We start from the raw sequence: 57,671 nt of genomic DNA on the forward strand, positions 1-57,671 counted from the left end.
TGTGGCTCAGGTTGTGGTTCTGGCTGTGGCTCAGGTTGTGGTTCTGGTTGCGCTGCGTTTAATGCTGCCGATGAAGGATTTTCAGTGGTAGCTGCAGTATCATTATTAAAAGCTTGAGTATCAAAACCGTAAGTTGGACTAGCCGAGGCATCAGAACGGGCAATATCGACGGTCACTCCACCAGTTCCATCTTCTACTGGAGTTTCACCAGCGGCAGGCGCCTCTTGTACTTGAGTAGGGTCTTGTCCGTCCAAGATTGCTTGTTGTAATGCCGTTAACTCAGCGGTGCCATCCGCTAAAAATTCTTGTGTAGTCTGCGGGTCTTGCGCCGGTGTTTGCGCCAAGCCAAACACTTCATTATTAATCTCAACAGCCGAAGCATCTGCTATATAGATTTCTGTGCCGTCGTTAAAACCAATCGTCGCGCTTCCATCCGCCGCTGCGACAACAATATCTCCTTCAAAGACTGGATCACCGATTCTCAAAACACGCTCTTGTCCATCGACAGATTGTGCTCTAACCATGCCTTGCAACTGTGTAACAAAGCCAACTGGCTCACCAAGTGTCATAAAAGATTGATTGTCGCTCATAGTAACTTCCTTACTTAAATTTTCGCTATCGTCAAACTTAGGCGCTTTATGTAAAGGAATCTATTGTACCAAGGTACAGTGTGAAGAAATTTAGTAAACATGCACTCAAATTGCGTTCATAAAGTTGACTCTTTATAATGCGACACTTCATTTTGCAGCCTCTGACATGCAATGTGTCTCGCTCGTTCTGCTGCGATATTTCAAGATAATTAAGGGTGTCCATGACTGATACATTAAAAAGAGAGTGGTTCTCGAACATACGTGGTGACGTATTGTCCGGAACTGTGGTGGCGTTGGCTTTGATTCCAGAAGCGATAGCCTTTTCGATCATTGCTGGTGTTGATCCAAAAGTCGGCCTCTACGCTTCCTTTTGTATTGCGGTGATTATTTCGTTCTTGGGTGGCCGCCCAGGTATGATTTCTGCAGCAACAGGTGCCATGGCTCTTTTAATGGTGACTCTTGTTAAAGAACATGGTCTGCAGTATTTACTTGCCGCCAGTTTTCTCTGTGGTGCATTCCAAATCCTCGCAGGCTATTTACAGCTCGGTAGCTTAATGCGTTTTGTTTCCCGTTCGGTGGTAACAGGATTTGTAAATGCCCTCGCCATTTTGATCTTTATGGCCCAACTACCAGAGCTGACGAATGTCACCTGGCATGTGTATGCCATGACAGCCGCTGGTTTAGGTATTATCTATCTTTTCCCGTATCTACCAGTCGTTGGTAAAGCATTGCCTAGTCCATTGGTATGCATCGTTGTTTTGACTGCTTTTGCAATGGCGGTTGGTTTAGATATCCGCACCGTGGGCGATATGGGCGAGCTACCTGACTCGTTACCGATCTTCCTATTACCAGATGTACCCCTAAACCTTGAAACCCTGATGATTATCTTGCCTTACTCTCTTGGCTTGGCAGTTGTCGGTTTGCTTGAATCGATGATGACGGCCACTATTGTAGATGAGCTAACGGATACGACGAGTGATCGTAACCGTGAATGTAAAGGTCAAGGTGTGGCAAACATCGGTGCAAGCTTACTAGGTGGCATGGCGGGTTGTGCCATGATTGGTCAATCAGTGATTAACGTGAAGTCCGGAGGCCGCTGCCGTCTATCTACTTTCATTGCCGGTGCTTTGCTATTAATCATGGTGGTGTTTCTTGATGAACTCATTGGGCAAATCCCAATGGCAGCGCTAGTCGCAGTAATGATCATGGTATCGATCGGTACCTTCTCTTGGGAATCGATTGTGAACTTGAAGCATCACCCGATGTCGACCAACATAGTTATGTTGGCCACGGTTGCTATTGTGGTGGCAACACACAACTTAGCACTCGGTGTGTTTGTAGGGGTGTTGCTCGCGTCTTTGTTCTTCGCCAACAAAATCGGCCGCTTTATGGTGGTTAAAAGTGAAAGTGCTGATCAAGGCACCGTTTATAAAGTCGTTGGGCAGGTATTCTTTGCATCGGCCGAGAAGTTCAATGATTCATTCGATTTTAAAGAAGCCGTACAGCATGTGACGATTGATCTCTCACAAGCTCATTTCTGGGATATCACCGCCGTATCAGCCTTGGATAAAGTGGTGATTAAATTCCGCCGCGAAGGTGCCACTGTTGACGTAATTGGCATGAATGAAGCCACCGCAACGGTAGTCGATAAATTCGGAGTTCACAACAAACCTGAAGAAGCTGAAAAATTGCTAAGCGGCCATTAAGGAGGCAAGGATGAAGAACATAGTTGCATGTATTGATGGTTCACCATTAACACAACAAGTGATCGAAGCGTCTGCATGGGCTTCTGAAAAGTTAGACACTCCGCTGCTGCTTTTGCATGCCTTAGAAAAGCAAAACAGCAGTGAACAAGACCTTTCTGGCACCATCGGTTTCGGTAGTCGCGAGCATCTGCTGACAGAGCTGACGGAATTAGACGAACAACGCGCTAAGGTCGCTCTTGAACACGGTAAAGTGTTACTTGAATTCGCGGAAGCTTATCTTAACGGTCGAGACCTTAAAGTCACTAAGCTTCAACGTCATGGCGACTTTATTGAGACCTTGGAAGGCATACAGGATCAGACACGCCTATTTGTAGTAGGCAAACAAGGCATTGAGCACTCAAAAAAAGCAGTCATTGGATCAAACCTTGAAAATGCTGCTCGCTCGCTCTCGCAAGCCATCATGGTGGTTTCAGATGAATTCAAAGCTCCGCAGAATTTTATGGTCGCTTTTGATGGCCGCGAAACGTCCATTAACGCGTTAGAGAGGATTGCTAATAGCCCACTATTGAAAGGCATTCCATGTCATTTGGTCATGGTTAAACGCAATGTGGCCGATCAAGAGGACGCTTTAGAAAAAGCCCGCCACAAATTAAATGGGCTAGGCTTCAAGGTAGAAAGTCATTTTATTGAAGGCGATAGCATCCACACCGCTCTGCTCAACTACCAACAAAAAAACCAAATCGATCTGATTGCAATGGGCGCTTACGCTCATTCTAAAGTTCGACAGTTCTTTGTTGGCAGCAACACCACTAAGATGCTGACAGACTGCCAAGTCCCCGTCCTGATCTTACGTTAAGGTTTGGATACCATCACGGCTGCTCGCAATTGTGAGCGGCCGAATTTACTCATTTTCTCAAAATCAGCTGTCACCACTGGCACGTACTGACACTCCACCAGCGCCACATCGTCTTCAAAGTCTGGATCATGCACATAAATATGCTGATCGTCATAGCCAGTCACCACCACCCAATGGGGTGATTTTTTACCGTCTAAGCGATAAGTACTAATCAGCACAATCACCCAGTTGCCTTGGTCGACGGCTGCTTTCAAATCGTGACTTGATAGTGGCTGCCCATGTACAGGCACGCCTTCTGCCACACTTTCACGCTGAAACTTATTATGACAGGCAACCAGCACGGTTTTCTTCAACTCATCCCGTACCCCATCGAGGAACAGCGGTTGCTCATCATTCAACCAAACCTCCGCATTAAAGCCTCGACGTTTCGCAGCTAAAGCCAAACCAGTTGGATGGCAGCCACCATGACCACTGGTCATGTAAATAGTGGTCGCTTCACGCCAAATATCCAGCTCATGCTCAAGGCTCACGTCCGCTTGCTCATCGCTGGCAGCGCACACCATTAGCAATGAGGCAGGACCACAGGTAAAAGGGGTACGCTGGCCAACATAAGGCACTTTTAACAACTTGCTCTTGTCATCAAAGGCGCGAATACGTTTGTGCATACGCACCGCATTACTGGTATCTTCATAGTAGTTTTGGTAAGAACCAAAGGTGCGATAGCCTACTTTTTTGTAGAGTGCAATCGCTGCTTCGTTACGCTCGCTGACCTCAAGACGCAACGAAATACAGCCATGTTTGGCGGCATGTTGCTCTGAGTGACTCAACAATTGAGACCCAACGCCTTTACCTCGCGCTGCTTGCGAAACGGCTAAGGAATACAATCGAGCGTGAGCGCGTCCCTTGAAAAGATGCACTAAAGCATAGCCCAATAAGCTAGCTTCAGCGTAGGCCACCAACATTACTGACGATTCGGATTTAATGCCATGACGCAGACTTCGTCTGCTCATGCGATCCCCTTGAAACGCCTCTTTTTCTAGTGTGTCTAAAGCATCTAAATCGGTCGAATTAGCCAAACGAATTTGAATTTCTGATGTCATAAAAAGGCCCTCTGAGCCTTAACAAAGACAATAATAGTAAAGCGGATTCTAGGCCACAATCCGATAAAAAAGACAGTGTTGAATATGCTAAAAGTTTGAATAATTGACTACTATTAGTTAATCAAAAAACAGCGCACTATGCGCTTAAAATTAATACGCCTAATAGAAGGACTTTTCTGCATGGCACAAACCTATATCGTGGTAGATCAACTGAAAGACTGGTCGGCATTTCTTCCTAGCGACCATGTCATCACTTTTCCGCAATACATTTCTCTTACCACGAAAACAAACGATCGTACTCGTATTATTAACCTCTGTAAAAGCAGCCGTTATTTATCTGATGGCTACTACTGTTCGCTATTAGCGGAAAGTCGTGGTCACAATGTCATGCCGTCTGTTCGCACTCTGAACGATTTAAATAAGAAAGCCCTTTACGGTATTGAGTTGTCTCAATGGCTACCCGCTCTGTCTGAAAAATTAGGCACGCCAAGCGAACCAACGACGATTAAAGGCCATGCGGTTTTCGGTAACACGCTTCAACCAGAGCTAAAAGAGTTCGCCCGTAAACTATTTGAGAAATACCCAACGCCAGTCATTGAGTTCACGCTGAGCTACAAGAAGCAATGGCAAGTGAAATCATTGAAAGCCACGTCGCACAAATCCCTTGATGATGCGGAAGAAACACTTTTTGCGGAAGCACTGGAAGGCTTTAGTTCGAAAGTTTGGAATAAAACTCGCAAGAGTCGCAGCATCAAGTTTGACTTAGCCATGCTGGTTAACCCTGAAGAAGCCTTGCCACCAAGTGATAAGCAAGCTCTGAAAAAGTTTGTTCAAGCAGGTAAACAGCTCGGTATCCAAGTAGATATTATCGGTCCTAAAGACATTGTGCGCCTGCCTGAGTACGACGGTTTGTTTATTCGAGAAACCACCAACATTGACCATCATACTTACCAGTTCGCAAAAAAGGCGGAAGCAAATGGCCTGGTGGTAATGGACGATCCGCAGTCGATTATGCGCTGTACCAACAAGGTCTACCTAGCGGATCTGTTTAATACCCATAAAGTGCCAAGCCCTAAAACGCGCATCATTCACAAGGGCGAAAGCAATATTGAGGAAACGCTTGAGCAACATATCAGCTACCCTATGGTGGTTAAGATTCCTGACGGGGCTTTTTCTAAAGGCGTATTAAAAGCCCAAGATCGCGCAGAGCTCACCAAGTGTTTAGAGGAGCTGTTTAAAAAATCGAGCTTATTATTGGTACAAGAGTACCTTTACACAGAGTTCGATTGGCGTATTGGTATTTTGAATAATAAGCCAATTTTTGCGTGCCGTTACTACATGGTGAAAAACCATTGGCAAATTTACCAACACGGGGAATCGAAAAGCGAAAGCGGTGGCTTCGATACTTTACCAACCTTTGAAGTGCCACGCCGAGTTTTGCAAGCTGCAATTGCCGCTACAAAACCAATCGGTAACGGTCTCTATGGTGTCGATGTGAAAGAGATCAAAGGTCGTGGTTATGTGATCGAAGTGAATGACAACCCAAGTATTGACCGCGGCGTGGAAGACAAATACCTAGGCGACGAGCTGTACATGCAGATCATGTCCGAGTTTTTACGCCGTATGCAGCAAAAGACCCAAGGCCGCTCTGACTTCTAAGTCATGCCCTTGCTGATGAAAAGGCCGATAACAGAGTAAGTTATTGGCCTTTTCATGTTCAATACCGCTACTGGTAATTAATCATCTGAACTTAATTCAAGCGCCAATTCCCAGTTGCGAATAAAACGACGTTGCTTCACTAGATCGCGCCCAACCAACAATTGCTGGTCTAAGTCGACGGTCCGTATGGTACGTGTTGGCCCGAGTGGCATGGCAAAGTGCGCGTCATTAAGGTTCGGACGTATTGGATAAAGCAGCTCTTCCGAGGTCATCAATGTTTGCCCCTCATCGGATAACAGGAAATCTAAAAAGCGTCCCGCGTCTTGTGGGTTAGCGGCATGTTTTGGGATCACCGCGGTGCGCATCAGCATCAAGGTATAATCTTTAGGAATAATCATTTCCAAATTGGGATCCTCATTGGCACGCTGCGCCGCATAGGAGCCCAATAAGTTATAGCCCACTAACAATTCCCCTGATGCGACATCGTCAATAATATCGCTAGAACAGCAATAGGTTTTCACACCATGACTACCAAACGCCTCCAACAAGCGCCCCCAAGTGGCATCCGCCTGACGTGCATCTTGGCTCGCCAACAAATACCCCACACCACTGGTACGAATATCGTAGGTTCCCATGCGCCCTGCCACTTGTTCATCATTTTGACGAATATAGCTCAGTAAACTTTGACGATCTTCAGGCAACTGCCCGCCAACAAAGGCGTTCTTGTTAACCATCATCACCACAGGCTCATAAGAAAACGCAAACACCTCATCTCGCCATTTTGCCCGCTTCGCCAAGCGACTGGTTTCATCTGAACGATAGGCTTGAGTAAAGCCATCGTTAACCAATTTGAGCTGTAAATCCATCGCACTGCTTAAAATTAAGCTGGCGGTTGGCCGATTCACCTCAGAGACCGTTCGGTAATACAATTCTAAGGTATTCACATCCACATAGCCGATACGCACGTCTGGATACAATGCAACAAATCGCTCCAGCAAAGGCTGAAACGATGTCATATCTAAGGTCGAATTGATGAAAAGCACCCGCGGTGCTGCACGGTCACCAAACCAAACAGGCGTCGCAGCGCTTCCCCATACGCTCCAATAAAGACAGAAAAATGCGACCAAGCCTTTCATAAATGATCTCCCGTATACTGGAACGCAGGAAAATCCACCGTCACTGTTGTTCCGTGAGGTTCTGTATCCGATAACACCACGTCAGCCTTATGGTGTGACGCGATGTCTTTGACTAATGATAAGCCTACCCCTGACCCGGGGATGTCATAGCGACCTCGATAAAAGCGCTCAAATACTCGCTGCTTATCGATATCACTGATACCAACGCCTTGATCGATCACTTGTACTCGATAGACATTTGGCAGTGGTGTAATACGAATGATGACTTCTTTTCGCTCACCAGAAGACACTAAATCACTATAACGCACCGCATTTTCGATCAGATTCTGCATCATCTGCTCGATCGCCATGGTATCCCCAACAATCACCGCCTCCTCGATATCTGTCTCAAAGGACAACATCACGCCCTTGCGAAAAGCCGTTAATGCTTGGGCACGACAGGATTCTTGAATTGGCTGAACAATATCAATCAGCCCTAACGCTTTTGACTGCAAACGATGGCTAATCAGCGCTTGATTCAGCAAGAAACTCACGGTATCGCTCAGCGCTTCACATTGCTGAATAATTTTTTCTAGCGCTTGATGCTGCTCTTCAGGTTTTCCAATATCTCGCGCGTTTTCAGCCAATGCCTTCAAACTGGCAATCGGAGTACGCAGCTGGTGTGCGGCATTGCCCGTATAGTTTTCCAGCTCTTCTAAGTTGGTTTGCAAACGCTTCATAAAGTCGTTGATAACCATTTTAAGATGATACGTTTCCCGCGGCGTTTTAAGCGTTAATGGTGTTAAGTCCCCTGGGGTACGATCTTCTAACTCTTTTTCAATGCGATGCAAAGGACGCAAGACCAGCTGACTGCCGATCACCAATAGGACAATCGACACCAGTGCGACTAAGGTGATGAGCTCCACCGCCCGTTGCGTCACCGAAGCCGCCATTTCCTCACGGGATAATCGCGTGTGAGCCAATACGATTCTGACCGTGCCACTGGCATCTGGCTCAGTCATATAGCGCTCAAGCCATGCGAAGCGCAAGGTCTCACCGGAATACTGGCGATCAAAAAACTGCATACTGCCCTGCTCGACAGGCAAGGCGGGAGTCGAGTCTAAATCATAATAGCCGGTAATAAAGCCTTGGGAAGAACTTTCCACCTTATAAAACACACGGTCTTCACTGGCTTGTGCGAGGGTAGCAAAAGCTGACCAAGGGATATCAATGGTGATCTCGCCCTTCTCTTGACCAACATTCTCATCCATTTGCAGCAAGGCACTGCGCAATAAACGGTCATAGGAGATGTCGGCAAGGCGTTCGGAATAATCAAACACTAGCTTAATCGCCAAGGCGGCAATCAAAATAATGGTAAAGGAGCCAACAACAATAAAGCGCCCTCTTAGAGAAGGCGAATGCTGATAGTCTAGTGAATGCTCAAGTGCGTTTGTTGGCTGGGGTAATTTCCGCCACATAGCCGATGCCTCGCAAGGTACTAATCACCAAGTCACTGCCCGCCAACTTTTTCCGCAAGCGTGCCACATATAGCTCAATGGCGTTTGGCCCTGGGGTTTCATCGAAATTGAATAAGTGCTCGGTGATTTCGTCTTTACTCAGCACTCGACCTAAATGGCCCAAAAAGATTTCTAGCAAACGAAATTCACGGTTGGTGATGGCCCGCACTTCTTTATCTACCGAAACCTGACGACTGTCTCGATCCATGGTGATATTGCCATGCTCGGTTAAATTGGACGCGTAGCCTTGTTTTCGCCGCAGTAACGCACGACAGCGGGCTTCTAGCTCTCCAAAATCAAACGGCTTCGTTAAATAGTCATCAGCGCCTGCATCTAATAACCGAATACGATCGTCCACTTGGTCACGGGCAGTTAGAATCAACACTGGTGTGGCGTCATCTCGCTGGCGCAAAGCTTGTAAGATCTGCAGCCCTGACACATTCGGTAAATTTAAATCCAAGATAATCAGATCAACGGATTGGTAACGCAAAAACTCATTGGCTTGCTTGCCGTCTTGGATCAAATCCGCGCCATGCCCCAAACTCGACAAACGATCACAGATGGCTTGCCCTAGGACTTCGGTATCTTCTACTACTAAAATCCGCATACATACTCCTAGCGACCTAAAACAAAACAAGTCCGGCTGATGATCTCAACCGGACTTGTGGTCATACGATACTCTCAGAGTGTAGCAAACTCTTAGTCAACCAAACCATCTTTCGAGCGCTTCATTTTGGCACGCAGAATCGAGCCGAATACCATTGGTAATAACAAGCCAGCCGCGGCAACAATCCACAGACCGACGCTCAAACCGCTGCTCCAAAGCACTGTCCAGTCACCGTCCGATAATACTAGTGCATGACGAAGGTTTTTCTCCATTTCTGGACCTAATAACATACCTAGAATCACAGGTACCAATGGAATATCTACTTTACGTAGTACATACCCCATGATGCCGAAGCCAACCATAAAGTACAGATCAATAGCACTGCCCGTAATCGAGAAGATACCTACCGATGCAATCAGCGTAACGATCGGCATTAAGTATTTAGGTGGGATGCTCAGTAGCTTAACAAACACACCTACCATCGGGATGTTCAGCAGCAATAGCACCAAGTTACCTACAAATAGCGCTGCGATAACCCCCCACACCAAATCAGGACTTTGTTGGAATAACATAGGGCCTGGGTTGACGTTTAGTGAGATCAGCATGGCAAGCAATACCGCTGTGGTACCACTACCTGGTACACCTAGGGTTAGCATTGGCACCAATGCCCCCGATGCTGCACCATTATTACCAGCTTCTGGAGCCGCCACACCACGTGGATCACCTTTACCAAATTCGCCTTTATCAGAGATCTTCTTCTCTAATGTATAACTTACAAAGCTACCTAGAGATGCCCCCGCACCTGGCAACACACCCGATACGAAGCCTAGTAAAGCGCCACGAATCGACGCAGGCATCACAAACAAGATGTCTTTTGCAGTCAGTTTTAGCTTATTCAACGCAACTTGTTTTAGGCCGTCACCTGCATGTTGTTCAAGGAAGAAGAACAATTCCGAGATGGCAAACAAACCGACGATAGCAATTAGGAAGTCAATGCCTTCGAATAAGTGCAAGTTGTTGTATGTGTAACGCTGTACACCAGAGGAGATATCGATACCTATAGTTGCGATCATTAAGCCAATCGCAGCAGCGATGATCGTTTTAAACTGATTCTTCCCTGTAATACCACCTAAGGTGGCAAACGCCAGCGCGAACAGTGCGAAGTATTCAGCAGGACCAAATTTAAGCGCGAACTTCGCCAAAATCGGAGCCAAGATCACCAGACCAATGGTTGCAATAAAGCTACCGATAAAAGAAGCAATCGCAGACGTTGCTAAAGCTTCTGCCGCCTTACCCTTAAGTGCCATTGGATAACCATCTAGACAGGTCATCATGGCAGGCTCATCACCTGGAATATTCAACAGAATGGATGAAATACGACCGCCATACATAGCCCCTGCATACACCGAGGTTAGCAGAATCAAAGAAGACGTTGCAGACAGACCTAAGCTGAATGCCAGTGGAATCAAAATCGCCACACCGTTTGCAGGGCCTAACCCTGGCAGTGCACCAATCAAGGTACCTAAAATAGCACCGATCAATGCGAACATGATGCTTTCTGGGGTCAGTGCCACCGCAAAGCCTTGCATTAATAGTTCAATAGTACCCATAACTTACAGCCCCAAAATACCGGATGGTAATGCTAATTCAAGTACACGCGTGAACAACACATAGATCACCACAGATGTAATCACACCCGTTAGTAAACTTTTCACAGGTGTTGCTCCCATGCGCCAACTTAGGAATGCCACAGCAGGCGTTGCCGATAACACAAAGCCTACGTGCTCAAGTCCAAAGGCAAACAGCACCAACACTAAACACACCACACCCAGTTCGATTAACATCGACACGGCAGGCCACTTAGCGTCTTCATCAGGCTTAACGATCATGTAAAGTGACCCAATCGCTAAGATGATGGACAGTAGAATCGGAAATGTTTCAGGGCCAACTGATTCCTGACCACCAAATGGCACTGGAAATTTTGTTGCTTCATAGCCGTAAGCCACCGCAACAATCAGCAATAGAACCCCAAACACACGGTCGGTAATACGCATGTATCTGCTCCAACAATAACGAGGATAAAACAGAGGGGGCGAGCCCCCCTCAAAATCGGATCTAATTAACGAATCAGACCGATATCTTTAGATAGGACTTGGATATCAAGAGTTTGGTTTTTCACGAACTGAGTGAACTCTTCGCCAGATTTATGGAATGGCATCAGACCGTTTTTAGTCATAACATCTTTCCATTCTTGCGTCTGGTACAGCTCATCCACTGTACTTACCCACCAGTCGTAAGAGTCTTGACTCGCGTCACCTGGCACGTAGAAACCACGCCAGTTCGGTGCTACTGAGCTGACCCCCTGCTCCATCGCAGTTGGGATTTGATCAAATGGTTCAGGTAGACGTTCTTCTGAAAGCACTGCTAGGACACGAAGATCACCAGAGTCCATAAAACCTTTTACTTCAGAGATATCACCCGTAAAGGCATCGACGTGTCCGCCGACTACTTGAATAAGCGCTTCAGAACCACCGCTGAATGCTAGGTAACGAATTTTTGGTAGATTCTCAACCTGTGCTTCTTTTGCTGTAATCAAGACTTTCAAATGGTCCCAGCCACCAGACGCACTACCGCCAGCGAATTTCACTGCACCAGGGTCTTTTTTCAGCGCATCCAACATCTGGTTTAAAGAAGTGTATTTAGAGTCTTTGCCTACAGCGATCACACCATAGTCTGCTCCCAACGTACCGACCCACTTAACTTGGTCTGCATTCATACCTGGGAATTGGCCTTGAGCAAGGCGCGTCGTCGTTGCCGTACTTGCAGCAACAATAAGTGCATCATCATGAGCACGTTTACTAACAGTATGTGCAAACGCAACACCACCACCAGCACCTGCCATGTTGACAGTTTGTACGTTACCCTTGATGTAGTTTAGATCGGTCAATACCTTGCCCACACTGCGGCATGTAAAGTCCCAGCCACCACCAGGGTTTGCTGGCGCAATACATTCTGCGCTGCGTGATTGTTCAAAGGCTTGCGCCTGGCCTGCAATGGCTAGTGCTGCAGCACCTGATACTAGAACGGACTTGATTGACATGGTCTTAAGCATGACTTTATCTCCTGCTTTTATTGTTTTTGTATTTAGATAAAAAGAATGTATTGGTACATCCATGTTTCACAACATACTCTGTGAACCTGTCATGACCCTGTCATTGATGAAATATTTAGATATAAATGTGCAAATAATCTCAACTCAAGACGAAATACATCCGTTTACAGGTATGAGCCTAGCCTAAAAACAAAAAATCCCCACTTTTCCTTAGAATAGTGAGGATTTTTTAGGTTTGTTTGAAATGTATGTTTAAGCTACATCAAGTTGCACAAAACGCGGGCTCTTTTGTAAGTAAGCTTCCATCTCAGCCATGCCATTGGGCTGATCTACTTTCACACCAAGATCGCGCATAGTGCTGCCAAAAGCATGCAAGGTACGGAACAAGTTGTGTTCACGGCATTGCTCACCCATTTGACCAATGCGCACAATCGGCTGACCAAACGATCCGGCAATTTCAACACGGTAAGTGTCCGAAATATGATGACAGATTTGTTTTGCGGTCAGCCCTTCCGGAATACTGATCCCAACGACTGAGTTCAAACGTGCTGGCGGCTGGATAAATAGTTCCAATCCCATACCTTCGATGCCTGCTTGCAAGGCCTTCGAGCAACGCAAGTGACGTGCAAAGCGCTGCTCAAGCGTCTCTTCGCATACCAGTTTAAGCGCTTCGTGCAACGCCATGATACCCGAAACCGGTGCCGTATAATGGTAACCATCTCGATGCCAGAAGTTCTCCGCCAGTTTCACGTCGAAACACCAGTGAGTTAAAGGCGAAGTACGGCTCTCAATTGCTTGCCAAGCCTCATTAGAGAACGCAACAAGAGAAACACCTGGAATCGATGATAGCCCTTTTTGGCCACCCGTGATCACCACATCGACATTCCATTCATCCATCTTCAAAGGCATAGTACTAAGAGTACAAACTGCATCCACAACCACAAGACAACCATATTCTTTAGCAATTTTAGCAATGTCTTTTAGTGTGTAGTTGCAAACCGTGTTAGAGGTCTCGCCTTGAACCATACTGATGACTTTAGGACGTACCTGCTCAATGGCTTTACGCACGCGTTCAGGGTCTGCGGCCTCATGCACAGGAATATGCAGTTCATGTACATCTGCACCGACACGGCCCGCCATTTCGGCCATACGATGGCTAAAGAAGCCATTGTTTAGGCACAAAAGCTTTTCACCAGGTTGTAGCAAGTTAACGGCGGCCATTTCCATCGCGGCGGAGGCAGGTCCCGCGACACCAAGAACCCATTTGGATTCCGTTTGAAATACAAAACGCGCCATGCTTTTCACTTGGTCGATCACTTTTGCCATGGTGCCGCCAAGGTGGTTAATGACCACAGAATTGGCTTTGGCAACACGTTCAGGGATTGGCACAGGGCCAGCCCCCATCATCAGAAGAGGTTCTTGTGGAAGGATGTCATCTAACGATTGAAGTTTAGGACGGGGAATACCCGTTGAAGAATTCATATTTACCTGCCTTTAAATATGCTTTTTAAGAAAAATCCATCTCGATCAAAGTGAAAAATCTAATCTCGAAATTTGCTATTTTTCAGAGCAAAATTCGGAAAATTTTAATTTTCCAAAATAATCCTCTGAAATAATACTGCAAACCTTTGTCTTTTAAGAGTCTAGTTTTTGAAAAGAGTCGAATAATCCAAAACTAGTCTGCTAACCCATACAAGTCACCAATAGGTGATTTATCTGGTAGTGTTTTTTACTTGCCACATACTCTGACTCCCCGGTTAGCGTCAGTCACAACCACTGTTCAAGAATCAAGCAGACCAAGCTGTGACACAGTGCAAGCTCAAAAAACCGCACCATTTTGGTTCAAAGGCATCGTTGCTTCGTTTACGCCAATGCACACCTTCCCACTATAAAAGCCTGTTTTCTAAGCAAAATGGCAGACATAAAGATGACTTTTATAAATCTTACATAAGCTTTACGCATCCCCCTACCATAGGGCTATTGGGCTGTCACAAATCTGTGTTGCAAAGCCCCTAAACTGACGTTTATTCAAAACTTTTATAGCGGGCTGGCAAGCATATTGCTTTCACTAAAGTGTCAACTATCTGATGACACAGCCAATGTACCAAAACAGGTCAGAACGCATTCGCTGTACCATAGAAAGGAGGAAAGGTTGAAGCCGTCACGCTACAACCGAAGATATGACGACCACACTATTAGTCTTCACAGATTTAGATGGAACTTTGCTTGACCACTATAGCTACGACTTTTCAGCGGCAAGTAATGCACTTTCCAGCTTGAAAACTCTCGGGATTCCTTGTGTGTTGAACACCAGTAAGACCTATGCAGAGCTACTCGAGTTACGTCAGGCATTGCATCATAAGGACCCTTTCATCGTTGAAAATGGCGCGGCGGTTTACCTGCCCGTAAACATCCGCTTAGACACTGATGAAAACTTGATTGCGCGTGAAAACTTTCTGATCAAACCATTTGGCCCCGATCGCAAGCAGCTGATCGAACTAGCTCAAGCGATGAAGTCTCGTTATGACTTCATCAGTTACCACGAGCTGACGCCGGAGCAGCTGGTTGAACATACCGGCCTTGATTCACATAGCGCCGAACTTTCCCTAAAAAGGGAGTTCACCGAGCCCCTGATTTGGAATGACTCAAATATTGCTCTTGAACGCCTCAAACAAGAGCTCGCAAGTGAAGGAATTAAGCTCCAAAAAGGCGGTCGTTTTGTTCATTTAATGGGACAAAACTGTGATAAAGCCGTCGCCATGGCATGGCTTAAGAATGCCTATCAAAAAACCTTCAATATCGCCGTGACCAGCATTGCTCTTGGTGATGGAGAGAACGATGTCGGCATGATTAAACAAGCCGACATACCAGTCGTCGTTCGCTCTCCGGTGCATGTTCCGCCGGAAATTCCAGGCCGTAATGATGTTTGGATTACCGATTCATACGGTCCACAAGGCTGGAGCGAGGCCATTAATCAAGCCCTAATACACGAAGGGTTTATTTAATTTTTTGTTTGCCGAACATAATTGGCAGACCAAGCATGACAACATGCTATAGGAGACAAAGATGGGTGATTTTTACCAGAATGGCATCATTACAACACTGCACAACCTTGGGCAACGTCCTCTAGAAGAGATGGAGCAAGAGTTATGTGAGTTTGCGAAGAAGCGCCCCATGGCACTGATTTTACCTTGCTTGTATTCCGAGCTTGAAACCGATGCGATGCCGAATATTATTCGCCACTTAAAACAAGTGCCCTATCCGATTGAAATCATTATTGGCTTGGATCGCGCTACCGAAGCACAATACCGCCATGCGCTTGAATTCTTTTCAGAGTTACCACAAAAACATAAGGTTCTGTGGAATGATGGTCCGCGCTTACGGGCCATTGATGAAATCTTAAAAGGGGAGCAACTCTCTCCAAACGATCCTGGCAAAGGTCGTAATGTCTGGTTCTGCATGGGCTATGCGTTAACCGCTTCAGACGCAGACGCAGTGGCCATGCACGATTGTGACATTGTCACCTATGATCGTAGCTTGCTAGCGCGCTTGATCTATCCTGTCGCCAACCCCAAGTTTAACTATGAATTCTGTAAGGGCTTCTACGCTCGTACCGCCAATGGCAAGATGAATGGTCGCGTAAGCAGATTGCTAGTCACGCCTTTACTCTACTCTCTTAAAAAAGTTCTAGGCCATTTGGATTATTTAGACTATCTCGACAGCTATCGTTACTCATTAGCGGGTGAGTTTTCCTTCCGCCGAGATGTTATGACGGACCTACGCATTCCGAGTGATTGGGGATTAGAAGTGGGGGTATTGTCGGAAATGTACCGCAACTATTCTACCAATCGTTTATGTCAGGTGGATATTGCGGATGTCTACGACCATAAACACCAAGACCTGTCCGCTGATAACGACAATGGCGGCTTATCAAAAATGTCGATCGACATCACCAAAGCCATTTTCCGCAAGCTGGCCACCAACGGCATCGTGTTCAACCAAGAAACCTTCCGTACTATCAAGGCCACCTACTACCGTGTGGCGTTAGACTTCATCGAGACCTACCGTAACGATGCACAGATCAATGGTTTGAAACTCGACGTACATTCAGAAGAACGGGCCGTCGAACTGTTTGCCAGCAACATTATGAAAGCTGGCAACATGTATTTAGACAACCCTATGGAAGCGCCATTCATTCCGAGCTGGAACCGTGTCGCCAGTGCTTTTCCAGAGGTTATGCACCAATTAGAAGAAGCCGTCAGCGAAGATATGAAAGAGTTTGGTCCGAAGTAACGCCTGACTTTCTCAAGCAAGCATTGATGTCAGATTGAAACAAGGTAGGTCACAATGGAAGAAGCAGCTCCCCTCTCCCAATTAGAGCAACGCCTGATTGGCCATTTACAAGTCTTGTATCCACATCTGGATGCAGGTGAGTTAACACGAAACTGTCTGAACACCTTTGATTTAGACCCAAAAACTGAATCGCCACAGCCGCACCGCAATCTTTGGGATCAGTCGGACATCATGCTGATTACCTACGCCGACACCCTGCGCCGAGACGATGAAACACCGCTGAATACATTGCATAACTTTGTCAAAACTGAGCTAGCCGAATGCATCTCAGCGGTACATCTGTTGCCGTTTTTCCCGTACAGTTCAGACGATGGTTTTAGTGTGATGGACTACACCTCGGTCAACCCTTCCGCGGGAAAATGGCGCAATATCACCGAGCTCTCGCAAGATTTTAAAGTCATGGGGGACTTAGTGATCAACCATTGCTCCAGTCGCAGCATGTGGTTTGAAAACTTCAAAGCGGGAGTGGAGCCTGGGGCGAGTTACTTTTACGAAGCCGATCCGAATGCCGATTTAAGCAACGTGGTACGTCCACGTATGTCCCCCCTGCTACGTGAAGTGCAGACTAAAAATGGCATCAAATTCGTTTGGTGCACCTTTAGCCACGACCAAGTGGATTTAAATTTCGAGAATCCTAAGGTTCTACTGGAATTCTTACGTATCATCCGTTTGTACCTTGAAAAAGGCATTCGTTGGTTCCGTCTAGATGCGGTAGCGTTCCTCTGGAAAGTGCCTGGCACGAGCTGCATCAATTTACCTAATACCCATGAAATGATCCGCTTGTTGCGCCTAATGATTGAGCATTATGCGCCAGATGCGGTGATCATCACCGAAACCAACATCCCTAATCGAGAGAACCTTACCTATTTTGGTAACGCCAATGAAGCACATTTGATTTATAACTTCTCGTTACCGCCATTGCTGATCAATACTTTAGTCTCCGGCAACTGCGAACATTTGAAAAACTGGTTGATGCGTATGCCGCCTGCTCAGCAAGGTACTACTTATTTGAACTTTGTTGCTTCTCATGATGGAGTGGGATTGCGCCCAACCGAAGGTTTATTAAGCGAATGGGAATTGGATAATCTGATTAATACCATGAAGCGTTTTGGTGGTAAAATCAGCTCCCGCACTACCCCAACCGGTGACACCAAACCCTATGAAATCAACATCAGTTTATGGGATGCCCTAAGTGGTTCGGTCAGCAAAGGCCCAGATCAATGGCATTTTGCACGTTTTATGTGTGCCGCAGGGGTTCAGCTGGCATTAGAAGGTTTACCAGCGTTTTATATTCATTCGCTATTTGGCACAGAAAATGACTTACAACGAGTAGACAATACCGGACAATTTCGCTCAATTAACCGCCATATATGGAACATGGACGATTTAGAGCACCAGTTGAACACACCGACCCATCACCAGAAAGTCTTCAACGGTATGCGCAATTTAATTCGAGTTCGTCGTAGCCAACCCGCCTTCCATCCGAATGCAACGCAATACATCTTGCATACGGGCAATAAGCTATTTGCATTCTGGCGTCAAAGTCTCGACCGTCGTCAAAGCTTGTTTGCCGTCTACAACATTACTGATGAACCATTGAGCTTTAACTTGGCAGAATTGAATTTGATTTCCACCGATGAATGGACCGATTTGGTCACGGACCAGAAGTACGAAGACCTGCTGGCTCAAGTGACCCTGATGCCTTATCAGTTCTTATGGTTAGCCAATAAAAAAAGCAAAGTTAAGTAGCTTTGCTTTTTTAAAGTACTAATGACCAACTACAGCTGTCGATTTAATCCGCTTCGGCTTTTTGGTCATTATCTTCAACATCTTCCGCGATAAACCCGCCACTTTGATGAGACCAAAGCTTGGCGTAAATCCCCTTGTGACGTATCAGTTCATCGTGGGAACCTTGCTCGATGATTCGACCTTTATCCAATACGATTAATCTATCCATCGCCGCAATCGTTGACAATCGGTGAGCTATAGCGATCACTGTTTTACCTTCCATCAAGCGATACAGGCTACGCTGAATTGCGGATTCTACTTCAGAATCCAAGGCTGACGTGGCTTCATCTAGCACTAAGATAGGGGCATTCTTCAGTAATACGCGGGCAATGGCGATTCGTTGACGCTGCCCTCCTGATAATTTAATGCCTCGCTCTCCCACCATGGCATCGTAACCCGTGTTGCCATAAGGGTCGGTCAAGCCTTGAATAAACTCATGGGCTTCCGCCTGCTTTGCCGCAGCGATCATTTCGTCTTCCGATGCATCTGGACGACCATAAAGTAAATTGTCCCGCACCGAGCGGTGTAACAGCGAGGTGTCTTGGGTCACCATTCCTATACTGGCACGTAAGCTTTCCTGCTGGACATCACGAACATCCTGGCCATCAATTAAGATCGCGCCTTTTTCAATATCGTGAAAACGCAGTAACAGGTTCACAATGGTCGATTTCCCAGCGCCAGAGCGCCCGACCAAACCAACCTTTTCACCCGGTTTGATCTGCAAATTAAGATCTTCGATCACTGAGATATCTTGTTTACCGTAATGGAAATCCACTTGATCAAAATGAATGTTGCCTTGAGTAACCACTAGCGGCTTCGCATTGTCTTTATCTTGAATAGACAAAGGCTTAGATAAAGTCCCCATACCGTCAGCGACCATACCGATGTTTTCAAACAGCGCACTGACTTCCCACATAATCCACTGAGACATACCGTTAAGACGTAATGCTAAACTCACTGCAATAGCAATCGCTCCGACACTGATAGCACTGTTTAACCATAAACCAATGGCCACGGCAGCAATCACGAAAGCCAATAAGTAGTTTAAGCTTTGTACGCAGAAGTTTAGCCCTGTCACCATACGCATCTGCTTATGCACCGTGGCTAAAAAGCCATTCATGGATTCTTTGGCATAGGACACTTCACGTTGATTATGGGCAAATAACTTCACCGTTGTGATGTTGGTGTAGCTATCCACAACACGACCAGTCATGGTCGAACGAGCATCGGCTTGCTCTTCTGAGATTCGGCGCAGACGTGGCACAAAATAGGTTTGAATCGCAATATAACCTGCCAACCAACCCAACATTGGAAGCACTAGGCGGTAGTCGGCTTGAGCGATCAATACCAGCATGGAAATAAAGTACACTAGGATATACATCAGCACATCCAGCAGTTTCATCACAGTTTCACGCACCGCCAAAGAAGTTTGCATCACTTTCGTAGCAACGCGGCCAGCAAAATCGTCTTGGAAAAATTCCACACTTTGACGCAACACAAAACGATGCGCCAACCAGCGGATACGCATTGGGTAATTCCCCAACAGGGTTTGATGCACTACCGCAGAATGCAGTAAGGTCACCAATGGCATTGCCACCAGTACCATCAAAGACATGCCAAGCAAATGCCCAGACTCTTCACTCAAGAAAGTATCGGGATTTTTGGTAATCAGCCAGTCCACTAGCTGGCCCATAAAGCTAAATAAAGTGACTTCAAGTATGGCGACTGTCGCTGTTAATAGGGACATCAAAATGAGTGGTATTTCAGCCCCTTTTGAGTAATAGCGGCAAAAAGCGAACAGACTTTTAGGAGACTGTTCTGGATCGATGTCTGGATATGCGGGCAACCAGCGTTCAAATAACTTCAACATGGGGCTTTATCAATCTAACTTATAAAAATGACGCTTAGTGAAACATAGAAGGTTCTAGATAACTATCCGATGACTGCACGATCACGTCAATTAAGCGGTGTTTCCTCAATTAAACATTTTAAGTGGTAAGGCGCAGCACTATAATTGACCAACACAACTAACCACTCGTTTTAACAAAACTATGGAGATTTATGCAGCTGACGCTTCCTGTAATACTGGTTCTTGGCTTATTAGCCGGCATTACCCCTTTAGCAATTGATGCCTACCTTCCAAGTTTTCCAAGCGTTGCGGAAGATCTCAATCAAGACATTAGCAACATTCAGCTCACGTTAAGCACTTATTTAATCGTGTTTGCGGTTTTTCAAATGTTTTATGGCCCACTTTCAGATGCTATTGGCCGTCGTAAAGTAGTAGTCACTGGACTGAGTATTTATATCGTCGGCAGCTTGCTGTGCGCCGTTGCACCTACCTTTGAGTGGCTACTGTTTGGCCGAGTGGTGCAAGCCATCGGTGGCGCGGCGGTTGCAGTAACTATTCCAGCCCTGGTGAAAGATAACTTAACTACGAATCAATTCGCCAAAGCCATGTCGATGATTATGCTGGTGATGGCGTTAGCGCCTCTGGTCGCCCCCATTTTAGGTGGTGCCATTCTGGTGCTGTTTAACTGGCACGCCATTTTCATTTTCCTAGCCTTATTAGCTTCCTTTTCAATTTACCTATTCTTACGCACGATCCCTGAAACGCTAGCGAAAGAAAACCGCACCCCCTTATCGTTTGTATCGGCGATTCGTAATTATATTACTCTTGCCCGTAACCCTATTATTATTGGGTACATCATGGCAGGCGCTTTGCACTTTGGTGGTTTAATGTGTTTTGTGACCGGCGCATCCTTTGTCTATATCAAAATCTATGGCATCAGCGAAGGGCTGTTTGGTTTCTTATTCGGCGCTAACGTCTTAAGTATGATGGCAGCCACCACTATCAATGGTCGATTTGTTGAAAGACTAGGCATTGACAGGCTCGTAAGATACGCCATGTTCGTATTATTAATCGATGCTTCACTCTTGATCGCCATGTGTTTCATGGAGCGTCCGCCTTTGGCCGCGATTATGCTGGGCATGATGCTATTTACTGGTCCGATCGGCATTTTAGGTAGCGGATTTATCGGTGGCGCTATGCGCCGCGCGGGTTCTCTAAATGGTAGTGTTGCGGCGTTGGCTGGCACGCTACGCTTCTCCATGGGAGCCTTAACTGGAGTCGTGTTAAGCATGCTTCATAACGGTACATTTGTGCCTATGTTGGGTATCATGTCTGCCTGTGGGTTCGGCACCTATGCAATTTATCGCGCCGTCAGAAAGATGGAACAGCAGAACCCAATTCACGAAGCCAATTAATCGTAAGAGTCCAAATATGCTAACAACGCAAACTTTATTAGAACAACTTACTAATGCACCTGAAACGGTTGCTTTCCAAGATACGATTGCCGTAATCGATAATGAGTACGAATTTACTCCAACAGCTTTCCAAAATGGCGCCCAAGCGAACCAAGCCAACGAAAACAATGGTTCTTGTAAGATTTTCTCGTTTGCAAAGCTAAACAATGTTGCAGAAGCAGACGTTTTAAATCTTTTCGGTGACTTTTACCGTAAAGACGTCCTGGAGCACCCAGAAGCGACAGATCATCAGAACATTCGCCAATTTATCTTAAATGGTTGGGCTGGTGTGAAGTTTGAAGGCCAAGCACTGACGGCAAAGTAATGCTCTGCTAAACCAATCAAGGGGCGTTCATCGCCCCTTTTTTGATCCAGTCATTGAATTATCTGCGTAAGCTGTATCTAATCTTCCTATGTATTTAGTAGAACCGCCAATGAGGTGATGAATGGATTTAGTCGTTTTCGACCTAGATGGCACTTTGCTCAACAAGCAGCAGCGCTTATCTGGTGTCACACTCAAAACCTTAGAAAAAATGCGACAAGCTGGCATTGCATATACCATTGCCACAGGTAGAACGCATCTGGCCGCAGCCCCCTGTATTGAGGCCCATGATTTCCCTCTTTGGCAAATCTATAAAAATGGTGTCGAATGGTGGCATCCTGACCAGCAAGCCTACCGCCATCAAGGCATCCTTGAACTTGCGATGATTGACGCTACGCTGCAAACCTTTGCCAATAATGAAGTGACCCCTTTTATCTTTTGCTTAGAAGAGGATGGCACACAGTCGGTATATTACCCTAAGCCCCATAATCATTACGGCGGCACTGTATTCAGTGAGCTATCAAAACATCACAACTTAACGCTGCTTGATATTGAGCAAATGCCAAACAATGCGCGCATCATCAATATCAGCGCTTTGGGGCATCCCGACAATCTACGCCTAATTGTTGATGAGTGTAATACTCAAGAACACATCGTTGCCTACAGCGGTGGTGGCATTTATCACCCAGAGACCCACTGGATCGATATTCACCACAGCAGTACCTGTAAAGGTTCTGCCATTGAGCAATTAAAACGGGAACTTAATGCCACAAATTTGATCGTATTTGGTGATGGTGACAATGACTTAACCATGTTTAAGATCGCGGATGAGGCCTACGCAACGGATAATGCTCCTAGCTACATTAAAGCCCAAGCCTCTGGTACGGTTGGTCATCATGATGAAGATGGTGTTGCGTTATTTTTACAGAAACGCTTCGATTTATAGACTAATGGATAAGTTGTTCTAGGTTGTTCTGTTACGTTTTTGCAACAAAACACTCTTTACGTCTTACCCTGTTTGGCTCATAGTAGAGTCATAACAAAACAAGTGGAGAAAGATTATGTTTGAATTTGCCCTATTTTTCGCGGCCATTGCTGGAGCGTTCTGGATGGCACATTCTCTAATCAACTTAGTTTCTCGTCCAACGATGAAGACTCAACCGATTAAAATTGAAGCACAGAAAAAGGTGCCTCAACGTCGTCAAAATCGCTTCCCATACTAATTATTTTGTTCTGTAAACTGAGTCCACTCTAGCAAGGCCGCCCTTAGGCCTTGCCACTCCACTACTCCCTCATACAATCCCATACTCTTTCAATTTGTTCGCAATTGAGCTATGGCTAACATTTAAAAATTTAGCTAATTTTCGCGTACTTGGGTACTGAGGATAGAGTTTGCGTAAGACTTCCGCTTCATAGGCCTTTACCGTTTTATCTAGTGAGCCTTCTACAAGCTCAATGCTCATGCTGTCAGCGCTTTGCAGTGGCAAATCCTGAGCTTCGATCACACCATTTTTAGTGACTTGGCGAGCTTGGTAAAGGCAAGACTCCAACTCTTTTAAGTTTCCCGGCCAATAATGCATCTTCAATACAGCAAGCGCGTCTTTGCTGACTCCGACGGTTGGCTCATTAAAGCGCTCACTAGCCTCTTGCAGGATTTCCAGGCACAGACCCTGTAGATCCTCTTTTCGTTCTCTAAGGGGCGGCACAAAGAGCTGGAAAGCACTTAGCATAAAATACAGTTCATCCCGTAAATGGTCTTGTTGTCGTAACGCAGCATCGCCTAAACGCGAGAGACCAATCACTCGGCTTGGCGCTTCCATCTGATACAAGCGACTAGGTTGATCTTTAAGCCAGTCAATCAAATATTGCTGACAATCGTCGCTAAGAAGCTCCACATCATTGATCGCTAACCAGCCGCCCCTCTGTAATTGGCAGGATAAGAGTTCTGGTGTTAGGCTGGCGGCCGCGACAAATTCTAGCACTGCCGCATGCTCTAAATACTGCTGCTGCCAATATTGAAAGATAGCTTCCAACAAGCGCTTTTTGCCAACCGCAAACTCCCCTGTGAGCAGCATAGGACTGTCATTAACAACATAGGCTTTAGCAAACGCCAGACAACGCTTAATCGCTGCACTCTTGGTTAAGCTGGGGTTAAAAAAACCTTGCAGGGCATGCTCTGCATCAGGCGCCTTTCGTAGACTGGACGTTTGGCGTCCCAATCGCTGCGCTGAACGAATATGCACCACCCCGCCAGCACAGACTTGCTGAGCATTTTCGTTACTAACATAAAAAGGTCGCATCTCTAACAGCAGTAGTTGCCCTTTGAGTCTAACGCGCTTCGTCACGCCTCCCTCTAAGGTTGCCCAACCCAGACGCTCAAACACAATACTGGTAATGAACTGGCTTAAGGACTGACCCATTAGCGCCTCTAGCGCCACCCCCAGATCCTGCGCCGCTTGATGCGTTGCCATGGTCACAATCCCTTTAAGATCCACGGCCACAACACCATCGGGCAAAGCCTCCAATAAAGTGTGTAACGCATGTTGCTCCCGCTCTGAAGGCGTATAATGCACCGTTTTCACATCAGTGACGCCACGTAAACGGCGAATGTCTGCGAGTAGCTGTGTTAAATCTTTAAAAGCAATATCATCAAAGCCGATATACAGACAGCCAACGCGGCTGTCCACTTCGATGCGCCGCATATCAATATGATAGGGCACCAAGATATCCAAAATCTCTTGTGCCATTCCGATTCGATCTTCACATCTAACTTCTAAACGCATGCCCTCTCCGCCACCATTTTCAGTGCCTGCTAATCTAGCACACTGCAAGAGAGATGCGACCTTCGTCAATCGAAGAATGGCTTCAAGTTCTATTCATTGAAGAAATACAGTATCATTCACGGCCATTACTAGTCGAAATGGTCTCCCTATGCAGCTCGATAAAATCGACCTTAACCTACTGCGTTACCTTGATTCTCTTCTTCGTGAGCAAAATGTGACTCACGCAGCCAACCAGTTAGGCATCACGCAACCAGCCATGAGTAATGGTCTGCGCCGTTTACGAGATCTATTTCATGACCCGCTACTGGTTCGTACCAGCGATGGCATGATGCCCACCGCTTTGGCGATCCAGCTGCAGCCTCGTGTACGCAGCATTCTACAATCGGTCGATGAAGTACTGCACCTCGGCCACAATTTCGACGCGGGATCTAGCTCACGAGTGTTTCGCATCATGGCGAGTGATTACGCAGAAGCTACGCTTATTCCACCGCTGATGCAAAAATTGCAACAAGAAGCGCCAAACGTCATCATGGATGTCATGAACCCGAGTGATGTCAGTTTTCACGATGTGGAAAAAGGCAAAGTGGACTTAGTGATTAACCGCTTTGAAACGCTACCTCAGTCCTTCCACCAAAAATCTGTTTGGGTAGACCGCTTTTCTTGTTTAGTGCCAAACGACGATCGCTTTGATGAAGTAATGACGCTTGAACAATACCTAGAAGCACAGCACGTCTGGGTAAGTAAGACGGGCTTTGGTGTTGGCGTCGGCATTCAGCCGGAGGAAGTGCAAAAGCTAGGTTGGGTGGATTCCACTTTGGCAGAATTAGGCCACAAACGAAACATCCGCTTATTTACTCGCAGTTATAATGTAGCCATGCGCTCTACTCAGCAGCTTGGCTTAGTAGCGACTCTACCCTCTCTGGCTACGCGCTTGATGCTGGATAGTCCAAATGTAAAAGTAGTCGAACCGCCCTTCGAGATTCCGCCAATCGAACTAAAAATGTTATGGAGCCCTTTGCTACAGCACGACCCAGGGCATATTTGGCTGCGCTCAGCCATTGCCGGCTGCGCTAAGACTATTGCAGAAAAAGCGGATCTTTAGTCATCACTATATCTGTTTTTGAAAAATGAAACGGCGCAGATGAGCGCCGTTTTTTTATATGCAAGAAACTGGCTTAAGGTACAGTATGAAGTCGCACCACGGCTTCCTCTTCATTGGAAACCGTTACCTCTAGGTCAGTAATGTGTCCGTTCTTAATGCTGTAGCACCAGCCATGTACCGTTAGCTCTTGACCTCGCTGCCACGCATTGTGCACGATACTCGTCTGACAAACATTAGCCACTTGCTCAATCACGTTCAGCTCGCACATACGATCAAAGCGCTCATACTCATCAGTGATAGCATCTACCTCTGTTTTATGAATGCGGTAAACATCTTTAATGTGGCGCAGCCAATTATCTATCAAACCATACTCTTTGGTTTCCATCGCCGCTTTAATACCGCCACATCCATAGTGACCGACAACCATAATGTGTTTCACTTGCAACACATCCACTGCATACTGGATCACAGAGAGACAGTTTAGGTCGGTGTGAACAACCACGTTGGCGATGTTACGGTGCACAAACACTTCACCCGGTAACAGATCAACAATTTGGTTTGCGGGTACACGACTGTCAGCGCAGCCAATCCATAAATAGTCAGGCTTCTGTTGCTCTGACAGTTTGTTGAAAAAATTCGGGTCTTCCGCATTGACCTTAGCTGCCCACTCACGATTTTTTTCAAACAGGACACCCAATTTACTCGACATTGTTTTTTCCTTGCTTCTGATACCAGCGCAACTTGATGTCCGCCGTAAGATCTATCTTTTGTAACGCTAATGCAGCCTGCTTACCTTCGTAAGACGCTTTATGAATATGTGGTGTCATGGCCAACAATCGGCCAATATCGTCAGCATTCGTTATAGAAAAGCTAAAACGATGGTCAATTTCATGCTGAAGAACAAACCCCTCAATACCTTCTGAGTGGGTTACTCGATAGGGTTTAATTTCGGGATATAGGATCTGACGTAACTCAATTAAGTGGTCCGCACCGGACTCCACCAAGAGCAGCCAACCTTGATTCGCCAAGATACGCGCAAATTCTGAAAATACAGGAAAGCCAAACGCACACATGACCCAGTCGAAGCGTTGCTTGGCAACCGGTACATGAGCATTACTACCGACAATCCAATCAATACGCTTGCTACGCTTGCTAGCATCCGTGATCGCCCACTTTGAGATATCAAGGCCGACCGCATCTATCACATGAGAAGCCGCTAGCCGCTCGATAATCTGGCGCAAATAATGCCCTTCACCGCATCCCGCATCGAACAAGCGTATTGTATCTAACTGCTGCAGCGTTTCAGGGACGGAAGTCACAATCGCATTAATAATTGGGTCGTAGTAGCCATTCGCCAAAAAGTCGCGTCGCGCGGATACCATTTCTTTGCTGTCACCGGGATCTTTAGAATGCTTTTTTTGCACTGGAAGCAAATTTACATAACCAGTTTTTGCGATATCGTAAGCATGGCCATTGGCACATGTTAATGAACGCTCATGGCGTGTTAACGGCAGCTGATCTAGCGGGCAGCACAGTTGTTCGAGGGCAGACACTCAGACTCCATTGTCTTGGGGAATTGGATTAAGAATGGTCTGAATCTTACCAAAAAGCGAGGCAAAATAATGCGCTATATCACCACTATTTAACGCTTTAACGCCATCTAACGTCCCTCGCTATAGGATTTTCTTTTGTGTGCTAGAGTTGGTACTTTTTAAGATAGGTTTCAAAGTCCAAAGTGGACATCGGCTTGGCGAATAAATAGCCCTGTACTTCCTGACATTGATAACCAGTGAGTAAATTCATCTGTTGGCGACTTTCTACCCCTTCAGCGATCACTTTAAGGTTCAGGCTCTGAGCCATGGCAATGGTCGCTTTGACAATGGCATCATCTTCACCATCCGCGCCTAGATCCTGAATAAAAGAGCGATCAATCTTCAGAGCCTGAATCGGAAACTTCTTCAAATAGGCCAAAGAGGAATAACCCGTACCGAAATCATCAATCGATAAAGACACGCCCATCTCACGGAAACCATGCAATTTTTTAATGGTGCCATTTACATCTGACATCAACATACTTTCAGTCAATTCAAGCTCTAAATACTTTGGGTCAATCCCTGTTTCTTGGAGAATTTGTTGCACCACTTCAACCAAATTAGGCTGTAAAAACTGACGTCCAGAGAGATTGACTGACAAATTGATAGGCGTCAAACCTTGTTCTTGCCACAGTTTTAGCTGCTCACAAGCTCGACGAATAACCCACTCCCCAAGGGGCAAAATCAAGCCACTCTCTTCCGCGATAGGAATAAATTTATCTGGAGTAATCATGCCCCAATCGGGATGATGCCAGCGAATCAAGGCCTCTGCTCCTACCGTTTGCTCATCCGAAGAACGCACTTTAGGCTGGTAGAAAAGCTCAAACTGCCCTTCTTCAATGGCCTTACGGAGACCTCCACCTAAGGTCAGATAGGCGCTAAATCCTTCACTCATGGCATCTTCATACACTCGATAGCCATTATGCGTATTGGCTTTAGAACGATACATAGCGGCATCGGCATTCTTTAACAATGTATCGATATCTGTACCATGTACAGGGTAGCAGGCAATCCCAATACTTGTGGTAATCAGCATTTCCATATCAGAAACAGGATAAGGCTTTACACCAGTTTCATTGATCAAGTTGGCAATATCTTCCAATTCGACAATGTCTTGAACATGCTCAGTGACAACCACAAACTCATCCCCACCTAAACGATACAAAAATGACCGTGAAGGAATGGTCGTTTTAATACGATTAGCAACTTCCTGTAATAGCTGATCACCGATTCGATGACCAAAAGTATCATTGACCACCTTAAAGCCGTCTAAGTCCAGATACATAACGCCAAACATACGTTCACGCTTGTCCGCCGTTGCTTTGGCAATCTCTAATTGTTGATAGAGCAGATTACGGTTAGGTAGATGTGTCAGAGCATCATAATTTTGCAATCGATAGAGCTGAACCTCATAGTCCCGTAGCTCTTGGATATCTTGTGCATACACATCCATATTGCCATTGTCAGGGTTCTCATGAGCTTCCAACTGAAACCAGCGAATGCCTTCAGCGGTGGACAAACGGATTTCTTGATGAAACTCCTTCTCCCGCTGCACACGATCAATAAAATATTGAGCAGCACTTTGCACGGCAAACAGTTCTCGGATGTTTCTAAGCTCAGGAAATAACGTCTTAGCACGAGAACTGAGAAAACAATTCTCACCGCACTTAGCAAAACTCATTAAGATGAGTGAATTCAGACGTTCAGGGATTGTCTTGTTACCGTAAGTGCGAGGCACTTTTTGAGAAATGTTTGGCGGGCAAGGATAAGCCTCGACAGAAAAGCCAGGATGAGCCTCCCCTAACGAGATAACGGTTGCTGTACAACGATACAACTCATCATGCACATCACGGATTAACCAGTGAAAGCACAATAAGGCACTATGTTCGGATTGGCCTAAAAATCGACTTAGATCTTCCTTTAAATCACTATGAATGTAGGTCAAGCCTTCACGGCAAATACCTAAAGCCTCACCAAAGCGTTGCTTCGCAATGGCGTTGCTCCATGACACAGTTCCTTGTGCTACATCTATTACCCAAGCAGCCTTCTTTGGGCTGGGCACTAAGAACTCAACAATGTCAGTCATTTACTAAATTCAAATAAGAATCGAAATCAACCTGTATATATGCCTGAAGCGCAACTCATTTTCAATAGTTACCAGTCATCTGGACAGACAAACAACCAAAAAGTATTGGTTTCGGAAAGATCCGCATATTTACGGCAAGAAAACAGAATAGGTCGATCATCATCCACAAATCTCTGAGATAACTCAACCATAAATTCAGCATTTATGCGTTTTGAAAGATTTAAATTGTTTCTTGGCGTCATCCAATTTGGCTTTTGGGCTTCGTGTAAATCCAGTAGATATGGACCAAGCCTAGGGAGCTCCGACAGCCTGACCCAAGCGGAACATATCGCATCGTCCGCAAAAAATGCAGCATCCTGAGCAGGTACAGAATAAAAGTGCCGCCCATAAATCATCAGGTTAGGCTTTACGTCAGTATTTGTAATAAATTTAGCTAACCACTGTTTACCTTCGGGCTTCGTTAGGATCGTCAACTGATGTTGACGAGCATGGCTGACCTTCTTTGTCAGACTGTCATTTTTATTTGGTCCAATCCAGACATTTGGGTACAAGTCCTGTCGCTCCAAATAGAATTTTAGCGCGATCTCCAGTTGCAATACTCGACCAGCTAAATCTCTCACCAACAAATCCACTTCGCCCAACGTTTTACCTGAAGCATGAATTTGCTCATGCTCCGCTAGCACCTCTAAACTAGTGAAATAAGTCACCGCAAAAGAAAACAACTGCTCAAAATAGGTACCCAGGAAGTGGGATTTAGCGGCCGCCATATGCTCAACTAAGCAATCAGTGTCATCATTCAAGGCAGCTAGTCGCTGACGCCAGTCATTGTCTAAAAAGCCCGCCAGCGGTTCGTCACAGACAAATACCTCACGTGCTTCTAGTATCCACGTAAGATCAGACAACAACTGCTCTGAGGAATACATCACAATGAGCTTGCTCGACTTAAGAAGCGGTCTAACGCATCACAAGCCAAAATTAAATGCTTGATTCGTTTAGGCTCCAGACCACGAAAAGCTTCCTCAACCATCGGAGAAATATGGCAACGCTCAGGTAGCGGATGCTGCTGCTCAATCATTTCTTTAAAGCGCTCAATCAGGACATAACGCAACCACTGTTCAAAAGTCATGGTATCGATACAAAAGGGCTGCTCTGAGGCAAGTGCTCGCATAGAAGGCTGCTTTGTTTCCCACACTTGGACCTCTTGCATCGCCATTTGCAGTTCCAGTATAAGATCTGCCAGTTCAGTGTAACGTTGAATCGATTGGGACAACTGATTTCTCTCCTAAAAAACGGTATGATGCGAAGCTTTTCAAAATCACATCAGTTTGGACGCACATCACTGCTATGCAAAATATTGAATCATTAAGCGATCTTTTCAGTGCCGTTGGGTGCAAGGCGACATTTTATGACGTTGGCCGCTACATTACGAAAATTACGCCGCAACAGGTTATTCAGTTCGATAAAAAGCAACAAGTTTACCCATATGGCTTTCGCAAGCAAGCGTGGCTTGCCTGCGTTCTTACTGAACAACAAACGCAAAGCCATGATGGGCAAGTGGTGTGGTTTTTACGATTACCACTAGATGAATCTGGCAGCCTAAATCTCGGCACTCGCGATCACTTTATCAAAACCATCGTTGATAAGATCATGCACAAAGGAGCAGAACAAGGGGTACAAGAAGCCTTAGAAGATAACCCTTATGCCTTCCAACCTGATCAAGATCGCTTGGCCAGTTTTCATGCAATTCTGGCTCGCGATCTAAAACAACCCGCTTCTCACTACTTGGCAGCGGTGCTGGATTATCTTAAAAGCGATGACTTGAACAATGCAGAAGCATGGAATCAATTAGGCATTCAAGGCTTAGCCGATTTGGCGGCACGCAATAGCGATCGAAGCTTTGATGATTTGATTCTAAAAGCGTTAGAACAAGCCCCTAATGAGGTACGCTTCCCTCTGTGTCATGCTCTAGAACATCACCCGCAAAGTGAGCCTGTAATAAAAGCCATCTGCGAACTGATACAGTCAGAATCGGTATCAACAGCGGATGCCGCTCACTTTGTACGCGCCATAGCACGCTGTGAGTTCGTCACCGACCTATTCATCCCGTTGTTTACCATGCTAGGCGACATCAGTCACTGCAACGATGAACAGTTAGAGTTGATCGCGTCATTGGTAGCGAAATGCCCACACTGGGTGGCTGAACAAGGCCAGTTATTACGTATCATTTTAGAAAAACTGGCCCACCGTGATGATGGCCAGCTCGGCTTTAAACACGTAGTCGCTGAGTTAACCCAACAACCAGAAACACGCACTGAGTGTTGGCATATTTTGCGTTCTGATCACGCCAGCCCTGCGCTACAAAATGCAGTGGCCAACCTTTTCACTCCAGCATCCCAAACGCTTCAGTAATACGTCGATCTTCATACCCGTCAGAATTTAATGGCGGGTATGTTTTGATTCCACCAAGGAGCACATCTCCTGTCGATGCTGTTTAAACTCGTCACTGAGTTCATAATTCCCATCGCCTGTGTGTTGCAACGCCCCACGACTCACTAACGCCTCCAATGTTTTGGGTAAGACTTTCTGACGGCGTTTACCCTTCACAAAGAAATATTGATCATCCACCTGAATCAGTTCAAAACCTGTTTCGAGAAACCCGACACAAAGGTTTTGGGTTGGTGTTAATTTCAATTTCATCGCGTCACCCTCAACCAAACTAATTGATTTACTGAGGTAACTATAGACAAAAATTTGAATAACAGAATGTTATTAGAAGTAAAGGGTAAGCCGATTGCACGATACTTACCCTTTTTTGAGAGTTTACTGAGTGAACACTACCGTCTTGTTGCCGTGAACAAGAACACGATCTTCAATGTGATAACGTAGTCCTCGTGACAGTACTAATTTCTCGATATCTTTACCGAGGCGCACCATGTCGGTTGCTGAATGACTGTGACGTACACGAATCACATCTTGTTCGATGATTGGGCCGGCATCTAGATCAGCCGTGACATAGTGACACGTCGCACCGATTAATTTCACTCCACGTACCGCAGCTTGATGATAAGGCTTGGCGCCTATAAACGATGGCAAGAAACTGTGGTGAATGTTAATTACCCTAAAGCGGTACTTCTCACACAAGTATTCAGGGAATATTTGCATGTAACGCGCCAGTACAATGGTGTCTGCCCCTGATTCATCAATCGCTTTTTCGATCGCTTGAAAAGCTGGCATTTTGTCTTCTTTCGGAACATTAATACAGTGATACGGTATTTTATACCACTCCACCATAGAGCGAAGATCTTCATGGTTGGCAATCACCCCAACAATCTCACATTGAAGCTCGCCTGTGTGCCAGCGATGTAATAGGTCATTAAGACAGTGGGACTCTTTGGTCGCCATCAACATCACTTTTGGCTTATCTTCACTACTGTTGATAAACCAATCCATATCAAATTTTTCAGCGATCTCTGTAAACTCCTGACGAAAAGTTTCAAGATCGACAGTCATGCTTGCCGCATCAATCACGTGACGCATGAAGAACCATTTTTGCTCTGGATCAGTATGATGATTCGCTTCAACAATCGAACCATTTCGTTCATTCAAATATTGGCTGACAGCCGCCACAATACCAACGCGGTCTGGACAACTGATTACTAAGCGGTATGTTTTGCTCATAGTCTCTTTTACTTTTATAAGATCTAGTCCCCCTCACCTTTTAATTAGGAAGTGAGGGGATAAGATAAATGGGGAAAAGTTTTTATGTACTATTTGTGTCGCAAAATCCAGCATTGGTGAATCTTTTGATTACGTTCAAAATCAGGATCTAACGACTGGCGAGTGATATCTTGCACCTCATAACGTTCGCTCAAAGCAGGGTCTAGCTCAAAGCGTCGGTAGTTGTTCGAGAAGATTAACTCACCGTCTTTATGTAATCGCGCCATGGCTAGGTCGATTAGATCAACGTGATCACGCTGAATATCCAATACACCAGCCATTTTTTTAGAGTTTGAGAATGTTGGCGGATCCATAAAAATCAAATCAAACTCATCCTCTGAGTTACGTAACCATTCAAAACAGTCCGCACGCACGATCTTGTGGTCGCGCTCAGAGAATTCGTTAAGTTCTAAGTTACGACGCGACCATTCCGTGTAGGTATTGGACATGTCGACACTCAAAGTACTCTTAGCACCACCCTGCCCAGCATGCACTGAGGCTGAGGCGGTGTAACAGAATAAGTTCAAGAAGCGGGCACCATTGGCTTTATCTTGAATCAGTTTGCGCACCGGACGGTGATCTAAGAATAACCCTGTGTCTAGGTAGTCTTTCAGGTTCACAATGAAATCACAACCATGCTCTTCAACAATCATTTCATGTTGCTGCTGATCGACTTTCTCATATTGGTTTTTGCCCGACTGACGTAAGCGCTGCTTCACCACCACGTTTGTTTCAGGGATGTTTAACGCCATTGGAATCGCTGACACAAGTTCAAACAAGCGTTGTTGTGCTTTGTTTTCATCGACGCTTTTCGGTGCTTGGTACTCTTGAACATGCGCCCAATCGCCATAAATATCGATCGCAGCTGAGTATTCCGGCATGTCCGCATCGTAAACGCGGTAGCAGGTAATCTTTTCACGATCCAACCATTTGCGCAGCTTCTTCTGGTTCTTTTGCAGGCGGTTCACCACCATTTGCGCGCCAGACGATAAGCCTACTTGTTCGCGGCTACCTGCTTTGATGTGCGAGTCTGCAATCGGGAAGCGGTAAGCGCGACACTCCAATCCCCCGTTCAACACACGGGTGCTTTTCTCAGGTCGAATCGGAATTTGGCGCGCTAGGTTCTCGCTACTGGTCAGCAACATCATTTCACCTTCCATGGCATGCTCAATGGCCCAATCTCCCAACTGACGATACAAAGCTACCAGCGCCATCTCATCGCCTAAACGCTCACCGTAAGGCGGGTTGACCATGATTAACGTCGGTCGTTTGTCCCAGTTAAATTCATGTTGCTGGAAGGCCGACATTTGCACGTCAATCACACCCACTAGACCAGCACGTTTGATGTTTTCACGGGCAGCGGCGATGGCTTTTTGTTCACGATCAGTACCTTGGAAGGATACCGTCAAGTCCTCTGGCGCAACACGCTCATTCTTAGCCACATCGTTGAGCTGCTGCCACATGCGGTGATCGTGCTGTTTCCAACCTTTAAAACCCCAATACTGACGGCGGGCACCCGGCGCGATATTGAGGGAAATTAGGGCTGCTTCTACCAAGAAGGTTGCCGAACCACACATAGGGTCCACCAACTGTTGGAATTTACTATCTTTACTCCAGCCTGCACGCAACAACAAGCCCGCTGCTAAGTTCTCTTTCAGCGGTGCCATCGCACCCTGCTGACGATAACCACGACGGTGCATACTTTCACCGGACATATCCAAGCTCAGTACAGCTTGATCACGCTTGATCTTAAGCGCGATACGCAAGTCAGGAGTTTGCTTTTCAACATTGGGGCGGCGGCCGGTACGCTTGGTAAAAAAGTCAGCGATGGCATCCTTAGTACGCACAGCACCAAACTGGGTGTTTCGGATCGCGTTGTTAGTGCCATGGCAGTCAATGGCGATGGTATTGTCCGCATGCATGTGCAAAGACCAATCGATCGCCGCCACGCCTTGGTAAAGTTCATCTGCAGTGGTGACCTTAAAGGTTGCCAACGGCATCATCACGCGTGTCGCCACACGTGACCAAAGACACGCTAAGTACATACCGCGCAGATCGGTGGTCAGTTTTACCTGAGCTTCACCTAGGCGCGTTTCAGTCAACCCTAGATCATGCAGCTCTTTTTCAAGAATATTTTCCAAGCCAATTGGGCAGGTCAACTCCAGCGAGATTGGTTGTACGCTAGCATCGCTAGGTGTCACTTCAGAATTTTGTGTCATGTTTATTACTTTTTGATGAATTTTTGAATTTCGTTAGAGCAAAGTGTTTTTAGACAAACGCCACGCCCTCAACTATTAATTAAAGTTCACTTACTTTGGAAAGAGAACTGAGAGGAACGTATTTATGAAGAAACAAAAACGAGATCTTCATCAAAGAGCGTATGTACGTGGCTACCGAGCTGGCATGGCTGGCCGTTCGAAAGCGCTTTCAGAGCAATGTCATTCGTCCGCTCGTCCTGATTGGTTAGCAGGTTGGAGAGAAGGTCGAGTTGACATGTGGGATGGTCTCACCCCTGTCGACGGCACTTACAAAGCCGCAGGTTTTTCTCAGTAAATCACACTTTATTTGCAGCAAGGCCAGTCACTCGACTGGCCTTTTTGATGTTACTTGCCTAGACGGTTTTTACAAATGTATGCATCCGTTGCGGCAATCGCTTCATGAACCAGTTCAGGACCACGGTAAATGAAGCCTGAGTATATTTGTACCAGTTTGGCACCCGCCTGCAATTTCTCAACAGCATCGGCACCAGACAGAATGCCGCCCACGCCGATTACTGGTAACTCCTTTTGCAGATGATCACATAGTACACGTACCACATGGGTCGACGCATCTTTCACTGGCGCACCACTTAAACCACCCGCTTCGTTAGCGTACTTATGCCCCACTACGGCTTCACGAGATAAGGTAGTATTGGTCGCAATAATGGCATCTACTTTTTGCTCCACTAACGTATCCGCTACCATTTTGATTTCATCGTCGGTCATATCCGGCGCAATCTTCACCGCAAGAGGAACGCGACGGCCATGTTCAGCAGCGTAACGATTCTTCGCTTCAACTAGCGGCGCAATCAACTGCGCTAAGCTTTCGCCAAACTGAAGTGAACGAAGTCCAGGAGTGTTCGGTGAGCTGATATTTGCGGTAATGTAATCAGCGTAAGGAATCACATGTTCTAAGCAAGTTAGGTAGTCTGATGCAGCATCTTCCACCGAAGTGGTTAGGTTTTTGCCGATATTCACCCCCAACACACCTTTGAATTTGTGCTGACGAATACGAGACACCATGTGCTCCACACCTTTATTATTAAAGCCCATGCGGTTAATAATGGCTTCATGCTCAGGCAAACGAAACAAACGTGGCTTTGGATTACCTGCTTGACCTTTCGGCGTGACAGTTCCCACTTCGACAAAGCCAAAACCTAGCGCGCCCAACGCTTCGAATGCATCAGCATTCTTATCCAAACCCGCTGCCAGTCCCACCGCGTTTGGAAATTCAATACCCATTACGTTAACCGGTGTTGCAGCCTCTTCATGCGCATACAGTGGTGTTAGACCAAGACGCGTGGACGCGCCCAGCATATCCAAAGAAAGTTCATGGGATACTTCAGGGTCTAATTTGAAGAGTAGCGAGCGAGCTAAGTTATACATATGGGTAAGCCTAATGTTCTGTGGTGGTGAAGTAGAGAGTTAAAGTATTTTATCAATCTTGACGAGCTTTTTGTTATCGTCGAACTCAATTTCAAAAGCGCCATAGACGCCCTTATGAGTGACGAAACGCTGGAAAATCGATAATGGCAGCTGAATCATTCGTCCATCACGACTTCGTGCTACTAAGTTTTTAACTGAGCCTAGATACATTTCCTTGTACTTATAGGCAGGAAGACTTACGTCTATAGTCACTTTTGCCATAACATGCCTTGAATGCCACGCCTCGTCTTAACAAGTTGTTCAAGAAGAGGTTTAATCTTGAATACATTGCTGGTTATTATATTGGCTTGCAGCGTATTTTGACAGCAGTATAAGGGCTTACAAAGCTATGGAAGCAGTAATTGAACGTCTAAAAGAGCACTTAAATCATTCGATCGTTGGTCAAGCATCTTTAATCGACGATTTACTGGTAGCGCTGATCGCCAAAGGCCATGTTCTGCTAGAAGGACCGCCAGGCATTGCCAAGACCACTGCCGCCAAGGTCTTAGCCAACGCCATCCATGCCAGCTTTCAACGGATTCAATTCACACCAGACTTATTACCCGGGGATGTCACTGGGTCTGATATTTATCAACAGCATACGGGACAGTTTCAGTTCACCCCAGGCCCCATCATGCATGATATTGTGCTAGCGGATGAGATCAACCGCGCCCCCGCAAAAGTTCAGTCGGCTCTGCTTGAAGCAATGGGTGAGCGTCAAATCACGGTGGGCAATGCCACTTATCCCTTGTCTGAGCTCTTTTTTGTCATCGCGACGCAAAACCCAATCGAACAAGAAGGCACTTACCCACTACCGGAAGCGCAATTGGATCGTTTTTTGATGAAGATCCAAGTGGACTACCCAGACCTTGAAACGGAGCTGCAGGTGCTGCACCTGATCCGTGAGCAGGACAAGCATGGAAAAGGTACGGCTAGCGCCCCCGCCATATCACTTGAAGATATTGCGGTGTTACAGAACGCTGCGCTGGGTATTTATATGGCCGATGCGGTTGAGCAATACATGGTGCATTTGGTGATGGCCACCCGCCATCCTAACAAGTATTTTGAAGACGATGGCAACATGGCATCGATGATCGAATATGGTGTCAGCCCACGCGCCACTCTCGCCCTTGATCGCTGCTCTAGAGCTCATGCGGTCATCGCCGGACGTGATTATGTGACACCTGACGATGTTCGCGCCGTGGTACACAACGTATTCCGTCATCGTATTGTGCCATCGTTTCAAGCCATTGCTCAGAACCTCAGCAACGATCAGTTAATCAATATGATCCTAGCCAAGGTTCCAGTACTGTAAGCTATGTATGAGTTAATTAATCCGCCAACGCCTGAACTAAACTGTGAGCAAATTCTTGCTCTTGGCAGCTTTGCTAAGGCACTTGGACAAGCTCGCAATATTCCCCGATCACTTCTTCTTGCAGGCAACTTGCAAAGTAAGAAAAAGGGGCATGGTCTTGAACTGCATGAGATTCGCCCCTACGCAGTGAGTGATGAAGCGCGCCACATTGATTGGCGTGTCACCGCGCGTACTGGAGAGGCTCATACGCGCATTTATACAGAAGACTCAGAACATCGCACCTTGGTGATATTAAGCCTATCTCCTGATGCCTATTTCGGCACCCAAACAACCTTCATTAGCACCCGACTCGTACAACTTGCTGCCCTAATAAGTTGGCGTTGCCGCGCTCAACGAGAGCACGTCGGCCTAGCCATCCAAAGCGGAGAAACGCACTTCACAGCCAACATTCAAGACTGGCAAAAGCTGAGCGCGCAACTGTCCAACAGCACCCTAATCCACCAACGCGAACATTGCACTGAGAGCCTAAGCTTAGTCAATGTAAGCCGCCTAAGAGGATACTCCGTAGTGATTCTAAGTGATCAGTTAACGATCGCTGGACAGAGTCAAGTTGCCTTTACTCAACTGGCACAACACAATCGAGTCCACTGGATCGCCATTGACGATCCGAACACTTTCCGTTTGCCGGATGGCGATTATGTCTTCGCTCAGCCACAGGGGTCGAAAAAAATCCAGATTGGCAAACAGCAAAAACAACAAGCCGAAAGCCGTCATTTACAAAAGCGACAACACCTTGCAGAGTATTTATCAGGACTCGGTGTATTACAGATGACATTTAGCGTCAATGATTCACCCATTGCCATTGCGCGCGAGCTATTGGTACGTGGAGTCATTCACTGATGACAAAATCGATTGAGCTTCCCAATAAAGCCTACATGCTGCCCGACAGCATCCCTGATTGGCCACCTGTTTGGTGGTTTTGGTTAGTGATCGCAGGGGCACTCTTAGCACTGATACTTCTGTTACTAGGCATGTATCACCACTATCGTAAACGCACCTACCGCCGCGAGGCGTTACAGCAACTCAAGCAACACACTGGGTTGAGTGATCTCGCACTGATAGAGCTCTGCCTCACTTTAATGAAACGCTGTTTGATCACTGAAGGCAAGGAAGCATTAGCAAGCCTTACCAATAAGGAGCTACTCCCAGAGCTTGACCGACAACTTAGATCTTCCCGAGTGAAGCTGGTGGATTACGAAGAGTACTTCGTCACTTTAATTTACCAGCCTCACACACAACTCACTGCCACACAACGCCAAGCCATTATCCAGATAACCTCGACATGGATAAGGAGGCACCGTGCTTGATTTACAATGGCCGTGGGCGTTACTGCTCATACCGCTACCGTTCATATTTTGGTGGTTTAGAAAGCCGAACAGCGCTAACGCTACAGCTGTGTATTGGCGTCATAGTGCCTTATTAGAAAACCCGGCCCACACCCAACGCACCTCGACGAATAAGCTGTCGGCAGTATTGCTATACCTTGCCTGGCTCGCTTTAGTACTGGCCATTGCTCGACCAACTTGGCTAGGTAACGCCACCCATATACCTCCAACAGGACGCGATTTGCTCATCGCATTGGATTTATCTGGCAGTATGCAAATCACCGACATGACCCTAAACGATCGGCCCGCTGATCGATTATCCGCCGCTAAAGAAGCACTCGCGCAGTTTATTAAAGCGCGACGTGGTGATCGCATTGGTATTATCGTATTTGGCAGTAAAGCTTACTTACAAGCTCCCCTTAGTTACGACTTAGACACTATCAATCAGCTGGTGCAAGAAAGCCAAATTGGCTTTGCCGGTGAACAGACAGCGATTGGCGATGCCATTGGCTTAGGTATTAAACGCCTAGAAGAACAACCAGCCGACCAGAAAGTGCTGATTCTAATGACAGACGGGGCTAATACCGCCGGACGTGTCAGCCCTCTTCAGGCTGCAAACTTCGCCGCTAAAGAAGGAGTGACGATCCACACTATTGGCATTGGCGCGGAGCAAATGACAGTACAAGGTTTCTTTGGCCCGAAAGTGATCAATCCATCGAGTGATTTGGACGAACCGCTACTCACCAATATTGCCGAACTGACTAGCGGGCGATACTTCCGCGCCCGCAGTACCGAAGAGTTACACCAAGTGTATGACATCCTAGATCAACTGGAACCTACACCTTCAGATGACGTTCTCCAACGCCCTAAAACCAGTCTATTTCATTGGCTAGGAATATTGGCCCTTATGCTTTTTTCCTTAGCGATGATCTGCACAGGTAAACTTGCATTCAAACTTAAGGGGCGAGCATGACAGTATTTGAATGGCTTCATTTTAATCGCCCAACTTGGCTGTTACTTATCCCTATTGTTTGGTTGCTTGCCAGTCTATTCTCTTGGCAGCGCTCGGACAAAGCGCTGAAAACCATCGTAGCAGCGCATCTTCTCCCCTTTTTGACGGATACTAATCACAGTGGATCCATTCAGAAATGGTTGGGACTGGTGTCTATAAGCCTCTTCGTTATTGGCTTGTCCGGCATCAGTTTTTCAAAAACAGAGACCGAATTATACAGTCCTAAACAAAAGACTGTCTTTATTGTGGACCAGTCTTTGTCCTTGTACGCCACAGACGTGCGCCCTAATCGTTTAACACGACAAAAACAAATTTTACGTGATATTTTGAACGGTGACTTAGAGGGTGAAATGGCTCTCATCGCTTATGCTGGCGCTGCTTATGTAGTAAGCCCCTTTACACAAGACCGCAAAACCTTAACGCATTTTCTAGTTGCCCTTGATCCATTAATCATGCCTCTTTACGGCAGCAATCTTGCTGATGCGTTAGACCTAGCCCAACAGCTGATCAATCCAGAAGACACGCCATATACCAGCTTCATTGTATTAACGGATGATATAACCGCTGCAGACGAAGCGCAGCTGACTAAGGTTGCCAACGCCAAGATTAGTCTCGAAATAATCAGCCTTGGTACTGCCGAGGGGGCAACCATGCAACTTCCCGATGGGCAAATCCTTCGCCATGAGGGCATCACCGCACGCGCAAAAACCCCTGTAGAACAAATTGAAAAAGCAACAATCGCTGCTGGTGGTCACTATTATGATCATCAAATCTCTGCCACTCAGTTGGCTCAAGTTGGCCATCACGCCAGCACGGCTCAGCAAGCTACAAAATCCCAGTTCAGCGGCCTTACTTGGCAAGAACAGGGCCATTGGTTCGCCTTACCTTTTTTATGCTGGTTGCTCTGGCAATTTCGCAGCGGCTACATTCTGATGCTGCTGCTCGCAGTTGGCCTGTCGGGCAAAGAGGCCACCGCCTCCCCCTTGGATTGGTTTAAAACCAATGACCAAAGAGCGCAACAAGCTTTTGATCAAGGTGATTGGCAAAGTGCCGCCGAGCTATTTCAAGAGCAACGCTGGAAAGCCGCCAGCCATTATGCCGGCGAGGCCTACGATAAGGCGGCACAACAACTACAGCCTATAGCAAACAGCGCGGCCGATTTTTATAACCTTGGTAATGCTTTGGCACTTCAACAAGACCTTAAAGCCGCAGCAAAAGCTTACCAAGAGGCGCTGGCGCGTCAGCCAGATCTACAAGCGGCTAAGGAAAACCTAAACTACGTACAAAAGCAGCTAGATGAACAAGCTCAGCAGCAACAAGAACAACAGAATCCGCAACAAAGTGACGACTCATCTCCGTCAGACTCGGATACTGATCAAGAGCCGCCCTCCTCACCACAGAAATCTAACGACGATGTAAACAAAAAGCCGCAAAAACAAGACAATAACTCTGAAAATCGGGATAATCAGAAGGATTCCAACGCATCCGATTCAACCCGTTCTGAACCAAACGAGCACTCTCAAGCAGAGCAGCAGCAAGCGCTAGAACAGTGGCTACGCCAGATCCAAGACGATCCCGGCACCCTACTTCAGCGCAAGCTTTGGTATTTGCATCAGGAACGACGCAATGAAAATCGCTTTAATCAAGAGGAAGGGCGACAACCATGGTAGCCAATTCATCACTTCTACTGCGAGCTATACAATGGGCACTAGCATTTCTGCTCGCACTATGTCTGGCAAATTCAGCTCATGCAGACCAAGTCACCGCTGCATTAGATAAGAATGTTGTCGCTGAAAATGAAGTGGTGCAACTCACTATACGTACCGATTTTACTAACACAGGCAATGGGCCAGACCTTACCCCTCTAAAACGCGATTTTGAAATTCTAGGCCGCAGCCAAAACAGTCAATTTAGCTTTAACTTAGGTACGAACCAAGCATTAAATTTTTGGGTCGTCACCTTGATGCCAAAGGCTGTGGGCAATTTCCAAATTCCGCCAATCCAAGTGGGTGATAAGGCTTCCGAGGCCCTGTATCTTGAAGTCAAGCCCGCTCAGCAAATGACTGACCGTAACGGCAACCCGCTGGTGATGCTAAAGTTCAAAGCAAACAAAACAGAGCCTTATGTTCAAGAACAGGTATTGATCACCCTAGAACTCTATAGCGCAGTCAACATTCAAAGCGCCAGTTTATCGATGCCAAATCACCCAAACCTAGTGACTGAACGCTTAACTGATGACCAAATGCGCTATGAAGAGATTAATGGAACTTCCTATCAAATCATGACCCGCGAGTATGTTGCTTTCCCGCAGCGTAGCGGCATGTTAGAACTGAGCAACCAAAGTATTGAAGGGTTAGTCAATACCCGCAATGGCACGCGCAAAATCAATGTCAAAAGCCAGCCTATCACATTGAATGTGCTGCCAATCCCTGCGTCTTATGGTAACTCAAATTGGCTCCCTACGGATGCCGTAGCCATTCGCTCAACCATTAGTAATACCGTTAGCAATCCGCGCGTCGGAGATACTCTGATTTGGGAAATTGATATCACTGCGCAAGGCGTTTTAGGGGAACAACTGCCAACGCTCAACTTTGCGAGCACCCGCGCTTACAAGCTTTACCCAACCTCACCAAGCTTTGAGAGCAGCACATCCATTAACGGAGTCACGGGCCGCCAATCTATGCGCATTGAAGTTGTGCCTACTCAGTCGGGACCGCTGGAGCTACCAACCGTTGAAATTAACTATTGGGACCCGGTATCTCGCAGCGTGAAAAGCGCCAGTGCCAAGGCTCCCGCGGTAGACATCGCACCACTTCCAGGAACAACTGAAACCCCCAATACTAATATCTCAGCGCCGCTTGCTAGCTCGGATGCCAATAGCGATAACCAAACCCAAAATCTACCTCCACAATCCAGTTCCGTAGCGCCAATTTCTTTGGCTAAACCCAAAGCAGCACCACAAACGGAACAGGCAAATTCAGACCAGAATGCTCCAGCACCACTAGAGGTGGTTGTGCAATCAGAGGAAGACGACAGCAATGCATGGAAAGGTTTCTTAGCGGCAGCATTAATTGGCATTGGTGTCATCGGGATTGGTGCGTGGTTATGGGTACGCCGCAAAAACCATTCAAAAGCACCAACTGGAGATGAAGTACCGACTTTGCAAGAATTTGCCCCTTTATCTTCTGCCAACGAAACACTTGCCTACCAAGCACTCATAAATGGATGCCGCGACAATAATTTGGCGACCTTACGTTTAAACCTATTAGAGTGGGCACGCCATCGCTGGGGTGACAATACCATCCGTGGCGTTGACGATATTAAACGTCTAGCAGATACCCCTCATCTCACTCAGTTATTAATGGAAGCAGAACTGGTCATGTATTCTCATACCGCCGCCACCCAGTGGAATGGCAACGCCCTAGCTGACGCTCTCGAAGAGTATGTGACCGGAGAAAAGAAACCTTCACAAGCCAGTCAATTGAAGACGCTTTATCCGAACTTTTAGCATTGAAGGAGTTATACAAAAATGAGTTTGAGCATTCAAACCGGCATCATCGCAGAAGCATCCAGCGATGCGACTTTCATTTTGCTGGATGCAGTACCAGGCCATGAGAACCAGCTACGTCAAGCGCTCGCAGCTTTTCCTGAACTGATTAGTTCAATACAACAACAATTCCCCGATGCTCAGTTGCATGCCGCGGTAGGCTTCTCAAGCCATAGCTTTGAACGCATCACTAAAAAGCTTAAACCGAAGGAATTAGCTCCCTTTCCAAGTTTCTCTGGTGAGTACTTAAGTGTTTCAGATGCCGCTTATGACATCATCCTGCACATCCGATCTAACCGTCATGATGCGACACATTTATTGGCGCTTACTTTGTTCCGCGCACTTGCTGAAAGTGTCACTTTGAAAGAGCAAACCAACGCTTTTAAATACCTAGACAATCGTGATTTCACTGGCTTTGTCGATGGCACAGAGAACCCGCAAGGGGATGACCGTGCCGTGGTTGCCTTAGTCAGTGAGGAAGACCCTGACTATCAAGGTGGATCATACCTAAACTACATGAAGTTTGTTCATGACTTAGACAAATGGGAACACCAAGAACTGAAAGTTCAGGAAGACACTTACGGACGAACTAAGTACGACAACGAAGAGTACGCTTCAGCCGAGAAATCTCCCCATGCGCATACAAAACGCACATCCTTAAAAGATGAACATGGCAAATCGTTAGAGATTCTGCGTCAAAGCATGCCGTTTGGAGACCTACAGCAACAAGGTTTGGTTTTTGTTAGCTATTCAAAGACACCAAGTATTTTTGATTTAATGCTTAAAAGCATGATCGAAGGCGATGAACAAGGCCGCGCAGATCACTTAATGAAATACACTCAAGCTACCTCAGGTAGTGCTTTCTTTATACCAACCTTAGATTTCTTAAAGCAGCTTGCTTAACCGCTAACGTTTTTATAGATAAAAAAATACCACGCCAAGGCGTGGTATTTTTTGTTTAGTAGCAGTGCTTAATTACGCACGATTTCTGCAGCATTCTGCAACGTTGATTGCTGTGCACGCAAAGTCATAGTGCTAAGTGTTTGCGAAAGATAATTCTGGTAGATTTCTTTTTGCGATTCTTCCACCGAGCTATCCCCCTCAATCACTGATGTAAGACGAATGGCCACTAGGTCACCATTTGACGTTGTTTCAACACCTGTCGTTACATTCCCTTCGCTAGGGTGTGCCAAGCCAAATGCCAAATTCGCCACTTCATCTTGTCCACGTTCAACGTCTTCTTGACGGATCCAATTACCTTTACCTGATGCTAAAGCCTGTTCAGCAGACGCTTGCAGCTCATCAACAGCCTTTTGTTGAACCATGACAGAAGCAATCGCTTCTTTTGCTTCATCAAATGTTTGTTGTGCCGCAGGTTTATGGTCGTTGACACGCACCACAGCCACTTCTTCATCACTCAGCTCAATCAAGTCACTGTTATGACCATCTTCCAAAACCGTTGGACTATAAGCCGCTGAAATCACCGCTGGCGCAGAGCTGATCTCATCTGCACCACCGTTACGACCAAAGTAGTCGGTAGTCAATACAGCTACACCATAGGCCTTAGCAATCGCGGACAAATCATCACTCGCATAGGCAAGATCGGTAATGTTCTCATGCTCGCTTAGTAATTGGTCTTTGGCTTTTTGCGCGATCAACTCATCCATTAATTCATTACGCATTTCATCAAGCGTTGGCGCTTCAGTTTCACTGATATCATTTAGCTGAATTAGGTGATATCCAAATTCCGTTTGCACTTCATCTACCTGACCCACCTCTTTCATCGCGAACAAAGCATCCTCAAAGTCACCCACCATGATGCCACGGCTAACGTAACCTAAATCGCCGCCATTATCTTTTGAACCTAGATCGTCAGAGTACTCTGCCGCTAACTCTGCAAAAGATTGTCCAGCTGCTAGCTTTGCTTTGATTTCATCAATGCGCGCCTGAGCTTCTTCATCCGTGCGAGACTCTGTATCGACTAGGATATGAGAGGCAGCACGCTCTTCACCTTGAAAATTCGCGACACGTGCTTGATAAGCGTCGTTTAGCTCCGCGTCAGAAACCTCAACTTTGTCTTGAATATCGGCAACGGAAACCACCACATAATCTAGCTTGACTTGTTCCGGCGCGATAAAGCTTGCTTTATTTTGCTCGTAGTATTCGCGCAGTTCATCATCCGTCACATTCACTTGCTCAGTTTTTTCTGCTAATGAGTAACGAATATAGTCGTAATTACGCTTCTGGTTTTGCAGAGCAACGATGTGTTCAATTTGACTCGGCAAAACAAACTCAGAACCAGCTAAAGCATTACGAGTTTGTTGGATCAAAACATCTTGCTTAATACGCTCTTTAAACGCCAAAGGCGTAAAGCCTAGGGAGCGTATAAAGTTTAGATATTTATTTTGATCGAACTTGCCTTCCGTTTGGAATTGCTCAGCCTGTAATAGGTAAGCATCCACTTGTGCGTCAGATACACCTAAATTCAAGCTTAGCGCTTGGTTCATCAATACCGTACGCTGAATCAATTCATCCAAAGCACGACGTTGTAAAGCATTCTCTTCCAACATAGCCGGATCAATCTGGCCACCCATCATTGAAATCAACTGTCGGCGTTGAGTTTCAGATGCTTGCAGAAGTTGCGTGCGCGTAATTTCTTTGCCATCCACTTCGGCAACAGTGTCTGTTGATGTGAAGCTTTGCACTAGGGCTTCAACACCGAATAGAGCAAACGTCACAATCACGACACCGATGATCACTTTTACGATCACACCTTGTGACTTGTCTCTGATATCCTGGAGCATCTTGCCTCCACCTAAAAACTGTAATCTGTAAAACAAAAAAGGTGCATCCCGCGGGGAACACACCTCTTTGCTCTAATGGCGGAACGGACGGGACTCGAACCCGCGACCCCCTGCGTGACAGGCAGGTATTCTAACCAACTGAACTACCGCTCCGAATGCATTAGTTCACTGCGTCTTTAAGGCCTTTACCGGCTTTGAAACTAGGAACCTTCGCTGCGCTGATTTGGATCTCTTCACCTGTCTGAGGGTTACGGCCTGTACGTGCCGCACGCTCTTTCACTGAGAAAGTACCAAAACCAACCAAAGTAACTTGGTCGCCATTTGCTAGCGCTTCTTCGATTGCTTTCAAAGTTGCATCTAGTGCATTACTTGCAGCAGCTTTAGACAAGTCTGCGGACGTGGCAATAGCATCAATCAATTCTGATTTATTCACGTTCTACCCCTTCAGTATTCTCGTGGTTCCTTGGTATTTTAATTCGACCAAAACGTAACGGTCGATGTCTAGATGAGCCTTTATACTAGCCTATCTAAGGCCCTGTCAACACAGGGTTTGGCCTAATGATGACTCACAGATTCTTGTTCATCAACAGTTTTTTCCTTCCCTGACACAGATTCTTCACTTTTTGGTGAAGGAACGTACTCTAATGCCACATCCAGAACCTCATCGATCCATTTCACCGGGATAATTTCAAGGTCCGCCTTGATGTTATCCGGAATTTCTTTCAGATCACGAGTATTTTCTTTAGGGATCAAAACCGTTTTAATACCACCTCGATGAGCAGCTAGCAGCTTCTCTTTAAGGCCACCGATAGGCAATACCTCACCACGAAGTGTAATCTCACCTGTCATCGCGACAGACGCTTTCACTGGCACTTTAGCAAGCACCGAGACAATCGCAGTACACATGGCAATACCAGCGCTTGGACCATCTTTTGGTGTTGCACCTTCAGGCACATGCAAATGTAAATCTACTTTTTCGTGGAAGTCGTCATCAATGCCAAGCCCAGCTGCTCGACTGCGCACAACAGTCAAAGCCGCTTGTATGGATTCCTGCATCACATCACCCAGAGAGCCGGTCTTAACATGACGACCCTTACCTGGCATACTCGCCGCTTCAATGGTCAATAACTCACCGCCTACTGACGTCCACGCTAGGCCAGTTACTTGACCAATTTGGTTATTTTCCTCGGCTTTACCGTAGCTGAATTTATGCACGCCACAGTAGTCTTCTAGGTTTTCAGAAGACACTTTTACCGCATCGTTAGTCTTCTTAAGCGCTTGCTCTTTCACCACACGGCGGCAAACCTTACTGATTTCACGCTCAAGACCACGCACACCCGCTTCTTTTGTGTAGTAACGAATGATGTCCATCAAAGCTTCATCAGATACTTCAATTTCCGAATCTTTAAGACCACTCAACTTAACTTGTTTAGGCAACAAATAACGCTTAGCGATGTTCAACTTTTCATCTTCGGTGTAACCTGGTATGCGAATAATCTCCATACGATCCATCAATGGACCCGGGATATTCATGCTGTTTGAAGTACAGATAAACATCACATCTGATAGATCGTAATCCACCTCTAGGTAGTGATCACTAAAGGTATGATTTTGCTCTGGATCTAGCACTTCAAGCAGTGCAGACGCTGGATCACCACGCTGATCCATGCCCATCTTGTCGATCTCGTCTAACAAGAACAGTGAGTTCTTCACTTTCACTTTAGCTAGTTTCTGAAGTAATTTACCTGGCATAGAACCAATATAAGTACGACGGTGCCCACGAATCTCAGACTCATCTCGCACACCACCTAAGGCCATACGCACGTATTTACGGTTAACAGCACGCGCAATAGATTGTCCTAGGGATGTTTTACCAACACCTGGAGGCCCTACTAGACAAAGTACGGGACCTTTAACTTTCTTAACGCGCTGCTGCACAGCCAAGAACTCTAGGATACGGTCTTTAACGTCCTGCAGGCCGTAGTGATCTTCGTTCAAAACTTTTTCTGCATAAGCCAAGTCATTACGCACTTTAGAGCGTTTCGTCCAAGGCAGAGACACCAACCAGTCGATATAACCACGCACCACCGTTGCTTCGGCAGACATAGGTGACATCATTTTTAATTTTTTAAGCTCAGCTTCTGCTTTCTCTGTCGCTTCTGGCGACATTTTAGCTTCGGTGATTTTCTCTTGTAAGATATCCAGCTCGTTACTGCCTTCATCCATATCACCTAGCTCTTTTTGAATAGCCTTCATTTGCTCATTCAAGTAGTACTCGCGTTGGCTCTTTTCCATTTGCTTTTTAACGCGGCTGCGAATGCTTTTCTCAAGATGGGCAATATCCAGCTCACCATCCATCAAGCCCATCAAGTGCTCGCCACGCTCGATCAAAGAACTGAGTTCCAAAGCGCGCTGCTTGTCTTCCAACTTAAGGCTCATATGACCTGCGATGGAATCGATCAGCTTAGATAGGTCATCGATCGATTTCAGTGAAGTAACGACTTCACTTGGGATACGCTTACTGCCAGCAACGTACTCATCAAGCTGCTTGATTAGGGCGTTGCGAATAGCAGGATACTCCGACTCATCGTCCTCCACTTCGGGAAGTGCATCAATCGTAGCAGACACCCATTCATCGCCCTCTTCAATAGACTGCAACTCAGCACGATATTGCCCTTCGACTAATACCTTGACCGTACCATCAGGAAGACGCAGCAACTGAATGACTTTGGCCACCGTACCGATTTCGTAAAGGTCATCCTGCTTTGGGTCGTCTTTAGAGGCATCCTGCTGCGCGACAAGAAAGACCATCTTGTCACCATCCATTGCCGACTCTAGTGCAGCAATTGACTTTTTACGGCCAACAAACAATGGCAACACCATATGCGGATACACGACAACATCGCGTAGCGGCAACATAGGTAAAAATTTAGAATCAGACATATTTACTTCCAACTGAACACTAACGCACGCGGCGTTAACGTGTGACTTAACTTCGATAATTAAGAGATAAGGTCAGTAGAGTAAAAATGCAAGCGTTGGGAGAGGAATTAAAAGAAAAAGCAAAAGAATAAGATCAGATTTCGCTTACGACCTAGGTTCGCAAGCGAAATCTGTATAGAAATTAACCATTTGAGGCGTCTTTCTGCTCACTTTCAAGCACCATCAGTGGCACTGTATCGCCACGGATAGAAGAAGCATCCATGACCACTTTGGCTACATCGGTACGGTTTGGCAGATCGTACATACTTTCAAGCAATGCTGATTCAAGAATGCTGCGTAGACCACGAGCACCAGTTTTACGCTCGAGCGCCAAATGAGCAGCTTCACGCAACGCTTCTTCCGTAAACTCAAGCTCAACACCCTCTAATTCAAACAGATGCTGATATTGCTTAGTTAAAGCGTTTTTAGGCTGACTCAAGATTGTCATCAAGGCTTCTTCGTCTAATTCAGACAAGGTCGCAACCACAGGCAAACGGCCAACAAACTCTGGAATTAAACCGAATTTCACCAAGTCTTCTGTTTCCACTTGGTGGATAGACTCAGAGAACGAACGATTTTCTTCTTTGCTCTTCACTGTTGCCTTGAAGCCAATGCTACTTTTCTCAGTACGATCACTGATCACACGATCCAAGCCTGAGAATGCACCGCCACAGATGAATAGAATGTTCGACGTATCCACCTGAACAAACTCTTGCTGTGGATGCTTACGACCACCTTGCGGCGGAACCGACGCAACAGTACCCTCAATAAGTTTCAATAACGCTTGCTGAACACCCTCACCTGATACGTCACGCGTAATCGATGGGTTATCCGACTTACGAGAAATCTTATCGATTTCATCTATATACACGATACCACGCTGCGCTTTCTCAACATCATAGTCACAGTTCTGCAGCAACTTCTGGATAATATTCTCAACGTCTTCACCCACATAACCCGCTTCAGTAAGCGTGGTCGCATCGGCAATCGTAAATGGCACATCCAGAACTCGAGCCAAGGTTTGTGCAAGCAAAGTCTTACCACTACCTGTTGGGCCGATTAACAGAATATTACTTTTACCCAGTTCGATATCTTTGTTAGCTAGACCTTGATGACGCAAACGCTTGTAGTGGTTATAAACCGCTACCGCAAGAACCTTCTTTGCTCGATCTTGACCAATAACATAATCATCTAAAGCTGCAGACAGTTTTGCTGGCGTTGGCAATTCATCTTTTACTTCTGCCTCACCATCACCTTGCAACAGCTCTTGCGTAATGATGTTGTTGCACAGGTCAACACATTCATTACAGATGTATACCGAAGGGCCGGCAATTAATTTTTTAACCTCGTCCTGACTCTTTCCGCAAAAAGAGCAGTACAGCAAACGATCAGAGTGATCGCCGCGGCTATATTTATCATCAGACATTAAAGTCCACCCTTTTTTATACTTCGCGTTTCTCTAGAATATCGTCAATCAAACCGTACTCTTTAGCCATTGTTGGATTCATAAAGTTATCACGGTCTGTATCTTCTGCGACTTTTTCGATCGGCTGACCAGTATGGTGCGCAATGATTTCATTAAGACGATGTTTAATACTCAAAATTTCGCGAGTGTGAATTTCGATATCAGAAGCCTGGCCTTGGTAACCACCAAGCGGCTGGTGAATCATGACACGAGAGTTAGGTAGACAGTAACGCTTGCCTGCCGCACCTGCCGTCAATAGCAATGCCCCCATACTCGCAGCTTGACCGATACACATTGTGCTCACATCAGGCTTGATGAATTGCATTGTATCATAAATAGACATACCCGCTGTAACAGAGCCACCTGGTGAATTGATGTATAGGTGAATATCCTTATCAGGGTTTTCAGACTCTAAGAACAACAATTGGGCAACCACTAGGTTGGCCATGTGATCTTCAACTTGACCAACCAAAAAGATGACGCGCTCTTTTAGTAGGCGTGAATAAATATCAAAAGACCTTTCACCACGAGCAGTTTGCTCAATAACCATTGGGACTAGGCCATTACTTGTAATCGCGACTGGGCCAGTTGTCGGGGTCATTAATTTCATATTCTATTCCTTAAAACGAAAAAGCCGGTATAGCTTGCGCTATACCGGCCCGTGAGAATTATAAGCTAAGCTTATGCTTCTTCAGTCTCTTCTGCTTCTGCAGCTTGAGCTTCTGGCTTAATAGCGTCTTCGTAACCTAGAGTTACTTCAGTAATTTTCGCGCTTTCTAGCAGTTTATCAACAACTTGCTCTTCAAGTACAGCAGATTGCACTTGCGCTAGTTGTTCTTTGTTCTTTAAGTAGAATTCAACAACTTGTTGTGGCTCTTGGTATGCTTGCGCCATATCTTCCAAGAATGCACGAACGCGCTCTTCTTCTACTTTAAGTTCGTTCTTTTGGATCACTTCAGAAATCAAAAGACCTAGTGCAGCACGCTTCTTAGCTTCTTCAGAGAATAACTCTGCTGGTAGTTGAGAAGCGTCAAAGCCTTGCATGCCGCCGAATTGACGTGCAGCTTGCTGACGCAGACCGTCAACTTCCTGATCAACCAATGCAGCTGGAACATCTACAGGGTTAAGCGCTAGAAGCTGATCGAAAAGAGAGTTTTTAAGCTTAGCTTTAACTGCTTGGCTTAGTTCACGCTCCATGTTCTTTTGCACTTCAGCACGCAAACTTGCTAGGTCTGCGTTTTCTAGACCGAACTTGCCTGCGAACTCATCGTTTAGCTCAGGCAGAACTTGCTCAGCAACTTCGTGCGCGATGATTTTGAAAGAAGCTTCTTTACCCGCTAGGTGTTCAGCTTGGTAGCTTTCTGGGAATGATACAGAGATAGTACGCTCTTCACCTGCTTTGATACCTACGATACCAGCTTCAAAGCCAGGAATCATAGTGTTAGAACCAAGAACTAGCTTGTGACCGTTTGCAGCACCACCTTCAAACGCTTCGTCGCCTAGGAAGCCAACGAAATCGATTGTTACTTGGTCGCCGTCCTGCGCTTCACGCTCAACTGCAGACCACTCAGCGTTTTGCTTACGTAGAGTTTCAAGCATTGTATCAACGTCTGCTTCTGTCACTTCAGAAACAACACGAGTTACTTCGATTTTAGAAGCATCAGCAAGTTCAATCGTTGGGTAAACTTCAACTTTAGCAACGAACTCAAGATCCGCACCTTCAGCGATGTTTTTTGGCTCAATTGAAGGCATACCCGCTGGCTGGATTGATTCCGCTTGGATAGCTTCAACGTATGCGTCACGCATTACTTGCTCAAGAGCTTCCATACGGATGCTTTGACCGAAACGTTTTTTAACAACACTTACTGGCACTTTGCCTTTACGGAAACCGTCGATACGTACTGTCTTAGCTGTTTTAGCTACTTCAGCGTTAACTTTATCATCGATACGTGCAGCAGGAACGCTAATAGTAAGAACGCGTTCGATTGGAGACGTTGTCTCTACAGAAACTTGCATAAAACTTCCTCTTGGGAACGTGCTTTATTTGTTGACGCCGCCGCGATGAATCACGACTTACTTTAAAGCTCAGTCAACAAGACCAAAAAATTTAATTAAAGCAATGTAATGGCACGCCTGGAGGGATTCGAACCCCCGACCATCCCCTTAGAAGGGGGATGCTCTATCCAACTGAGCTACAGGCGCAAATACTACATCACAAATAGTGACGCGCTATTATAGGGAAGGAATATAAATCGTCAACTCAAAGACATAAAAAAGCCCAGCAGAGCTGGGCTAAAAAATAATATATGACTTTTCGTCACCAAGGAACCGAGAATATATCTAAGCTACACCTTAGTCACTCAACAGTACAAATATCACAAAAGGAACGGAGTAAATATTAGTGCTCGCTTTAGGCATTTGCAACCAAAATGGGTCATTTTTGATTATCTTGCACTATAGATGTGCACTTACCACAATCCTTACACAATGGTCTGTTTTACATTTTACCGATACACTAATAGACATAGACAAAAATGGATATTTGCATGCACACCAAAGCCGTAAAAAATATTGCCAAGCAAACTTATCAACTGATTCGACTGGTCTTTAATCGAGCCATTCGCTATCAAGTTTCTTTGCGGGCCGCACACTTAACACTGGCCACTTTGCTCGCCGCGGTTCCGATTATCACTATCGTATTTGGCATTTTGCGACTCACTCCTGCCATGGTGGCCATGCAAGACTCCCTAGTTTCCTATATTGAGATACATCTTGCACCAGGCAGCAGCAGTACCGTCATCCCCTACTTACTGTCATTCTCAGAACAGACCAAGAATTTACCGGCGGCAGGTATCGCCACGTTGATTTTAACCGCACTACTCTTGCTCAATAGCTTTGAAGCATCAGTACAAGCCATTTGGCAAGTGAAACAGAAGCGTAATATTCGCGAGCGATTATTGACGTATTGGGCAATCCTAACACTGGGGCCTATCATGCTAGCCGTTGTAATGAGCCTATACGGGACCTTACTCTCCTATCAAATATCTGGAGATTACATCCCTGAGTTTGTCAAAAGTATCTTTGAGCTAAGCAGCTACGCGCTCTACTTCTTAATGCTATTTACCATTAATTTCTTAACCCCTAATGCGGAAGTTAAAATGAAGCCAACGGCTATCGCCGCGCTTATCGGCGCCATCGCGATCGCCATATTAAACTCAATCTTCGCCAACTTTGCTCAGTTTTTCGCCAGCTACAAAGTGGTTTACGGCGCATTTGCCGCGCTGCCAACTTTTCTTATTTGGCTACAGGCTAGTTGGTTAATTATTTTGCTAACCGTCAGTTTAAACGCAACACTCCATAAATTGGATCGCGTTAAAGAGCACATTAAGTTAGAATGATCGGTCAAACTTTTACATTAATTTGAATCTAGCCCATGCATAATATCAACGAATTAAACTCTATTTTGAGCGAGGCAGATTGCCTAGTCTCTGAAGCGCAGCTTAATGAAGCGCTCGATAAAATGGCACAACAAATCATTGACGACTTAGCGGATAAACAGCCGATCGTTATCTGTGTCATGAATGGCGGCCTACTCCCAACGGGAGCGCTGCTACAACGACTGCAATTCCCCCTTGAGCTGGATTACGTTCATGCCAGCCGCTACGGCATGAACACAAGCGGCAGCGATTTAAATTGGACTCGCTACCCTCAAACAGATTTTAAGGATCGTGTCGTATTGATTGTCGACGACATTTTTGACCAAGGCCATACCGTCGAAGCCATTATCAAATGGTTTGAAGAAAACGGAGCGCGCAGTGTCTACTCTGCGACAGTGATCAATAAACTCCATGACCGTAAAGTTGAAATGCGCCCCGATTATATCGGCCTTGATATCGAAGACCGCTTTCTGTTTGGTTACGGTATGGATTACCAAGGCTACTTCCGCAACCTGCAGGGCATCTACGCTGTTAAAGGCAAGTAGTCAAAACGCTCACCTCTTCTCACTTACATGAACAAGAAAGGCGCCATCGGCGCCTTTTTAATCACTAAACTGAAGATAGCTTAGAAAACTCGGTTAAAACCATTTAATGCTGCAACACGGTAGGCTTCCGCCATCGTCGGGTAGTTGAACGTCGTATTCAAGAAATACTTCAAGCTGTTCAATTCGCCAGGCTGCTTCATGATCGCCTGTCCGATGTGTACGATCTCTGACGCTTGGTCACCAAAACAGTGAATACCTAAGATCTCTAAGGTCTCACGATGGAACAGCAGCTTCAACATCCCCACCGCTTCACCGGTAATTTGCGCACGAGCCGTATTCTTAAAGAAAGCACGACCTACTTCGTACGGCACTTTCTCAGCCGTCAGCTCAGATTCCGTTTTACCGATAGATGAGATTTCAGGAATGGTGTAAATCCCCGTTGGTACTTCAGAAATAAAATGACCGCCTTCCAGTCCGAGCATATTTGCCGCAACAGAACGCCCTTGGTCATAAGCAGCACTTGCAAGGCTAGGCCAACCAATCACATCACCTGCAGCATAGACATTTTCTACTGCTGTTTGGTAAGTATCATTCACCGCTAACTGGCCACGAGAGTTAGTCTCCAGACCAATATTTTCAAGCCCCAATTTTTCCGTGTTACCGGAACGGCCATTACAGAACAACAACGCATCTGCGCGCAGTTTCTTACCAGATGCCATCGTCACAGTTACGTCACGATCCGAGCCTTCAACTTTCTCGAATGTTTCATTATGGCGAATTAAAATGCCACCATCACGCAAGTGATAACTTAATGCATCCGTAATTTCATCATCCAAGAAACTTAGCAGTTTCTTACCTGGGTTAATGAGCTCAACGCGAACACCTAAACCACAAAAGATCGACGCGTATTCACAACCAATTACACCCGCACCGTAAATAATCAAAGAGCGCGGTGTATGGCTAAGTGTCAAAATACTGTCCGAACAATAAATACGCGGATGTGTAAAATCGATGTTTGCTGGATGGTAAGGACGCGAACCTGTCGCAATTACCACCTTATCTGCCACCAATTCTTCAGGGCCTTTTTCGTAGGTATTTACTTCAATGGTATGGGCATCTTTAAAACGGCCACGACCAAAGTACACATCAATACGGTTACGGGCGTAATACTCTGTACGCCCCAATACCTGCTGATCAATCACACGGTTAGCGCGATCCAACACCTTTGGAAACGAGAACCAACGTGGCTCACCGATATCACGGAACATGGGGTTAGTGTTGAATGCAATAATTTCTTTTACCGCGTGACGTAGCGCTTTCGAGGGAATGGTACCTAAATGGGTACAGCTACCACCAACCCGCGGACTAGCTTCGATGACTGCAACTCGTTTGCCTGCTTTGGCTGCATTCATCGCAGCCCCCTCCCCAGCAGGACCGGTACCAAGCACCACGACATCATAATGTCTAGTCGTCATAAGATTCTATTACCTCATTTATTTTGTAGCGTCATAAAACTGTTCGTCTGAGACTTTAGCAGCACGTGCTTTTTTTGTTTCCTTTTCGCACTTTCCTTTGTCGCCGCCACAAATATCACAAGCAACTTCCATACCTAGGGCACTCATACCACCACAAGATCCAGAAATCGGCTTACGCCCCATTAGAACACCTACAGCCATGGCAACTACCACAGCGATCATTAATACAAAAGCTAAAACAATCGTTGACATCATTCACCTCTCAGCAGCTTAGTTTGATAAATAAGGTTTGAAGGCGTCGGAGTACTGCTCCGCAAAACCCAAGTCCTCTTTCACCAGCATGTACGCTGCAATATCGTTCTCTTGTGCAAATTTAAGACCCGCTTCAGGGCCCAGTACGGTAATAGCGGTCGCCAGACCATCTGCACGAGTGGTATTGGAATCAATAACCGTCACAGATACCAACCGATGAGTAATAGGTTTGCCTGTGATAGGGTCAATGGTATGAGAGTAACGCACACCATTTTCCTCAAAATAATTACGGTAATCACCGGATGTAGCAATGGCGACATCATTCGCTTGAATCACACGCTCGGCCACATTGTGCCCACCCGCTGGACTCTCAATCCCAACTACCCAATTGCTACCATCCAATTTACGTCCTGATGCAGATATTTCGCCGCCCACTTCTACAAGATAGTTATTAATACCAG

Annotated in this window: 52 protein-coding genes and 2 tRNA genes (1 of these 54 running past the window's edge); 22 read left to right on the forward strand and 32 right to left on the reverse strand. The window is 46.1% G+C overall.

Annotated features, from left to right (window positions below; genetic code table 11):
• Positions 1–590, reverse strand: a 590-nt coding sequence (locus ASC49_RS00005; RefSeq protein ID WP_055461159.1) for a retention module-containing protein, incomplete at its 3' end; no start/stop codon positions are given.
• 221 nt (positions 591–811) lie between these two features.
• On the opposite strand from ASC49_RS00005, the gene ASC49_RS00010 reads away from it, so the two are divergent.
• The gene (locus ASC49_RS00010) at positions 812–2,296 is read left to right on the forward strand and encodes a SulP family inorganic anion transporter (protein ID WP_055461160.1); all 1,485 of its coding nucleotides are present in this window, start codon (positions 812–814) and stop codon (positions 2,294–2,296) included.
• Between the two features lie 10 nt (positions 2,297–2,306).
• Positions 2,307–3,152 (forward strand): universal stress protein, encoded by an 846-nt coding sequence (locus ASC49_RS00015; protein ID WP_055461161.1) that lies wholly within the window; start codon positions 2,307–2,309, stop codon positions 3,150–3,152.
• Here ASC49_RS00015 and ASC49_RS00020 read toward each other — a convergent pair.
• Positions 3,149–4,252 carry a peptidase C39 family protein gene (locus ASC49_RS00020; protein ID WP_055461162.1) on the reverse strand — a complete coding sequence of 368 codons (1,104 nt, stop codon included), beginning with the start codon at positions 4,250–4,252 and terminating at the stop codon, positions 3,149–3,151. The genes ASC49_RS00015 and ASC49_RS00020 overlap by 4 nt on opposite strands.
• Positions 4,253–4,432: 180 nt before the next feature.
• Here ASC49_RS00020 and ASC49_RS00025 point away from each other — a divergent pair, with 180 nt between their 5' ends.
• Positions 4,433–5,911, forward strand: a complete 1,479-nt coding sequence (locus ASC49_RS00025; protein WP_055461163.1) for a RimK family protein — start codon at positions 4,433–4,435, stop codon at positions 5,909–5,911.
• A gap of 77 nt (positions 5,912–5,988) precedes the next feature.
• On the opposite strand, the gene ASC49_RS00030 is transcribed toward ASC49_RS00025, so the two are convergent.
• The 7 genes from ASC49_RS00030 to ASC49_RS00060 form a co-directional block, all read right to left on the reverse strand.
• The gene (locus ASC49_RS00030; RefSeq protein WP_055461164.1) at positions 5,989–7,047 is read right to left on the reverse strand and encodes an ABC transporter substrate-binding protein; all 1,059 of its coding nucleotides are present in this window, start codon (positions 7,045–7,047) and stop codon (positions 5,989–5,991) included.
• A complete protein-coding gene (locus ASC49_RS00035; RefSeq protein WP_055461165.1) occupies positions 7,044–8,504 on the reverse strand; it encodes a sensor histidine kinase in 1,461 nt (486 codons plus the stop codon). The genes ASC49_RS00030 and ASC49_RS00035 overlap by 4 nt, the downstream gene beginning before the upstream one ends.
• Positions 8,467–9,150 carry a response regulator transcription factor gene (locus ASC49_RS00040; protein ID WP_055461166.1) on the reverse strand — a complete coding sequence of 228 codons (684 nt, stop codon included), beginning with the start codon at positions 9,148–9,150 and terminating at the stop codon, positions 8,467–8,469. Before ASC49_RS00040 ends, ASC49_RS00035 begins: the two co-directional genes overlap by 38 nt.
• A gap of 92 nt (positions 9,151–9,242) precedes the next feature.
• Positions 9,243–10,760 carry a tripartite tricarboxylate transporter permease gene (locus ASC49_RS00045; protein ID WP_055461167.1) on the reverse strand — a complete coding sequence of 506 codons (1,518 nt, stop codon included), beginning with the start codon at positions 10,758–10,760 and terminating at the stop codon, positions 9,243–9,245.
• 3 nt (positions 10,761–10,763) lie between these two features.
• Positions 10,764–11,204: a tripartite tricarboxylate transporter TctB family protein gene (locus ASC49_RS00050; RefSeq protein WP_055461168.1), complete on the reverse strand. Its 441-nt coding sequence runs from the start codon at positions 11,202–11,204 to the stop codon at positions 10,764–10,766.
• 65 nt (positions 11,205–11,269) lie between these two features.
• A complete protein-coding gene (locus ASC49_RS00055) occupies positions 11,270–12,262 on the reverse strand; it encodes a Bug family tripartite tricarboxylate transporter substrate binding protein (RefSeq protein ID WP_055461169.1) in 993 nt (330 codons plus the stop codon).
• A gap of 252 nt (positions 12,263–12,514) precedes the next feature.
• On the reverse strand, positions 12,515–13,744 hold the full coding sequence (locus tag ASC49_RS00060; RefSeq protein ID WP_055461170.1) for a pyridoxal-phosphate-dependent aminotransferase family protein: 1,230 nt from the start codon (positions 13,742–13,744) through the stop codon (positions 12,515–12,517).
• 698 nt (positions 13,745–14,442) lie between these two features.
• Here ASC49_RS00060 and ASC49_RS00065 point away from each other — a divergent pair.
• From ASC49_RS00065 to ASC49_RS00075, 3 genes are all read left to right on the forward strand, one after another.
• Positions 14,443–15,267 carry an HAD-IIB family hydrolase gene (locus ASC49_RS00065; RefSeq protein WP_055461171.1) on the forward strand — a complete coding sequence of 275 codons (825 nt, stop codon included), beginning with the start codon at positions 14,443–14,445 and terminating at the stop codon, positions 15,265–15,267.
• Between the two features lie 61 nt (positions 15,268–15,328).
• The gene (locus tag ASC49_RS00070) at positions 15,329–16,555 is read left to right on the forward strand and encodes a glycosyltransferase family protein (RefSeq protein ID WP_055461172.1); all 1,227 of its coding nucleotides are present in this window, start codon (positions 15,329–15,331) and stop codon (positions 16,553–16,555) included.
• Between the two features lie 54 nt (positions 16,556–16,609).
• The gene (locus ASC49_RS00075; protein WP_055461173.1) at positions 16,610–18,364 is read left to right on the forward strand and encodes an alpha-amylase family glycosyl hydrolase; all 1,755 of its coding nucleotides are present in this window, start codon (positions 16,610–16,612) and stop codon (positions 18,362–18,364) included.
• 43 nt (positions 18,365–18,407) lie between these two features.
• Here the strand turns inward: ASC49_RS00075 and ASC49_RS00080 are convergent, their stop codons facing one another.
• Positions 18,408–20,273 (reverse strand): ABC transporter ATP-binding protein, encoded by a 1,866-nt coding sequence (locus ASC49_RS00080; protein WP_055461174.1) that lies wholly within the window; start codon positions 20,271–20,273, stop codon positions 18,408–18,410.
• A gap of 191 nt (positions 20,274–20,464) precedes the next feature.
• Here ASC49_RS00080 and ASC49_RS00085 point away from each other — a divergent pair, with 191 nt between their 5' ends.
• The 4 genes from ASC49_RS00085 to ASC49_RS19735 all read left to right on the forward strand — a co-directional run bounded on the left by ASC49_RS00085 (position 20,465) and on the right by ASC49_RS19735 (position 23,251).
• Complete coding sequence (locus tag ASC49_RS00085; RefSeq protein WP_055461175.1) at positions 20,465–21,667, forward strand: Bcr/CflA family multidrug efflux MFS transporter; 1,203 nt, start codon at positions 20,465–20,467, stop codon at positions 21,665–21,667.
• Between the two features lie 16 nt (positions 21,668–21,683).
• On the forward strand, positions 21,684–22,031 hold the full coding sequence (locus tag ASC49_RS00090; RefSeq protein WP_055461176.1) for a HopJ type III effector protein: 348 nt from the start codon (positions 21,684–21,686) through the stop codon (positions 22,029–22,031).
• Between the two features lie 121 nt (positions 22,032–22,152).
• Positions 22,153–22,974, forward strand: coding sequence for an HAD-IIB family hydrolase (locus tag ASC49_RS00095; RefSeq protein ID WP_055461177.1), 822 nt, complete (start codon positions 22,153–22,155; stop codon positions 22,972–22,974).
• Positions 22,975–23,089: 115 nt separating this feature from the next.
• Complete coding sequence (locus ASC49_RS19735) at positions 23,090–23,251, forward strand: hypothetical protein (RefSeq protein ID WP_156085535.1); 162 nt, start codon at positions 23,090–23,092, stop codon at positions 23,249–23,251.
• Between the two features lie 69 nt (positions 23,252–23,320).
• Here ASC49_RS19735 and ASC49_RS00100 read toward each other — a convergent pair whose 3' ends face one another.
• A complete protein-coding gene (locus tag ASC49_RS00100) occupies positions 23,321–24,811 on the reverse strand; it encodes a TyrR/PhhR family helix-turn-helix DNA-binding protein (RefSeq protein ID WP_055461178.1) in 1,491 nt (496 codons plus the stop codon).
• A 148-nt stretch (positions 24,812–24,959) separates the two neighbouring features.
• Here ASC49_RS00100 and ASC49_RS00105 point away from each other — a divergent pair, with 148 nt between their 5' ends.
• Positions 24,960–25,913 (forward strand): LysR family transcriptional regulator, encoded by a 954-nt coding sequence (locus ASC49_RS00105; protein ID WP_055461179.1) that lies wholly within the window; start codon positions 24,960–24,962, stop codon positions 25,911–25,913.
• A 73-nt stretch (positions 25,914–25,986) separates the two neighbouring features.
• Here ASC49_RS00105 and can read toward each other — a convergent pair whose 3' ends face one another.
• The 5 genes from can to ASC49_RS00130 all read right to left on the reverse strand — a co-directional run bounded on the left by can (position 25,987) and on the right by ASC49_RS00130 (position 30,861).
• Positions 25,987–26,622: a carbonate dehydratase gene (can, locus tag ASC49_RS00110; RefSeq protein ID WP_055461180.1), complete on the reverse strand. Its 636-nt coding sequence runs from the start codon at positions 26,620–26,622 to the stop codon at positions 25,987–25,989.
• Positions 26,612–27,466, reverse strand: coding sequence for a putative RNA methyltransferase (locus tag ASC49_RS00115; RefSeq protein ID WP_055461181.1), 855 nt, complete (start codon positions 27,464–27,466; stop codon positions 26,612–26,614). Before ASC49_RS00115 ends, can begins: the two co-directional genes overlap by 11 nt.
• A gap of 142 nt (positions 27,467–27,608) precedes the next feature.
• Positions 27,609–29,591, reverse strand: coding sequence for a putative bifunctional diguanylate cyclase/phosphodiesterase (locus ASC49_RS00120; protein ID WP_055461182.1), 1,983 nt, complete (start codon positions 29,589–29,591; stop codon positions 27,609–27,611).
• Between the two features lie 68 nt (positions 29,592–29,659).
• A complete protein-coding gene (locus ASC49_RS00125) occupies positions 29,660–30,514 on the reverse strand; it encodes a DUF1853 family protein (protein ID WP_055461183.1) in 855 nt (284 codons plus the stop codon).
• Complete coding sequence (locus ASC49_RS00130; RefSeq protein WP_055461184.1) at positions 30,514–30,861, reverse strand: YqcC family protein; 348 nt, start codon at positions 30,859–30,861, stop codon at positions 30,514–30,516. Before ASC49_RS00130 ends, ASC49_RS00125 begins: the two co-directional genes overlap by 1 nt.
• Positions 30,862–30,935: 74 nt before the next feature.
• Here ASC49_RS00130 and ASC49_RS00135 point away from each other — a divergent pair, with 74 nt between their 5' ends.
• Entirely contained in the window at positions 30,936–32,000 is a 1,065-nt protein-coding gene (locus tag ASC49_RS00135; protein ID WP_055461185.1) for a DUF3549 family protein, read from the forward strand.
• A gap of 27 nt (positions 32,001–32,027) precedes the next feature.
• Here the strand turns inward: ASC49_RS00135 and ASC49_RS00140 are convergent, their stop codons facing one another.
• From ASC49_RS00140 to rlmKL, 3 genes are all read right to left on the reverse strand, one after another.
• Positions 32,028–32,288, reverse strand: coding sequence for a hypothetical protein (locus ASC49_RS00140; RefSeq protein ID WP_055461186.1), 261 nt, complete (start codon positions 32,286–32,288; stop codon positions 32,028–32,030).
• Between the two features lie 123 nt (positions 32,289–32,411).
• Positions 32,412–33,269 carry a formyltetrahydrofolate deformylase gene (gene purU / locus ASC49_RS00145; RefSeq protein ID WP_055461187.1) on the reverse strand — a complete coding sequence of 286 codons (858 nt, stop codon included), beginning with the start codon at positions 33,267–33,269 and terminating at the stop codon, positions 32,412–32,414.
• Positions 33,270–33,358: 89 nt separating this feature from the next.
• Entirely contained in the window at positions 33,359–35,527 is a 2,169-nt protein-coding gene (rlmKL, locus tag ASC49_RS00150) for a bifunctional 23S rRNA (guanine(2069)-N(7))-methyltransferase RlmK/23S rRNA (guanine(2445)-N(2))-methyltransferase RlmL (protein ID WP_055461188.1), read from the reverse strand.
• 124 nt (positions 35,528–35,651) lie between these two features.
• Between rlmKL and rmf the strand changes: the two genes are divergently transcribed.
• On the forward strand, positions 35,652–35,861 hold the full coding sequence (gene rmf, locus ASC49_RS00155) for a ribosome modulation factor (protein ID WP_055461189.1): 210 nt from the start codon (positions 35,652–35,654) through the stop codon (positions 35,859–35,861).
• A gap of 50 nt (positions 35,862–35,911) precedes the next feature.
• On the opposite strand, the gene ASC49_RS00160 is transcribed toward rmf, so the two are convergent.
• Entirely contained in the window at positions 35,912–36,952 is a 1,041-nt protein-coding gene (locus ASC49_RS00160; RefSeq protein ID WP_055461190.1) for a quinone-dependent dihydroorotate dehydrogenase, read from the reverse strand.
• 39 nt (positions 36,953–36,991) lie between these two features.
• Positions 36,992–37,213 (reverse strand): DUF2835 domain-containing protein, encoded by a 222-nt coding sequence (locus tag ASC49_RS00165; protein ID WP_055461191.1) that lies wholly within the window; start codon positions 37,211–37,213, stop codon positions 36,992–36,994.
• A gap of 127 nt (positions 37,214–37,340) precedes the next feature.
• Here ASC49_RS00165 and ASC49_RS00170 point away from each other — a divergent pair, with 127 nt between their 5' ends.
• From ASC49_RS00170 to ASC49_RS00200, 7 genes are read left to right on the forward strand one after another with little or no spacing between them, the layout of a single operon-like run.
• Entirely contained in the window at positions 37,341–38,306 is a 966-nt protein-coding gene (locus tag ASC49_RS00170; RefSeq protein WP_055461192.1) for an AAA family ATPase, read from the forward strand.
• Positions 38,307–38,309: 3 nt separating this feature from the next.
• On the forward strand, positions 38,310–39,206 hold the full coding sequence (locus ASC49_RS00175; protein ID WP_055461193.1) for a DUF58 domain-containing protein: 897 nt from the start codon (positions 38,310–38,312) through the stop codon (positions 39,204–39,206).
• Entirely contained in the window at positions 39,206–39,673 is a 468-nt protein-coding gene (locus ASC49_RS00180) for a DUF4381 domain-containing protein (protein ID WP_055461194.1), read from the forward strand. Before ASC49_RS00175 ends, ASC49_RS00180 begins: the two co-directional genes overlap by 1 nt.
• Entirely contained in the window at positions 39,666–40,664 is a 999-nt protein-coding gene (locus ASC49_RS00185) for a vWA domain-containing protein (protein ID WP_055461195.1), read from the forward strand. The genes ASC49_RS00180 and ASC49_RS00185 overlap by 8 nt, the downstream gene beginning before the upstream one ends.
• Positions 40,661–42,373 carry a VWA domain-containing protein gene (locus ASC49_RS00190; protein WP_055461196.1) on the forward strand — a complete coding sequence of 571 codons (1,713 nt, stop codon included), beginning with the start codon at positions 40,661–40,663 and terminating at the stop codon, positions 42,371–42,373. Before ASC49_RS00185 ends, ASC49_RS00190 begins: the two co-directional genes overlap by 4 nt.
• Positions 42,367–44,211: a BatD family protein gene (locus ASC49_RS00195; RefSeq protein WP_055461197.1), complete on the forward strand. Its 1,845-nt coding sequence runs from the start codon at positions 42,367–42,369 to the stop codon at positions 44,209–44,211. Before ASC49_RS00190 ends, ASC49_RS00195 begins: the two co-directional genes overlap by 7 nt.
• Positions 44,212–44,232: 21 nt before the next feature.
• A complete protein-coding gene (locus ASC49_RS00200) occupies positions 44,233–45,153 on the forward strand; it encodes a Dyp-type peroxidase (RefSeq protein ID WP_055461198.1) in 921 nt (306 codons plus the stop codon).
• A gap of 68 nt (positions 45,154–45,221) precedes the next feature.
• Here the strand turns inward: ASC49_RS00200 and ASC49_RS00205 are convergent, their stop codons facing one another.
• From ASC49_RS00205 to ASC49_RS00240, 8 genes are all read right to left on the reverse strand, one after another.
• Positions 45,222–47,054, reverse strand: coding sequence for a SurA N-terminal domain-containing protein (locus tag ASC49_RS00205; RefSeq protein ID WP_055461199.1), 1,833 nt, complete (start codon positions 47,052–47,054; stop codon positions 45,222–45,224).
• Positions 47,055–47,130: 76 nt separating this feature from the next.
• Positions 47,131–47,207 (reverse strand) — tRNA-Asp (locus ASC49_RS00210).
• A 7-nt stretch (positions 47,208–47,214) separates the two neighbouring features.
• Positions 47,215–47,487 (reverse strand): HU family DNA-binding protein, encoded by a 273-nt coding sequence (locus ASC49_RS00215; protein WP_055461200.1) that lies wholly within the window; start codon positions 47,485–47,487, stop codon positions 47,215–47,217.
• Positions 47,488–47,609: 122 nt separating this feature from the next.
• Complete coding sequence (lon, locus tag ASC49_RS00220) at positions 47,610–49,997, reverse strand: endopeptidase La (RefSeq protein WP_055461201.1); 2,388 nt, start codon at positions 49,995–49,997, stop codon at positions 47,610–47,612.
• 181 nt (positions 49,998–50,178) lie between these two features.
• Positions 50,179–51,462 carry an ATP-dependent Clp protease ATP-binding subunit ClpX gene (gene clpX, locus ASC49_RS00225; RefSeq protein ID WP_055461202.1) on the reverse strand — a complete coding sequence of 428 codons (1,284 nt, stop codon included), beginning with the start codon at positions 51,460–51,462 and terminating at the stop codon, positions 50,179–50,181.
• A gap of 16 nt (positions 51,463–51,478) precedes the next feature.
• A complete protein-coding gene (gene clpP / locus ASC49_RS00230; RefSeq protein WP_055461203.1) occupies positions 51,479–52,111 on the reverse strand; it encodes an ATP-dependent Clp endopeptidase proteolytic subunit ClpP in 633 nt (210 codons plus the stop codon).
• 71 nt (positions 52,112–52,182) lie between these two features.
• Complete coding sequence (tig, locus tag ASC49_RS00235; RefSeq protein WP_055461204.1) at positions 52,183–53,517, reverse strand: trigger factor; 1,335 nt, start codon at positions 53,515–53,517, stop codon at positions 52,183–52,185.
• A 109-nt stretch (positions 53,518–53,626) separates the two neighbouring features.
• A tRNA-Arg gene (locus ASC49_RS00240) sits at positions 53,627–53,703 on the reverse strand.
• Between the two features lie 344 nt (positions 53,704–54,047).
• Between ASC49_RS00240 and ASC49_RS00245 the strand changes: the two genes are divergently transcribed.
• Positions 54,048–54,899, forward strand: a complete 852-nt coding sequence (locus ASC49_RS00245; RefSeq protein WP_245624592.1) for a YihY family inner membrane protein — start codon at positions 54,048–54,050, stop codon at positions 54,897–54,899.
• 35 nt (positions 54,900–54,934) lie between these two features.
• A complete protein-coding gene (locus ASC49_RS00250; RefSeq protein ID WP_055461206.1) occupies positions 54,935–55,483 on the forward strand; it encodes a hypoxanthine-guanine phosphoribosyltransferase in 549 nt (182 codons plus the stop codon).
• A gap of 80 nt (positions 55,484–55,563) precedes the next feature.
• Here the strand turns inward: ASC49_RS00250 and sthA are convergent, their stop codons facing one another.
• The 3 genes in view from sthA to ASC49_RS00265 are tightly spaced (at most 18 nt apart) and all read right to left on the reverse strand, a layout consistent with a single transcriptional unit that may run on beyond the window.
• Positions 55,564–56,958 carry a Si-specific NAD(P)(+) transhydrogenase gene (sthA, locus tag ASC49_RS00255; protein ID WP_055461207.1) on the reverse strand — a complete coding sequence of 465 codons (1,395 nt, stop codon included), beginning with the start codon at positions 56,956–56,958 and terminating at the stop codon, positions 55,564–55,566.
• Positions 56,959–56,976: 18 nt separating this feature from the next.
• Positions 56,977–57,210 carry a (Na+)-NQR maturation NqrM gene (gene nqrM, locus ASC49_RS00260; protein ID WP_055461208.1) on the reverse strand — a complete coding sequence of 78 codons (234 nt, stop codon included), beginning with the start codon at positions 57,208–57,210 and terminating at the stop codon, positions 56,977–56,979.
• An 18-nt stretch (positions 57,211–57,228) separates the two neighbouring features.
• Positions 57,229–57,671 carry the 3' end of an FAD:protein FMN transferase gene (locus ASC49_RS00265; RefSeq protein ID WP_055461209.1) on the reverse strand. It continues 574 nt past the right edge of the window, so 443 of the gene's 1,017 nt are visible here — the last part of the coding sequence; its start codon lies beyond the right edge, outside the window; its stop codon occupies positions 57,229–57,231.

Source organism: Marinomonas fungiae, assembly GCF_001418205.1.
Classification (GTDB): Bacteria; Pseudomonadota; Gammaproteobacteria; order Pseudomonadales; family Marinomonadaceae; genus Marinomonas; species Marinomonas fungiae.

Coding starts and splice junctions, on each gene's coding strand:
- rlmKL (WP_055461188.1), bottom strand. CDS start 35,527: ATGACACAAAATTCTGAAGTGACACCTAGCGATGCTAGCGTACAACCA.
- rmf (WP_055461189.1), top strand. CDS start 35,652: ATGAAGAAACAAAAACGAGATCTTCATCAAAGAGCGTATGTACGTGGC.
- ASC49_RS00090 (WP_055461176.1), top strand. CDS start 21,684: ATGCTAACAACGCAAACTTTATTAGAACAACTTACTAATGCACCTGAA.
- ASC49_RS00065 (WP_055461171.1), top strand. CDS start 14,443: ATGACGACCACACTATTAGTCTTCACAGATTTAGATGGAACTTTGCTT.
- ASC49_RS00060 (WP_055461170.1), bottom strand. CDS start 13,744: ATGAATTCTTCAACGGGTATTCCCCGTCCTAAACTTCAATCGTTAGAT.
- ASC49_RS00190 (WP_055461196.1), top strand. CDS start 40,661: ATGACAGTATTTGAATGGCTTCATTTTAATCGCCCAACTTGGCTGTTA.
- ASC49_RS00070 (WP_055461172.1), top strand. CDS start 15,329: ATGGGTGATTTTTACCAGAATGGCATCATTACAACACTGCACAACCTT.
- lon (WP_055461201.1), bottom strand. CDS start 49,997: ATGTCTGATTCTAAATTTTTACCTATGTTGCCGCTACGCGATGTTGTC.
- ASC49_RS00120 (WP_055461182.1), bottom strand. CDS start 29,591: ATGACTGACATTGTTGAGTTCTTAGTGCCCAGCCCAAAGAAGGCTGCT.
- ASC49_RS00170 (WP_055461192.1), top strand. CDS start 37,341: ATGGAAGCAGTAATTGAACGTCTAAAAGAGCACTTAAATCATTCGATC.
- ASC49_RS00020 (WP_055461162.1), bottom strand. CDS start 4,252: ATGACATCAGAAATTCAAATTCGTTTGGCTAATTCGACCGATTTAGAT.
- ASC49_RS00105 (WP_055461179.1), top strand. CDS start 24,960: ATGCAGCTCGATAAAATCGACCTTAACCTACTGCGTTACCTTGATTCT.
- can (WP_055461180.1), bottom strand. CDS start 26,622: ATGTCGAGTAAATTGGGTGTCCTGTTTGAAAAAAATCGTGAGTGGGCA.
- ASC49_RS00075 (WP_055461173.1), top strand. CDS start 16,610: ATGGAAGAAGCAGCTCCCCTCTCCCAATTAGAGCAACGCCTGATTGGC.
- ASC49_RS00030 (WP_055461164.1), bottom strand. CDS start 7,047: ATGAAAGGCTTGGTCGCATTTTTCTGTCTTTATTGGAGCGTATGGGGA.
- ASC49_RS00125 (WP_055461183.1), bottom strand. CDS start 30,514: ATGTATTCCTCAGAGCAGTTGTTGTCTGATCTTACGTGGATACTAGAA.
- ASC49_RS00165 (WP_055461191.1), bottom strand. CDS start 37,213: ATGGCAAAAGTGACTATAGACGTAAGTCTTCCTGCCTATAAGTACAAG.
- ASC49_RS00080 (WP_055461174.1), bottom strand. CDS start 20,273: ATGTTGAAGTTATTTGAACGCTGGTTGCCCGCATATCCAGACATCGAT.
- ASC49_RS00135 (WP_055461185.1), top strand. CDS start 30,936: ATGCAAAATATTGAATCATTAAGCGATCTTTTCAGTGCCGTTGGGTGC.
- ASC49_RS00100 (WP_055461178.1), bottom strand. CDS start 24,811: ATGCGTTTAGAAGTTAGATGTGAAGATCGAATCGGAATGGCACAAGAG.
- ASC49_RS00015 (WP_055461161.1), top strand. CDS start 2,307: ATGAAGAACATAGTTGCATGTATTGATGGTTCACCATTAACACAACAA.
- ASC49_RS00085 (WP_055461175.1), top strand. CDS start 20,465: ATGCAGCTGACGCTTCCTGTAATACTGGTTCTTGGCTTATTAGCCGGC.
- ASC49_RS00200 (WP_055461198.1), top strand. CDS start 44,233: ATGAGTTTGAGCATTCAAACCGGCATCATCGCAGAAGCATCCAGCGAT.
- ASC49_RS00195 (WP_055461197.1), top strand. CDS start 42,367: ATGGTAGCCAATTCATCACTTCTACTGCGAGCTATACAATGGGCACTA.
- ASC49_RS00180 (WP_055461194.1), top strand. CDS start 39,206: ATGACAAAATCGATTGAGCTTCCCAATAAAGCCTACATGCTGCCCGAC.
- ASC49_RS19735 (WP_156085535.1), top strand. CDS start 23,090: ATGTTTGAATTTGCCCTATTTTTCGCGGCCATTGCTGGAGCGTTCTGG.
- purU (WP_055461187.1), bottom strand. CDS start 33,269: ATGAGCAAAACATACCGCTTAGTAATCAGTTGTCCAGACCGCGTTGGT.
- ASC49_RS00245 (WP_245624592.1), top strand. CDS start 54,048: ATGCACACCAAAGCCGTAAAAAATATTGCCAAGCAAACTTATCAACTG.
- ASC49_RS00055 (WP_055461169.1), bottom strand. CDS start 12,262: ATGCTTAAGACCATGTCAATCAAGTCCGTTCTAGTATCAGGTGCTGCA.
- ASC49_RS00025 (WP_055461163.1), top strand. CDS start 4,433: ATGGCACAAACCTATATCGTGGTAGATCAACTGAAAGACTGGTCGGCA.
- clpX (WP_055461202.1), bottom strand. CDS start 51,462: ATGTCTGATGATAAATATAGCCGCGGCGATCACTCTGATCGTTTGCTG.
- ASC49_RS00050 (WP_055461168.1), bottom strand. CDS start 11,204: ATGCGTATTACCGACCGTGTGTTTGGGGTTCTATTGCTGATTGTTGCG.
- ASC49_RS00010 (WP_055461160.1), top strand. CDS start 812: ATGACTGATACATTAAAAAGAGAGTGGTTCTCGAACATACGTGGTGAC.
- ASC49_RS00205 (WP_055461199.1), bottom strand. CDS start 47,054: ATGCTCCAGGATATCAGAGACAAGTCACAAGGTGTGATCGTAAAAGTG.
- ASC49_RS00175 (WP_055461193.1), top strand. CDS start 38,310: ATGTATGAGTTAATTAATCCGCCAACGCCTGAACTAAACTGTGAGCAA.
- ASC49_RS00040 (WP_055461166.1), bottom strand. CDS start 9,150: ATGCGGATTTTAGTAGTAGAAGATACCGAAGTCCTAGGGCAAGCCATC.
- nqrM (WP_055461208.1), bottom strand. CDS start 57,210: ATGTCAACGATTGTTTTAGCTTTTGTATTAATGATCGCTGTGGTAGTT.
- tig (WP_055461204.1), bottom strand. CDS start 53,517: ATGCAAGTTTCTGTAGAGACAACGTCTCCAATCGAACGCGTTCTTACT.
- ASC49_RS00140 (WP_055461186.1), bottom strand. CDS start 32,288: ATGAAATTGAAATTAACACCAACCCAAAACCTTTGTGTCGGGTTTCTC.
- ASC49_RS00035 (WP_055461165.1), bottom strand. CDS start 8,504: ATGTGGCGGAAATTACCCCAGCCAACAAACGCACTTGAGCATTCACTA.
- ASC49_RS00250 (WP_055461206.1), top strand. CDS start 54,935: ATGCATAATATCAACGAATTAAACTCTATTTTGAGCGAGGCAGATTGC.
- clpP (WP_055461203.1), bottom strand. CDS start 52,111: ATGAAATTAATGACCCCGACAACTGGCCCAGTCGCGATTACAAGTAAT.
- sthA (WP_055461207.1), bottom strand. CDS start 56,958: ATGACGACTAGACATTATGATGTCGTGGTGCTTGGTACCGGTCCTGCT.
- ASC49_RS00095 (WP_055461177.1), top strand. CDS start 22,153: ATGGATTTAGTCGTTTTCGACCTAGATGGCACTTTGCTCAACAAGCAG.
- ASC49_RS00160 (WP_055461190.1), bottom strand. CDS start 36,952: ATGTATAACTTAGCTCGCTCGCTACTCTTCAAATTAGACCCTGAAGTA.
- ASC49_RS00045 (WP_055461167.1), bottom strand. CDS start 10,760: ATGGGTACTATTGAACTATTAATGCAAGGCTTTGCGGTGGCACTGACC.